Origin of the sequence: Pseudoalteromonas sp. OFAV1, from assembly GCF_021532595.1 — a bacterium.
Classification (GTDB): Bacteria; Pseudomonadota; Gammaproteobacteria; order Enterobacterales; family Alteromonadaceae; genus Pseudoalteromonas; species Pseudoalteromonas lipolytica_C.
Genome location: NZ_JAKGBG010000035.1, coordinates 1 through 51,281 on the forward strand (window position 1 = coordinate 1; position 51,281 = coordinate 51,281).

Here is a 51,281-nt window from a genome sequence, read left to right on the forward strand (position 1 = left end):
GGTCAAAACGGAACACCTCACGAGTAAGGTAGATGCTACCCCGGTCAGTTTTAGGTTTGCGCTTAGGTCGCCCACACATGCCTTTCATGAATTTTTGGTAAGTCTGATACCAGTTAACTGCGCTGTTGCGGATGATCTGGCTAGGGCATTGATACAGCCAAGGAGAAAGAACTTTTGATTTGAACTGAGAAGCTTTTTGATCAATAGGCGCATAAGTGCCCGTTGGATAATACTTACGGGCAAACGTGCGATAATACCTTTCTTCATCGACTTTGGCATTCCAAATACTACGCGCACAACCCATCCACTGGCTTAAAACTAGTTTTTGATATGATGTTGGGTTAGCACGAAACCGAATACCGGTTAACAAATCGCCCTCTATTTAACTGTATGTATATACAGTACATAATAATTCCTACTTCATTAAAGTCAAGACCGTTCGCCTTGACTCGCAGCTAAAGCAGGCGAGAATGTGGCGAACATTTGTTCAAGAGAAAACATCACAAGAAAAATGCATGTAAAAAGGTTGAAGAATTTACTGATAAATTCAAAGCAATGGCTCTAGAACATCACAATAGAATTACAGAAAAGGAGATTGAGCTTCAAAATACATTCGATATTAATGAAAATCATTCTTTAACATTAAATGTATGGGATGATTACAAAATTAATTCTGAAGGTCGAGGCGATACCAAAATAATAGTTGAAGGTAATGACAGTATTCCAGAAGTGGTCATCTTTAAAATAATGTGCTCGGTACTTACTACGCTAGAGTCTCAAGACATTCTAAGCAAAGATGTCAATCTTAATATTTTATTTGAGAATGACATTGAGCGTTACCCGATGATGGTGCATGAACACTCATTTATGCTACGACGGGCGTGGGTTATACAGGCTTCTAATATATCTAGTAATGACATAGAAAACATCTTATGTGCCTTCCCTAAAACATTAAAACTATTTGATGTCGATGTTTCAATTATATCTGAATCATAGGAGGATAAATTGGACCCAGCTTACTATGTAGTTTTTACTCAAATGATTGGTTTTGTATCAACATTTTACTTTTTGCGTTCAGATATGCAGGAAGATGACAGACTACTCGATCATTACTACACAATTGGAAATGTGTTCTTTTTATGTCACTTATTGCTTTTAAGCTCATTCATACCGGCACTAACAGTAGGTTTAGCAATAATGAGAAATGTCATAAACAACTTCTACCCTCACAGAATCATTAAGTTAGGATTTCTTTTTGTTTTTGTGAGCATATTTATTTTGACGTATCTGATGGACAGTAATTTGTACAATTGCTTGCCAGCTATTGTAAGCGTTTTAATGACATTTGGTTTTCTCTATACGAAAGGTCATGTCTTAACACTAATATCAATTATTTGCTCGCTATTGTGGCTAATGGTTGGCTTCAACATTGGTTCTATTTCTATAGTGCTACTAGAGGTAGTTTCGATTGGGCTATTGATTGTTCGAACTATTAGGATAATTAATTTTAAATAACTTTATTATTGTGTTGACTTTTCAATTTGGACCCACTATTATATCAATAATGAAGTTAACATTATAAATAAATTTTAATTTCATAGTATATAATAGTGGGCCTATAGCTCAGTTGGTCAGAGCAAATAGCTCATAACTTTTAGGTCGGCGGTTCGAGTCCGTCTAGGCCCACCATTTTTATACTAACTTAAGTTTATTATAATGAAAATTCAAATTCAGTATAAACATCACCTAACTGTCACTTTATAAATATCTTCTTATTGTCACCTTATAAAAAATTCTGATATATTAGATATCAGTTTATTGCATTATGCAGAATAATAACTGCTTTTGTAATGGTTTTACGCCTATTTTATGTGAGTATTTAATACAATTTGAGATATAGACCTAAAGTGATTTTTCTTTAAAGACTTGGCGTAAATTGTTGATTATCACTTCTAAGAAAGAAGCTGATGTCTACATTTTTTGTGTTTGTTGCTGTCACACTTGTTAGATAAAGTGGTCCCCTTACTTCTATTATCCCTAAATAAGAGTTTTCTAACTCCGGCGTATTATTGAAGTAGCTCCAATCACCATTTTTATGCATATAGAATTTACCCGAGTCAGAGTTTAGTAGAAAACCAAAAACGTCATCCTTTAAAGCCGCTTGATTACCAGAAAAAATTTCATCACTTTCCACTACGACCTTACTAGTCCTTCCGTCAAAGTAAAATGGTAATTGGCCCCAAACAACAGTCCCGTAGTTGCCGCTCATGCTTGATAGATTAGAGTTACTCAAGGCAACAAGCGCATGCATTGGATCTGAAGCAATATTTGACTTGAATTCAATGTAATTCCATTTTTCATTTGGTAAGGGATTTTCAGAATCTTGACACCAACCACCATGCTTTTTATTTTTATCAAACAAGCGAACATCACTGCTACTAAACAAACAGGAATTATGTGTTCCAGAATTAAAACTTAAATGGGACAAATCATTAATAAGTGTTGATTCACTTTCTGTAACTTCTTTATTAACAATCGATACACTAGACAATGGTGATGCAAATCTTAGTTTATTCTCACCGCTCGTAGCATTTAGCGAAATAGTGGCCGAAGCCACCATGAGTAATTTAAGGCTCAAACGAATCATTACTTTTTTCTCGGTTGATTTTAAGATTATTTTCTAAAGATGGGCCATTAACTTCGCCAACGACTCTAGATAAGGAACTGTTCACAACATACAAATGCAAACCTGTTTCCCTTGCTAATGTTCGAGCTTGCATTGCGGTTGTCGCTTCAACTATATCAAAACAATCTGGAGTTCCTCCAGCATCAACTACGTGCTCTAAATGGTAACCTAACTCACACTCTCCACCTTTACCGTCATCATACTTTCTAGAAGCATCAAACAGCATATACTCATTTTCATTCATAATTAAATTTCTCTAGATTTAGTTGTATATAAATCCATTATATCATAAAGATGCTTTTATAGTTAATATATTAAATATCGACATTCCTATTTCATTTAAAATTTAGATAATCTGACTAACTATGTAAACTGCAATCGTATAGCTAAACGGTAAATGAAGAAAAGCTAATAAAAGTTGTAACCCAACTTTGACATTGCACCATAATACTAGCGCTATACAAGATATAATAAGATAACTAGTTATAAAAAGTAAGTTCAAATCCAAAAGCAAATCTAGAAGTTCAGTGAATGGCATTTCAAAATACTGTGCAGTTGTTGTCATTACAAACACAAAGGTTAGAAAAAATAGTTCTAGAGCTGGAAAGTCAAACTCATTTTGTATTCGCCTCGAATTATTGTATTCAATTCTAAGGCATTTGCAGATATAGTTTTCTGCCTTATAGCAGACAAGATGAATATCCATTCTTATAATTTGCGTTATTATAAAAGTCAAAAAAGAGAAAAATATATAAGACTTGTCCATATCTAACCTATGAAGTTTTTATCGGATCATTGTGCTCCGATGTGTAAATAGATCTATGCCGCAATTGTGCGGATACCTTATCTTATGTACTGACAGATAATGCCAATGAAATTTTAAGCCGCTTTCTTTTTTAAAATTGACCGGAGCACAATGCTCCGGTCAATTAAAATATAAGCTTGCGGAATTATTTTGTTGTTCCAAAATAAGTACTAAAAAATCTATTAATACAAATCATATCTTTGTAACATTACATGATTAATAATTATGTGTCTACCATTTGATAAAATTTAAATGACTGTGAGTTGATATAGATTCACTGCACATAACATCCGCGAATGAGAAATAAAGTTTGTTACCAATGACTAGTTGAAAACAAAGTACTTTACACGAAAGTCTGTGATTTTTTATGTAATGCAATACATTGATAATCTATATACATCTAACTAAATCAACAACCTATCACTTATAGGAAACATTATTGACAAAATACGCTCTTACTGTCGTTCATCTTTATTGTCATTACATAACGCCGTATTATATATATCTTTATTTGATAAAAAAATTGTATGAAGTCCTAATTGCAATTAATACGTTGACTTTTCAATTATCGATGTTAAATTAGACTCGAACTTTTTGTTTTATTACATATTTATAAGGTTACTTATTATGAAAAAATTATTTGCTACATCTATCGCTGCTGTTTTAGCTTTATCTGCAACTTCTGCAATGGCAGCATCACAATTACCACATGAGTTAGCAACTCCTGTTCTCCAAGTTGAAGGTGTTGCTACAGGTAACGGTAAACCCGATAGCGACCGTAGCGGCCGTAATGTAATTACCGTGTGTAAAAGCAAACATGTCTGCTACCCTGTTGTAGTTAAGTAACTTCAAGAAATAAAAAGGTTTTCTATGTCATTATATGAAAACCTTTTTATCTTTTTATATTTATAACACCTTTCAGATTACATCCTATTTTTCGAACTTCAAGTAATTTTAGTTAACTTTCACCCTCATTAATATGGTAACTATAACTTATTGTTGTTTTTATTAAACAAGTATTGTGCAATGCTGACAAAGTTAGCTTAGTAAATTATCAACATTTACAATAGAAAGGCCCTTACAGAAAAACTACTAACTGTGCAGGAACATTAAATCATGCTCGTTAAATTCACCGATTTTACTTTAATGTTTGCCCGTAACAACGGCATGTAATGTAAAGAAAATCAACCATGTTGCCCTAATATAGGCTAGATACATCTTGCTAAATAAACAACCTATCGCTTGTGGTTAAACATTATTGTCAGAAAACGTCGTTACGGACAAACTTTATTGTCATTACACACTAACACCGTGGCGCTACATTGTGCTTTTCAACCAAGATTGTATGAAGTCCTAAGTTACTTACTAATCATTTTCAACAGTGTGTTTTTAAGGCGTCTATCATCTATATCTCTCATCAAATGTAATGGAGTTAATTGAAACAGTTGAACTGTTACTTTGATTTCCTTTACAGTTTTAATTTTTTTTGGTGACATGAATGGGATCCCATTGTTATCTACATATTCTATCAGTATCGACAAGGCATCCTTAGTCCCTTCCGCACCAATCTTAATTAAGTCTAAATCTTCATATTGACTACAAAATTTATCTAACAAGCCAAACATTATCCTCTTGCTTTCAATGCTCATTTCTTTATTTAAGAGAGTGTGCCACTTACCTTTAATAAAGCTTTCCATTACTCGAGGTTGGTATTCATGTAATTGATTAATAAAAGTTGTGTGGCCTACTGTTAGGCATTCTATAAGTTCAGTATCTCCGAATTTTGACCTGTCTATTAGTTCCTTAAAAATCATAGCATTATCTCTCATTTTGAATTTGATTAAATCGAAAAGCATAATTGGTGAGTGTGTACCATCTTCTGACTCTAATAAGTACGAGTCCATCTTTTCAATAAACCATTTCTTAAATTCATTCGATAGTGTGTCTCCAGAGAGGCAAACCGTTAAGTATAAATCTCCATATTTAACTGTATTAGAAAAGATATAAGATAAGATTGAGTCTTTTTCTTTTGAACCCGGCACTTTATGCAATTCTGAAAGAAACTCTCCAAAATAGGATTTTGGCAATTTATCAATTATTACATCGATACACGTATCGACAGATTCACCATGATTAGTTATGAAGCACTTCTCATAAAGAGAGTGGTCACTAGTATCATGAATAGTCTTTTTCATGAAATTAATAAAGCGAACACTACTAATCAGTTCAGACTCTTCAAATACATCAATTATTAATGCGAGCATTCTAATATTGAATTTGTTATGTAATTGAGAAAATTGGTACACATATTCCAGAAAGAAGCTTTTATGCGACGATTCTGAGGCGAGTCTATATATTTGAACATAGTCAAATTCGACCTTGCTACAATCTAAAGCGGCCTGAAATAAAGCAAAGTAACAATCCCTAAGATTAAGTAATGAATCTCTGGAATCAAGTTCACGGAGGGAGCTTGCCAATAACACAGTAATCGTATTAAGCTTTTCACTACTCTTTAAATAGTATTTTTTAGGGCTGATCTCCTTTAAATCATTGTTTGACACAACAGTCGTATCGAAATCAAGTACTCGACTATCTTCAATAGTCCTAAGTATCCCTTTAAATTCAAGATTTATGTTATCTCTACATTTTTTTCTCATAGCATTTAACCGCCACAAGAATGGTTTTAACATTTCTCTGTATGATTTACAGAGAATGATTTTTGAAGGCAACCTACATTCTTCTTGGCTTTCTATAGTTTCAAATACGACACTAGGATTCGGTAACTCCAACTTTTTTAATACAAAACGTTCTAAAAGTGGTATGGGCTCTTTTGGAGATATATGTTTAGGGTTTAACTCACTATCTTTAAAGGAGTCAGCTATTGATGCTCCTGTTAGGCTTATGTAATGTTGTTCAGGCATATTTTACAATATAATTAGTTCGACGATAAAAAACTAAGATTTACTAAAAGTATCATTTAGTTACGTTTGTCTGTAGAGGTTAGGATTGTACCCAATCAATAACATCCCAATCGAGAGAGAGCTTACTATTATCATCAGCCGTTCGCCATGTACAACTATCCTCTGCCACATAAATTAGTTCAACAAAACGTGTTTTTTTTGTACGCCAATGCTGGATGGTGGCATTGACAATGTCTCCTACAACAGGCTTATTTTTCTTTATACTCATATAATTCCTACTTATATTTACTCATCCCTATTGGCTTTTTAGATTATACAATAGGGATGTTGTATTCAGACAAGCTCTACGGCTTAACTTCTAGCATAAAGCTTATCTGTAGGCCTATTCGAATCAACCAGTATCAGAAGTAATACAATTGTTAATAAGCCAAAAGTTATATTAGTTAACATACCACCAATAATAGAAATTGCTAATCCTTGATAAATCTCAGAACTTACAGCGGTTGGGTTTAATAGTGGTAACATACCTACTACACTTGTCATAGTGCTTAAGATTATAGCTCTTTTACGACTAGATAAAGATAAGCTAATAGAATCAATTACACTTGAACCCTTTGAGATAAAATCCATATACGATGTTATCAGTAATATACCATTGTTTATAACAAGACCTATAAGCATGATAAATCCTATAATAGAAATCATATCCAAATTTTGGTGTTTAAACAAACCGAAAATGTATAAGAAGAATACACCACCGCCAATTGAAACAGGTAAACTCATCATGACTATTAGGCTAGCTTTTGAGGACCTAGTGAATAAGTAAAGCAGTCCAAATAAAACAAACGTCGCTACCCCAAAGGCTTTTGCAAAATCAATCAGAAACTTGCCCATATCATTTGAGCTACCTCGATATTGAATCGCTACATTACTGACATTATTTTCTTTTTGATACGTATACACAATTCTTTTTAGAGCATCAGTAAAGCGTTCCATAGAAATATCTTCTGGCGCTTCAATAAATAATGAAACTACAGGGCTATTGTTCACTCGCATAATCGTTGAGTTTGCCTCTGTTATAGATGACTCTGTTAGCTCTCGTACCTTACGTACTTTGGATGAAGGAGTGATTATATTTTTATTAAGTAAATCTTCAATCGACTCTACTTCTTCACCCTTTACATAGGTTGAAACTAGCTTTCCATCATAGTAGTAATCCCCTATATAATAACCATAAGTTAAGGCGACTAGATAGTTATTAAACGATTGAACACTTAAACCAGAGAAGGCTAATTTGTCTTTGAAATGGTTGAACTCAAACTGTAAATCACTTTCAGCATCTTCATTACTATTATAAACTATCGCTTTATCAAACTTACTTTCAATCAACTTTTGCACTTCCACAGACACTTTATTCAGTTCTTGCATGCTAGCGCCCATAAAATCCATTTCTAAATTCTTCTGATTAGGTAATACCAAAGATAGTAATGATTCTTTTCGAGGATACCCATCTACTCCAATCACTTTATCAAACACATATTCGTTTAACCATGTATCAAACACTTCTATCGGTAAGTTTGTATCATTTTTAAAGTTCAAAGAGCAGCCGAGTTTACATCTTATATCAAAATAACTAAAAGTAGGTGCAGTTCCTTGTTCGATAGACTGATTAATCAACATGTTGATTGGATCAGTTACTTTTTCTTTTATTGCAGATTTCGATAATTTAGAATCGAAGTGCAAATAAACATTGATATCTTGCATTTTAGGATCTGGAATAACATCAAAATCTGGCCTTAATCCTATAATTGAAGCTAAAGATAGTAAGAAAATAACAAGAAAAACTGATAATATTAAAGTCTTATTTTTTAGCTTGTTTAAAAAGTAGCTTGAAGAACTAACACGAACAGTCTCTGTGTTGTCACTTGACTTAGGTTTTGTATCTATTTTTAACCAGCTACATAATGATGGTAATACAATAAGTGAATAAAAAATTGATGCTAATAATGCGATTGAAATAACAAAAGCTAGATCGTCAAATAGTTGCCCTTCTTTTGAATCAATAAATAAAATTGGTACAAATACAACAATACTAGTGAGTGTTGATGATAATAGAGCAGATTTAACACGACCTACTCCCTTCTTTATTGATTTAGCATATGAATTGTACTTCAGTTCACTCTGTATACTTTCCATGGTTATGATAGCAGCATCTACAATTAAACCCACTGACAAAGAAATACCAGCTAATGATATCAAATGGATGTTTTTATCTAATAGCCACATTGCCAAGAAAACAACTGATAGGGAAAAAGGTATGCTCAGCTGAATAAGAATTAACGACTTAAATTCCTTGATCATTATTAAAACAACAAGCCCTGAAAAAAATAAGCCTAGTGTGACACTTTGGACAATAAACAAAATAGATTCATTGATAGTTTTGGCATCATCACCTATCAAACTAACTTTAAAGCCATGCTCTATTTCAATAACTTTATTAATATAATCTAGTTGATTTTTTATCCTATCAACTGTAGCCGTAACATCAACATCTTGAGAAGGTTGAGCAAAGAAAAATAGAGCAGGTCTACCATTGTAAGTAACTGGTTTCCATTCATCAGAAATGGCATACTCTACTCTTGCGATATCTGACAACTTTATTAACTGGTATTTATTAGCTTTTATAATATGGTCATTCAGTTCTTCAATTGGTAACTCACCTTTAAAAACCATTTGATAAGTGCTTTTACCAAACTGTATATCTCCCCCAGAGCTATCACTTAACCCACTTAAACTGAAAATGACATCATCAATAGTAAGACCAAAATTCACGAGTTTTTGTTCATTGAAAACAATATTAAGGCGCTCATCAATACTTTGAAGAGATACCTTTAATCCTGATACACCTTTTACATTCATTAAACTGGGTTCAATAGTGTTTTTAAAAACTCTAATAAAGTCTTCAGGTTTCGTTGAATTGTCAGCATGAAGATAAAAAGATGTTAGTGTGGTATTTGCACCATTACTAAAGTCAAAAATTAAAGGTTTTTGGGCATTCAATGGCCAGTTAGGAACCTGATTCGCTCGTGATTGAATTTCAGAGTATGCTTTTTCCATATCTGTATCAGCATGGAATGTGACTGATGTCCAAAAAGTTCCTTTATCAACATATGAGACAATATTCTTAACCCCTGATACTTGTTTTAGTTCTTTCTCAAGTGTTACGACTAATGTTTTCTCGATATCTTTTGCAGTTTTACCCGGCCAGACAGCAGTTACACCAATCTCAGGGAGGCTCATGTTAGGGAGCAATCTGTTTCGTATTTCTTTAGCACTAAATAGCCCAATAGCTGTTAGGAGAGCAGAAAAGAAGATGATGAGCTTGTAGTTTTTTTGTATATCGAACATTGTAAATTTAACCTTATAGTGAATTAAGTTTATTGGTGACCGATACTTTTGAACCATCTTCAATTTGTAGATCACTCATAACAATAACATCACCATTAATAGGTAGATTTCCTGTAACACTTAAGACATTCCCTGATGTTCCTGCAAGTAAATTAACTTTTACCTTATTTGCAACATCACCATTTATTAGCCAAATAAAGGCTTCTCCAGTAGATGAATAATTGATAGCTGCCGAAGGAATCTTTGCAGTATTGGCATCAATCGAAATTGCTTTTACATCCACCCTTTCGCCTACATTTAATTCATGAATATTTTTTAGACTAAGGTAAATTTTTCTAGACTGAGTTTCTAAGTCTACAATGGTTGCTGTTCTATCTAAGTTAAGCAACGTGTTGTTGTATTTAAAAACTAGATTTGAGCTATTAACAACTTCTGATGAAAGCGGCACATTGCAGACTAATTCATTACCATCTAAGGGGGTTAGGGCTACAATCATTTCACCTCTGTTTATGAATTGCCCTAATCTTGTGTAATGTTCTGACACTTCATAATTACCGGTCACCTTTAATTCAGAATTACTTAATTGATAGTTGAGCTTAGCTATCTCATTTTTTATAAGCGATACTTCATTTTGGCTTTGGTCTAATTGCCACTTTAGACGATCAAGTTCTGCTTCTGATATTAGACTTCCTTGCTTTTGTGCCCTTGTGAATTCCTTATACCAGTATTCTTTGTTCTGAACTTCAGATTCTAGAAGGATTGCGTTTCTCTTTAACTCATTTTGTTTATAAAATGTGTTTTGCTTTGCAATCACATCACCGGTAGTCACCATTTTACCTTTAGGTAGCAAGAAGGTTACCTCAGAGTCAATCACAGCGGATAGGATTACGGGTGATTTAGCTTCAACCTCGCATGTAAGGCTGTAAGTAGCACCTTGAGAGTCTGTAAAAAAAGGCTGGGTTTCTACTTTAACAATAAGTTCATCTTCTGATTCAGACTCTCCATGAGCCACAAAAGGCAAACTTAGTGTAGCAATTAAAAGTAGTTTGAATTTATTCATATCCTGTCTCGTTGTTTAATTAACACATTTCGTCAATTATCTTTATTTTGATAATTTATCATAAGCTAATCACACAGAAAGTCAACAAAATGAGTTAACATAATGTAATAAAAGAAACTTTTTTGTAAGTACAAAGATAAACTTTGATAAAAATAGTTATTCCGTAATTACAAAAAAGTTCATAAGCTCATCATTTTTGTGTTTTGTGTTTAAATTGTATATAGGTAATATCATCAAAAGATATATAGCGTCTACAGATACCTTATTAGTTTTATACATTAAAAGATAACATGAATGTTTGTCTATTTCAAATATATATCACACTTTTTCTACTGTTTGTTGCGCAAAGAATTGTGTATTTACATAATCAATTTGACAAATATTTTAAGAGGTTACTATGAAAATTTTCTTTAAGGATGATGATTTATCCGCCCAACAACAGAAGTTTATCAAGCTTATTTCAAATCACACTCGTAAATTTCACAGTCTCGAAACGCTAACGGAATTATTCTTTCAGCTTTTTGGATGGAAACATCAGAAAGAGTATGAAAGCAAATATTCATATTATGGTCAAGATTCAATTGATTTCAATAATATTCATCAGCATGGATTTTATTTTTATAATGAATTGAGTGAGTTGCAGAAAAAAGTAATATTTACTACACAACGCAGAAAGTTGGCCTTGTACTTTACAGAATCAAAAGAACAAGATGATATCGCGGTACAAGTATTAATAGGATTGCATGCGCCAGAAATAAGCATGTTTGATAAGCTTCTGAATATTTTATCATTAAAATCACAATTGAATGGTAATGAACATATTCCGTACTACCAACTACAGAATCTAGAAAAAAGACGTCACATGAGTTTAAGTTGCGCTAATGAGCACGAACAGGCGCAATTTATTGTTGAAAACTCGCTCAATGATGCAATGGTTGTCGGTGGATTTTTTTATGTAACAGAAAAGGTTTACGATCTTATTTTGCCATTTATTAAGCAGCTTTCGAAATCTCACAACAAAACTGTTGTAGTAACTAAACTACTCAATGAAACAATTAATGATATTTCTTTTAATTGTATTGCTGGAGTAAAGAAAGGTTCAATGAATCTATATTCTGCAATTCAAGAAAATGCGCTGATCATCGTCATTAAATCACAGAATTCGAATTTATTTGATGATCCATTATTGATTGAAAGGTTTGGTTCATATCATTACCACTACTCGTTCAATGAGCAGCTTGAACTGGGGACTAGCTTATATAAAAATGAAAATAGCCTAGCTCATTTTACATACCCATTTGTTGCAAGTATTGATAGTTCAAATCCAGACTTCGAAATTTGTGGTTCATTTCTAAGAAGCGCTAGAGCAATGGGGATTGGTTGTGTTGTGTTTCATCAAGAACACGTAACTCCGCCAAAATATCTGTTTAACAGAGATTATTCTTGCTCAGATCAGCGTAAGTATGGTCGCCAACAAGATTACAAATAAGATCTCTTTCCTAGAGGTTAGCTAATGTATTTGCGAACTTCTAGGACCTAACATTCAACTATTGATTGAATTTCTTATCTATTTTTATAAGTTCAGTAAGACGCTCCCCTGCACTTTCTGCATCTTTATAACTTAAAGATACATTTTTCCAGAATATCAAAAATACTCGCTTTTGAATTTGCCAAGGACACAAATCATTAATCTTTATAATTCTATATTTAGCCATAATAACGCACTCATAAACCAATAAGAACACAGTTATTATAGCATATATAAGGTCATTTATTACTTATACCCGGCACTCACCAGTACATGTAATCCACCAGCCATACTGAGATTTAAAACTTATTCAATAAGAAGTTGAGGTTGAATATCGCTATCAATTTCAAAATTTTCACTGTCATTTGTTAGGCAATTTGTCGAGTTTTCGCTGTCACTTTCAAGCCGACATACTTTTTTCTCTAGAAGTAAAACAATGTCGGTTTGTCGAGAGATTATGGACCTTTGTTTTAAAATCACATCAGTTTGGATCCTTGAAAGTTCAGAGTATCTACCTACAGTGTAAGCAGCCCCTCCGATCACTATTAACATATTCAGGCAAAGAGCGATATTAATTGCCGGATCTGAGAAGATGTTAACTATCTTATCTTTTAATTTTGTTTCTTTCATATAACCATAACTCTTTTTTTTTATTAATCTAATGCAGATATTCTTTTTAAAAGATCTGCTTTTATTTTGTCTTTTTTAGCAAAATTCATTAATGCTCGAGGTGTCATATCGCTTAATTCTAAAAGCATGACCACTTCTTTTTTGTATAGAAGTTCACTTGGTAAGTTAGAAGGATTATTTAAAAAGTCCCTGAACGCTGTCTTTAGTAACTTATGATGCTTTTTACCATGTCTATCCCACATAGAAGTGATTGTCTGATAGCTTAGATTTACATTTGCGACTTTTATGCAGTCACTAACAAAATCACACGCATTGTCAGATAATTCTGTATGGATATCAGTCATAATTAAATGTCCAAAAGAGGTGAGAATATCCAGAGGCCTAATACGTTTAATATCTTTTAGCATCTCTACCTGATCTGCTTCCAGAAGCATGCATAACCCTCTTACCGTCAATGGCCTGCTATTTAAAATAAAACTATTCTCTATCACAGTGTTATTTTTGTACTCAATCAGAGGTGCATGTCGCTCAAAGTCCCATTTTGTAAATAACTCATTGTCAGTTTCTAATTCAAGTATACGCGAAATCCACTCTTTTGCCTTAGGTGCCTTACTTAAATCAGCTGCAAGTAGTTTTGCGATGAAATAGTCATCATGAAGGATTTCATGAGCCATTGTAGTAAGCACTAATTCTTTTGTTGTTGATGATTTCAAGCTTAAGACTGACTCAATAAATAAAACCAAGTCATCTTGATTGCATTGGGCCATTAAGCTGACAAGATACACGCTCTCATGCGGCTCTGCTGGCTCTTTTAATAAGGTACGTAGATACGTTGCCTTAGACACTTCCAAAATCCTCTTAAGAACGATTGTAGCTTTTTCTGAGTCAGTAAATGAGTAACTATTTGCCATTGCCGGTAAAAGCGTCACACAACAGGCAGGGAGTGTATCTAAATTCTCGTAAAGGTAGTCAAGCAACACATTATTTTTCTCTGTTGCGATTACAAATGTTTCAACCAAAGAACCATCGAACACCTTATTTGAAATAAGCTTAAAGAACATTGAGATTAATGTATCAGTAGCTGATTTGCAGTCTTCGTGCGTAAAGTCGAAGCTTTTTAATAGGGCATCAATAAAGTACTTTCGACCAAAGGAATGGAAAATTTTTACGGTCGTGTCACTGAAAGCTGGATCTTTTAGTAAAATCGTATCAAGCTGCATGCTGCATTCATTATTAGAAATTGAGGATAAGAGCTTTAATACTCGTTCATTCTCATTTTTTTTATCATCTCTTGAAAGGATTGAAAGGATTAGTTCTAAACTCCAATCATTCGTTAGTGCAAATGTAGATGTGTAATCAAAATTGTTATCAAAGCAGAATCTGAATTTCAAGCATTCAACCTGATTATTATGATGCGTTGGACTACCAAAAACAAAGTTATCTAGTTTAGATAAAAGAACGTCATGATCATAAGTCAGGCACTGAGGTATCTTTTTTCTTAAATCGATACAGTCCTCAACCTTAGTAATAGTCATTGACCCTTTGTGTTGTAGCATTGATACGCTCATAAAAACCTTGTTGCTATTTGTTATCGTTGTTTTGATTTATTGTACAAGCATATCATACATCAAATAATTAAGCAATAAAAAGATATTAAGCTGACATGTACTTTAATATTCTATTTTTTACTTTTTCATTCCCAGCATAGTCTATTAAGCTCATTAAAGGTGCCTCATAGACGTTAAGCAGTGAATCTAAGTCTTTTATCGTCAATAAAATAAAATCTTCATTGACGACATTTTCAAAGCTGCCTTTTACAGCTGCATTAATTACTTTTTTTGCTGGTTCGGTGCTTCTCGATATCATTGAAAGAATATCCTGTAATGATAAGAGTTTACAATATGATGCAAACTCCTGACTGAGAATACTCAGATTATCATTTCCGATTCTCGATTTCAGATCTCCTTCCCATCCACCATTAAAATATTCACTCATCGATTCTGGCCATAATTCAAGTACACTTTGGCAAGTGTCACTTAAACTAAACTCAGCAAAGTCGTTTATTATTTTATGCGGCATATGTATACAATCTGCGATATCTTTATTGCTATCAATGTTTTTAAACACCATAATTTCAGTAGAGAAAAGTGCTGCTTTTGAAGATATATTTGAGTGGTAATTATATAGAACTTTACTTGAAACGTTGCGACCACTCCACGATTTCAACTGAGTAATAACCCATTCCTTTACTTGAGGGTAAGCTGACAGATCTGTAAGGCAAAATTTCATAGCCGTTGTGACATTTTCAAGAAGATTAAATCCTATATGAGTTTTTAATGCTTCTTTTGGTCCCGGCTCTTGCATATTTAAAATAGCATTCACGAAATGAACGAATATGACAGGACTTGTGTTAGCGATAAATTCATCGAGAACGGTTTGATAATCATCTGAATGTGGCTCGACACGCAGTAATGAAACATAAGATTTAGGTGCCGTGTCGATCCTGCTAATAATTTTGTCCACAATACGCTTTTGAACTTCCAGTGAATCTTGCTCAATTTTTTTAAAATTTAAAGTTGAAAAGTAATTTAAAAACGACAGTAGCTCAACGGTATCATTCTTATTTACCTTTTCAATTTTTCGGCTTTTGGTGAACAGCCTGTTATGTAACTTCTCAGTTGTTGGATTTATGTCTAGGAACCGATCCATTACTGCAAATAATTGACAATCTTTATTGACAAAGTTACTACCTCCACCAACAAGGCACTCTCTTACATATTCATTCCGAGTGTAGTAAGTTAAATAAATTGTTAGTAGTCGTTCTTTGACCTTTTTAAATGCTGCCTCCTGCTCTTTTGAAGTGAACGTGTCAGGCAATATGGCGAGTAAGTAATTTAGTAATGGCAATCCATCAATAACTGTTTTTACCTTACACTGAAAAACAGGTAGGCCATTATATGACTCATGTTGTTTATTCAAATTAGCTGCGAATACTTGTGTCAACAGATGAAATCGTTCAAAGCCATTAACTTGCTCAATAAACGACATTAGCTTGTCAGGACAAACCAAGTTTGAATTATTGTCGCTTTTAAAAGTTGCTGTCAGGTAATTAACAGCATTATTTACTGGCAACACAATGATACCTAATCCGAGGTGTTTTACGTCTGAATCTGTCTCAAAATTGATAACAAACTCATCGTTTCTTGTTACGCCGAAATTTGGGATCATAGAAGAATTGCAGCCATAGTAGCAGTTCTCAATAACACTTGTAGGGCTAACCTCAGTATTAAGTAGTTCGTTTTGATTAAGCTGATCAGGAAAAGTTTGTTTTCCTGATTTGTGGAACGTTAGATAAGTCATAATCACTCTTAATTGTCGTCGTTAGGGCTAGCAAAAGTTATTGTCTTAGTTACAAAATACTGGCTTGTACACCAGTAATTTATCATATGTTTTATTAGTGGACGGTTTCAACTGGAGTGCGGCTCACTAGTATAGCTTCTCCCGCATTGTTCTTTATGATCATCACGTTATTACCGCCTTGTGATTCAATGTGATTGATAATTAACTCACTGCATGGCGCAACGTGTATCTTCCCAGAGGCGCTATCCCTTTCGTAATCTCCATCAGCGTTTTCATACCATGATTTTGCCTCAGCAATCGCCTTTTCTTCTGAGTCGCCAATACCCCATACATGATCTTTATCAAATACGATAAACTTATTACTCATCTTTCACCTTTATATGTATGAATTTTACTCAGTGTTACTACTATCTTTGAATTTTAAATTGAATCATAAGGTTGCATAAAATTGAACTATAAGATGACATAATTTTTAAATCAAAGGCTTACATTATTTTTGAACCATAAGGTTGCATAAAATTGAACCATAAGATGACATAATTTTTAAATCAAAGGCTTACATTATTTTTGAACCATAAGGTTGCATAAAATTGAACCATAAGATGACATAAATTTGAACCATAAGATGACATAAATTTGAACTATAAGATGACATAACGCATATTCATTTTACGGAACATTCACTTTATTAGAATTGCCAACACATAACCGGTTAATAATCTTCGCTTCAAAGCCATAAGGTTGTCTATTTGAGCTTAAAATGTTTTCGTAGAGTGTTCTGCCTAATTGAGAGCGTTTAAGGTGACTCGCGTCAATAGAACTTTCAATAAAATCATTTTCATCCCAATAAGATACACCATCGATCTTAATTTTATGCTTAAATTTCTTATCTGACAGTTTAACAACGATGAGTTCGCCAAAAACAAAGTATAAGTAAGCTAGTATAAAAACTGAGGAGAATAAGATACCTAAAACATACGATTCTGATAACCCATGTTCCTGCGTTTGAAAGAAATAAATAAGCTGTAAATACGGTATTGCAAAGAAAGGGAACGTATATTTCAAAATAGTGGACTGAAATTCCATTGCCTTTCTACGAATTTCTTTGAACTCTTCCATTTTTTTCGCTGATAAAGGAGAAGCGATGTAATTATTTAATGTAATATCAAGGTTCATTTTTACCTTCCATAAACTTAATTGGTTCGGTTCAACTTATTGTTAATCTTCGATAAGAAGTTCAATTGGGACCGTATAAATCATTGCTTTCAAAAATTACGGCAGCTTTGCATAAACATCATAAAAACCTCGTGCGTTCGATAAAGATAAACCATACTTTACGCATTCAGTCATCGTATTCCAGCCAAAGACTTCAATACCTATTCCTGATCGTGTTGGTACTGTGCTGCACCAGTTAGCACAATCATTATTCATTGTTGGTCGCTGTAATTGTAATTTATTAGGATCGAAGTCTATCGCGTTTTTATCCGATAAGGCTTCCACTAGCAATAATGCTAGTTTTTGCTTGACCATACCTGCCATGTAAACTCCAATAATCAATCTTAATATTAGTTTAGCTTTATTGACCAACCCATAAAATAGTTTCAAATACATCACACAAAAATATCTGCGACATGCGTAATAACTCTATGCTGAAACAGTAATTGAGACTTTTCAGACAATACGTACAGTATAAAATAAACCAAATGTTGTCGAGTAAAACAGACGATTTCTATTTAAAGCTAAATATGGCCCTTCGTAGCCTTAGATGTGGACTGCCTGAATACTTAACTTATAATGTTCTTAAGCATCTTAACTGTCAACGAATTAATGGGGCCTAGTCAATGAACTGCTTTTGAACAGTTCGATTCAACTACCCCGCCATTCGATATATCTCGTTATTACAGCAGTTAAATAACCAGTAATTAAAATACATAACTAGACCTTGTTAAAGTCATCATAAATGTCTTGAGCTCTTTTGGGCCCTACGCCCTTATGTAGGCTATCAATAGAAATCCCCCTCTCTGCCGATTGATTGCCTAACTCTGAGACTAAAGATCCCAAAACGTTTTCGTCCATTACCGCTTCTAAATTTTCCATGTATGCTTTCCTGATTATCTCTTTATTTGTTGTTATATTTGCACAATAAACAGTAATCATATTACAATAAAAGCACTTTAACTATTAATAAGGTTTTATATGATAAACAGAAATTTAGTTACTGCATCCATGCTGGGCGCATTAACTCTTTTTAGCTTACACTCTAATGCATCAGAGCCCGATTTAGAGAGTGGTGATTTCCTCTCCCCAACACCTTCAAGTACGTATAAAGGGTATAATTACAGATTCCCATTAGGGTATAGTAAACTTGTAAAATCTGATACTGGCACCGATACCGATAATAATACAGATGACGACGATAATGATAATATTACAGGGGGTGGCAAGACAGATGCTTTTATTGCAGCTCCAAGTGATGTGCCTATTGCATCTTTCCCGACACCTTCATCTTACGGTAATGTAACATTCCTACCATCATCTAATATAAATTACGGAAGACAATATCATACTGGTTACCCGTTTGAATTCTTGACTGATGGTTCTGTTTTTACCGGAAATAAAGACGGTATTATTTTTAATTTCAATGTGTATCCTGATGATCATCTTGATTTTACACTTGATGATTATTCTACATTCAGAGTGCTTGGGGGAGATAGCGATTTTGGTTTACAAAATGCCTATCAAAATTACTCACCTCTGCTTTTCGAAAACATGGATGGTGGCCCATTATACAACCAAAACGGACAGCTTATAAGTAAAACCGGACTTATTAAGTTCCATACGAATAATGCGGGTGGAACTAATTCTAGAGATTTTGTCTATGTAGACGCGACGCTGCCTCCCGGTAACTATAAAGTTTCGAATTACAGTGAAAGACATGGGCTTTCTAGTGCCGGTTATCAAAATTATATAAGTTATTTTAAAGAACTTGAGGTACTGCCTGCGAAAGACATGCCTGATACAAACGTTATCATTGATGATTTCTTTGAGGTTATTACAGGTGAAGATGTCAATATAATCGAAGATAATAGTTTTAAAAGTTTTGAATTACTTGTTGATGGCAATACAAATTCTGACTTTATTCAATTGCATGATCGTAAATATTTTGATGAAGATGATTCATATACGGCATATATTGATATTACCATCAAAAATGGAGGAATTCTAAGAATTGACATTCCTGATCGTGATTATAACCTTTCAAATCAGAGCCGACATATTATGCTCGAAACCCTCGATAATGATGCTTTCTATGATCGATATGGTAAGCTTATATATCGTACAAAGGTTTTTCCTTTGTCTCCAAAAAAAGACGTCTTAGGTGCCGATATGCCATATACACACTATGAAACTGACGTTCAGCTGATGGCCGGTAAATACAGACTTGCACCTCAAACATCTCCAAGTGGTGGCGGCACAGATATTACAGAAATTACAGTCACTCCCGCAGACCGACCTGAATTCCCAGAGAATAGAAATCGAATTGCTATCTCTGACCTCACCAACGCTTATATTACTGATGGCATTATACATAAATACACAGGTGCCACCGATCATGGTCTTCAATATCTTAACTTCAACTATATAGTAGAAGGTGATGTTATACGAAAATACCCTAATACAGGTGGTCTTCCCCTCGATCCAACATTTGATATGCAAGAATCTATTACCTTTGAAATATTGGAAGAATCTATCATAGAGGCTGTATTTCAATGGAATACACGTGCTGACTCTTCTTACAGAAATAACTATAAATATGTTATTGAAAATATAAATAATGAAGTCGTTGCAGAGTTAGATATTATCTATAGCAGTGGTAGTTTTACTGCTACAAGTGAATACCTTCCTCCCGGCGTTTATAAAACACGATTTGTCGATACTGTAGGTAACCAGCCTTCACAATACGTAACTAGATACCTGAAAGCCTTTAAGTAACATTTATATCTCTTAATCAGTAACAGCTTATGTAAAAACAAGCTGTTACTTACATAAAAAGATAGACAAAAATTACCACTTTTGTTATTATGAGACTTCTTAATACTATTAAGGAAAATTTATGACTAAATTCGCCATGAAAGGTTTAATGACATTTTTCTAACTATCTTTTAGTTGGAGAAAGTCATGTTCGAAGTAACCCCTTTTGTTCCCAAAATTATTGAAATTCTGCCTAACGGCGAACGTAATATTTTTGATAACTATGAGTCATACAAATTAAACAGAACAAGTTTTTTTGTTGACAAAACGCCTAAGTACCAATGCGCTCACTGTGAGAATAAATTTCGTACTCTTGGCGAAGCTGAAGAAAGCTCTTGTTATGTCAGCTGGTTTTATTATTATCGCTCACAATTTCCGAAACGTTATTTATCGGATACTGATGATGATTTTAATGCCCGTGTAGCAAAAGCAAAAGCGATACACTCTGCACACAGTTTGCGGATAGTTTCCAAAGTTACAGATGAATTGGGCGACCCGATTGATTTTAATGACTACTGGAAACCGCGTTCAATACGGACACGTTATAACTGGTGGATGGATGGGCGTATTAGTCCTGAAAACAGAGGTGTGCTTGAGCAGCAGCGTTTGGGTAATGAGTGGATGAAAAAATTCATTCATACACCAGACCATTTAATTTACAAGTGGTATCGCCACCCTAAATCAACCAATGAGCGTCGTCAGTATGATGCTTGTATTGTTGATGACAGTGCGCCACGTATTCGCGCTAAACGAGGGAAATCGAAGCTTGTAACCGCATGGGATGACCTTAGTATTAGGCACTTGAGAAGTTGGAAGCAGCGTAAAGTTAAGAAACAATATATGGTTAACTTATAACAAATAGAGGAATTTACTTCCTCTATTTTTTTTGCTTATTATATAGATTATCTGGAGGTAAGTATGAACACTAAACACAGTCGCTTTAATAGAACGAGTTCTCTGATACTCAGTATCAAGGGTGATAAGAAGATTTGATAAATTTAGCATCAGGATGCATTGGGTTGATAATGTAATTATACTCTCCAGCACACAAGCTAGATGGAACCCGTAATATTGCGGATTTTTTCTCTGATAAGAATTTTGAGCCTATCATTTGTATTTCTTTAGAATATGGGAATACATTCCAGTCACTTTTTAGATCGACTGCATTAATTCGTAGTATTTTCAGCTTGTCCGGGATTTTTATAATAACTGGAACCAAATCTCTTTTTATAATTTCTTGCGGATCATTTATTTGTCTTTCTAGCATTGCAAGTGCTATTGACGATGCCGTGTAGTCTACCGGCGTTCCGATATGGTGTCAACGACCTTCTGCTATCATTCCCCCATGGCCAGATAAATAGCTGCTCCCATTATTGAATTCTTCCGGCGCTATTCTAAAAACTTCCATTATGCTGTAAATCCATACTTGAGCCCGTTGATAACACGTTCTATAAGCTCGCGCCCTCGAATCGAATGCATGACTGAAATAGGTTTATTGCCATCAAACTGAAAATTCGCCGAATCTAACCATTCTTTCCAAAGTTCAAGCTTCATGACGCAATACCGATACTAAAAATGGGACATCAGGGGTTCCAACGATATCTGAACCATCAATAATAAACCCTACTTTACTCTGACTACCTTTTATACTGTAGCCCTCTTTCTACCCATGTTCCTCTTCAGCCTTGGTTGCTTTCATGTGTCGTTCTACTTCATTTACGAACTATTCAGGAATGAGCTTGTATGACTGATTCTCAGAGGTAATCAATCGACCATCCGATAATCGTAAAAAGTACATATCTGACTTAAATTGACCACAACCTGTTCTAATTTGAACTACCAGTGAATCTTGCTCAATTTTTATTGACAAAGTTACTACATCCACAAACAAGGCACTCTCTTACATATTCATTTTATCACAGGGTTTTCTCGAAGATTTTCTATAAAATAAACCAAATGTTGTCGAGTAAAACAAACGATTTCTATTAAAAGCTAAATAAGGCCCTTCGTAGCCTTAGATGTGAACTGCCTGAATGCTTAACTTGTAATGTTCTTGAGCATCTTAACTGTCAACGATTTAATGAGGGCCTAGTCAATGAACTGCTTTTGAACAGTTCGATTCAACTACCCCGCCATTAGATATATCTCGTTATTACAGCAATTAAATAACCAGTAATTAAAATACATAACTAGACCTTGTTAAAGTCATCATAAATGTCTTGAGCACTTTTGGGCCCTACGCCCTTAATGGCCTGCAATTCTTTAACAGTCATGTTAATGATTTGCTTATAGCTTCGCCCGGTACTTGCGAGCTCAACTGCAACATTCTTTTTTAGTGAAGGTATATAAGCGAGCTGGGAAGCTAGATCATTAACTGCGCGATTAACACCATGATCATTACCTGCATCATTACTAATAGTAGGTAGCGAGGTACGTTCTTTTTTCTTTCTGTTTGCCAAAGGCGCATTCGTTTTTAGTTTATAGAATAATTCCTGCTCTATAAAACACTGAGCAAGCTTTAATGCAATATAGACCGTATGGTTTATATTAAAGGATTGTATGACCGACTGATTTAAAATACCGGTTAGGTAAGCAATCATACCGTCCACATTCTGCACTTGAGGCAAAGCATCATACAACCCCTTTTGGCCATTATCTTGAGATTCTACAATCCAGATAACTTTCATTCGTTGACCCTGCGCATTCATCCTGTACATTTCATTATAATAGCGTTCGGCTTGGTCGTGTGCATGCGCGGTGACGACTGACTGTTTAAAGTCGCTAACAGTCTTTCGCTCAATAAGTAACATATCACCCGTTCGAGGATCTACTATTTGAATGTCACCAAGAGGTAATGTCGCTCGGGTAATAGCATGCTCTGGCAGCTTTGATTCATGAAATAGGCTAAGCAATGATACCGGTTCTCGACTATCGATAGTAACAATACAATTATTTAATGTAGAACTTTTAAATGGTGCGGTATACAGATCTAAGCCGTTAGCTTCATGCGCCAAATCTGTAGGACTTTTGTTTTGAAAAATAGACACTACATTATCACTATTGTGTCGATTAGGTATGTATCGGTCTTGTGATGAATTGTGGCTATTACTGCCAGCTATTAAATTACGACGACTTAGTTCATTACCAAGTTGAGTTAAAGAAAGGCCATATAACTCGATCTCATGTCTATTAAGAATATTTTTGATCATCAGCTGCTCATGCCTATCACCCCCTTGAATGGTCAGCTGATTATTTTTCTTGCCAATAAAGGCCCGAGTGTCGATCAAGTAAAATCGAATAAAAACAGTTGATGCTTGATTCGGTTTCCAGCCTTTAAACAGAGACATAATTTTAATTTCCATGGAGTTGTTTAGTTAATACTATAAAGAGATATTCTTATAAATCAATATTGCTGTTAAGAAAGTTTTCTCATGTACTTTTCAAAAAGGATACTTCCCGAAAGCAGACAGTATATCTTCGCTCGTTAGTATGCCTGAAAATTGCTCACACAAAGACTGGATGTAATCCGCATCCTGCTTTCTTCGAGTACCCTTACACTGACTATTAAACACCTCGACAAAAAGGTTTTTATCAGCGCTTGCAAAATAAGGTCACCAGTAGACTTGTATGGATGTTCTCTTGTAATTTAACCTATCATGTATTTAAGCAACCTTTTCCTAACTACAGGGCTACCAGCACGTTCTAAAGCTCTTGTTGGGCTAAGTTCAAACACATCTAGAATGATATCAAGTTCTTTTATTGTTTTAATTACATAATCTGAACTGACCATATCATCAAATGTCCCCCCAAAAGACTTAGCCAGAATCATTTTAGCATTTTTATATGACCCAGATGCCAATTTAGTTATATCACTAAATGATAGGTTAGGATTTAGCGACTTGAACTGTTCTGCAAGAAAGTGGTTCATTTCATCTGATGCAGTTTTATTACTTAACGTTGTTGTCCATGGAGAATTAAAATAAGTGGCGAAGAGCTCAGGTTTTGCTTCAAGCAGTATTTCTAGTAAATAAACACTATCCTGCTTGATGATTTCCGTTACTAACTCTGGGGGGATCATGACATAACTTAGTAAATCTGAGTTCTTTTTGGCAGCATTAAAATAAACACTATTCGCAAAATGTTCTTCTGAAATCAACAGTTTCCACCGCTTAAGATTATACTCTACTCGTGGCTGAATCTCGCGCTTTGATGCTTTATCCAAAACACCTAAAAGCCATTGTTTCGTATCCAAATGCATTGAAATGCTAGAAAAAGAGAGCCTGAGCATTACTGTGCTATTTTTTGTAATTAAATCTTCAATGACAGCTATAAGCAACTTTCGTGTCACATGTTCATCAAGGTTATACACTTCATAGATAATATGGCACAAGATTTCAGGATGACAACTACATAAAAGAGATTCGAATCTCGTTTCTACCTCACCTGTCAACAAAGAAAGGTTGGTTCTAGGGTTACTATTCAGCACTGAAAATATAGCGGTTATTGAATGTATGGCATTTAAGATATCGAATGACGAGGCATAGTGTTCTCCTTTAAGACCCACCCCCTCACAGAAATAAAGTAATTCAGGTATGTAATGTTTGTTATCAATTTGAACTAACTTATTAGTAACGCTTGATTGATATTCAACATGAAAGCCATCTAATGCAAAATCTCGTAAGGCCATGTGAAAATAACCATCTAAGTTAACGTAGTATGACGGGTGTTTTCCATGTAACGACAATAGTTCACAATTTTCTAAACTGGTCGTATAAAACATAAAAAATAAGTTTAATAATCGCTCTCTAATTGCTTCCAGTTGTTCCTCACCGTCAGCATCTGTTACAAAGTAGTAAAGTTCGCGCATTAAGTGAACAATCAAAGGATAGCAGTTGGAAAGCTTTCTATCGTCAACATCGATGATCGGTTCAGAACGACCTTGAGATACTCTTGCATCATCAAACAAAGCAGGCAATATTTGAGCAAGCAATAAGTTTGGTTTTGTGAAATCGATATCTAAATCATTTAGAAATTGTTCCACACGATCTAAATCTAGTGGCGTACCGAACACTTTGCGAATGAATGCATTGGCCGGTAACATTGAAGTTATTAAAATACCATTATAAGGCTGTGGACAATCCACCCCTTTTATAAAGTTCAAGCTGAATCGGTTATTATATATTTTTTGCTCTGAGCTGTTACTAACTAAATTACTCGATTCAGCAACTTGAGATATGTACCAAAACTTATTAAGGAGTTCAATGGCACTCGCATCATGCCGATTTTTAAACACTTCTTTTGGGTTTAGCTTATCTGGTGTCGGCAAATTAAAGCTTGATAGTAGAATGTAACTCATCTCATGAACCTTATTGTCATTGTTTTGAAGAGTATACATTTACTATTGCATTTAAGCATTAAAAAGATAGAATCTATTCTGACTAATACTAGATCTTAGCCTCGATTATAATTTTCAATATCGAGAAGCAACTGGCGCCTATCAGACCACTCATAAAAATTCAAAGCCGGTTGGGTTACTAGATGTATCTTGTTTTTCAATTGATGAAATGAAAGGTGTCCCTTTTTTAATTGAACAGGCTCTGCCAAATCAATGGTATTGACAAAATAGTTATCGCTTGCCGTTCCGCTATACGTTTTCGTCTTGTTCATAGGGTGTTCGTGATATAGCTCACCTACGAAAATGATCGGCACATTTGCGACAACGGCCGCTTGTAAAAATGAGTCATCTGAAATGGCCCAACTGACAAGTAAGAAGTCATACTGACCTTTGTATTTTCGAGCAGCACTAGCAGCATCGATATCTTCAACAAAATCACGCGCAGTTTCATTTAATGATAAAATTTTACCTGTCGCATGGATATCAACCCCGACACCCATTAATTCATACGCTAAATCCCCACTCCCAGCGCACACTTCCAACACTTTCTTATTGCCCACCATTTTAGCAATAAGAGACACTAATTGTTCATCAATGACACACCATGCCATGAGTTATCCCCTGTAATTTAGAGTAGGTTGGTATGCCATAATACCACTAAGTCCATTAAACGAGCTTGAGCCCTTGCAGCTTAACAATCTCGGCATCACTTAAAAAACGAACAGTACCTTTATTGGTATCCATTTGAATATAAGTACCGTGTGGGTACATGCTCAACGCCTTTTCGATACGTAGTATGCCATAGTTCATTTCACGACTCACTTTTACTAAGTGAACTACCTGACTGCCCTGCTCGCAGATAACGCCACCCTTACCTTTACCACACGCTTTAACAGCATGAACATGATACTCTTGAGAACCCTTAGGTAAAATCAATATATCGCCACTTTCCACTTCCCCTGCATTTTCAGGTGTTCCATGAAAAACACGACCTGACACAACCCCAGCACGAGATAAAATATGATGTTCAACATCCATACATTCAACTTGGCGTTCGAATCCCCATTTGTAGGCCGCATCTTCAAACTTTCTGACCTCACGATATTCAAGTGATAGTCCCGCACCTATAGCCCAATCGGTATGGTAAGGATCATCATTTCGTGTTTTCATACCAATAGAAGAGACTGGCTTGTATAGTTCTTTGGCCTTTTCGCACTCAGAAACGCGATCTAACGCCCAAATAGTCAGAGGTAATGTTGGTACAGAGATCTCTTCGCCATCTTCGGCTGTTAATGTCGTAAAGCCATATTTCGGTATGTCAGAACGCTTAAGAATTTCTTCTCGCATTGCTGCATGCAAGCAGCGTCGTCGCCATTCTGAGAATTCTTCATCAGCATCCTGTGCGCGATATAAAAGTTTACTGGCCAGTACATTTTCATCTTCGATAGCAGTTGAACGATACAAATACATTTCATTTGCACCAAAGAAGTTGCGGTAAGTAAAGTTGAATCCACCAACACTAATTGGCGTATCTTGATTGTCTTTTGGTGTAAAGTTTTTCGCCATACACTCTAATGCGCAATCAATGTTGTCAACAATTTCAAAATTATCAGCATCACTTGCTACTGGCTCACACAAGACTGCATAAGGCTTAACGTGCGCATCACCCTCTATGAGCTGGGCACTTGCCCAATGAAGCTCTTGTGTATCATTATCGCGATAATGGAGTGGGCGCTGCGACTTCATCGCTTTCAGTGTCATGTCTTTTTTAAAGCATTTAGCTTTAGCAAGCTTCGTCCGTAGTATATACCCCATAATAGTTGAGTCAGAATAGTCCTTATCCTGTTCCTTACAAGCATCTTTCAGTTCCAAAAACTCATCATGTATCTCGTAATACGGCGCTTGGATGATAAGGTCTAAAATGCAGTAACTAAAAATAGCTTTTACCGGTGTCACGGCGACACCCTCTTTGTTGAAAAATGCAAATATTGACTTACTCATGCTAAACCTTATCTATAAATAATATCGTTATGGAACTTACTATAACTGACTAAAATCATATTTGCAACAAAAAAAGATATTGGGTTTTTAACTACATTTCATCAAACTTAAGTACCCTATACCCTATAACAAGTCAGTTATTTTTCGCCACTTAGTGTACGCATAAGTTCTAACGCTATTTCCCTGCCCATTATCGTTAGCGTAAAGATTTTCCCAATTTCCCTTTTACCGGATAACTTACTATCCAACAACTCACGAACAGTTGGCTTGCAGCTTCTAAATAATGAGCTCATAGAATCATAATGTTCACCTGCTATCCCCGCTTCGCTTAAGTCAAACAGTGTGCAGTTTTCATTCTGAAGGATGTAACAAAGAACGGTTGCTCCCTTAAAGGACAGGCCATACTCATTCATTTTAGCGTGGAATGAAATTACATTGCTTAGGTGAGTACTAACAGCGCTATCTGAAGGTATAGTTAGGGGATTTTTGTGTTCAATGATGCGGTCATTATCGCTCAACTTAGACTCCGTTCTTGTTACTTATATGGCGAAACAAGCCAAATATAAACTAAGCAGAGATGAACTACAATGAGCAATGGCCATTTAAAAGAAAAGCTAGCCATTGTATGACTAGCTGAATAGTAGGACTCGCTCTCAAACCGGTTCCATATGCGAATGAGAGTCTAGAACTATATCTTAAACAGAATCTATTTAAACTTGTTCCGAGAGGAAATGCTTGTACATTTTGTCGTTATAACTTTTCAGGGAGTATTCGTTTTCTATCTCGATATACTGCCGATAATCATACCACGATTGCTTAATGTAACTTTCATCAACTACTTCATCAACTAACCAACGTTTAGTTTCTTTGATCCTTAGATTAGGGTTAGACAGCATATTTTTCATCATTTCATAAATGCCTTGATAGACATTATGCAAACTTCGAATATGCTGACCATCCGGTTGGTCATACAACGTAAAACCGCACTGGGGTGAGTGACAGGTTAAATTAAACCAATTATTCCCCCTGTCAGAATACATGGTTTTTAACCAACGACTGCGTACTATCATATGCGCCATTACTTCGCCCGGTTCGATTGGATTAAGTACACTTATGAGCTTACTTTTATAGTTATATCGCGAACATTTAACTTTATAGGTTATACACATCTCTCTCATCGAACTTGAGAATAGAGTCGATGTTCTAACTGTATTTTGTAACCTTAAAAAGCCAATATTAATATTAACAATCTGTGGGTACATGTACTCTAAAATAGCGCGTTTATAATCATTTTCCAGAAACCTGCGATCTTCCCCCTTACTAAAGAACGCCGAATACCTAGGAAAACTCTTATGTGGCAGCTGCAAACTAGCTAATTCAGCATAACTCAAACTGACACTCTTTGAATGAACGAATATAGAAAATACCAATGGAATAACGGAGAATAACAACTTGCACATTATATACCCTTACGCTTTTGCTTTATGCTTCTTGAATTTTGACTTTAAACCTGCGAATTTTACTATTTGATTTCGGCCCTTACTTTTAGCTTCATACAGCGCAACGTCCGCCTCTTCTAAATAAACATTGATGTTATAGGTATGCTCTGTAACGACATACCCAAAACTCATCGTCACACTTATCTCATACCCTTCAATAAGAACAGACTCGGACTCAACTGTTTTTCGAATACGTTCTAACGCAATTAAAGCAGTTTCTGCATTTACATCATCAAGGTATATCGCAAACTCTTCACCACCGAGCCTTGCACAGTAATCCATATTTCTCAAAGAACTGCGTAATATGCCTGCTAACTTTTGCAACACACGATCACCGGCATCATGGCCATAATTATCATTCACTCTTTTAAAGTGATCGATATCACAAACAACGACGACCCCAGAACGCAATTTTGCGCTCTTCTTTTTTGAATCGACTAACTCATTCATCTTTTTAATAAACGCACGGCGATTTGGGATGTTTGTTAAATAGTCTGTATAAGATTCTGTTTTATGTTTCTCGATTGTATCGAAGATAAAAATCATAAAAACAGAGCCCTGCATCAGTATTACAAGGGCAGTAGACAAAATTGCAAAGTTGATAGAGTAAAGAAATTCATCACCGGTCAGTTCATATAACACAGTTATTGTTAACAAATAAATGAAAGTTGAACTTAATACAAACCTAAGAAGATTTTCACCCTTATTTGCAAAAGAGTTTTCTTTCAGCCTTATAACACCGGCGAACACCAAAACACCTACATTCGTGAGTAAAAATAACTTAATAAGCGTTTTGCTTACTTCATCATGGTCCGCAGAGAGAACAATGGGTATTAAAAGTAGGCACCATACAAATAAGTTTAGTCTTATAAATTTTTTAATTTGATGTTCTTTGACAGACTTCCTGACACAGATAGCTGCATAAAGGGACCATAACGCCAGTACGAAAAACAACCCTGAAAGACCTTCGAACAATGGGGTTTCTGTATCAAAATAAGCAGAAAACAGCCAAATATTCATTGATACCAATAAAAGAGGGAAGAAGTAAGTAAACAGTTTAAGTGAAAATTGGTCTTTCTTGGTTAGATTATCTTGTGGCGTTAATGACAATAATAACCCTGACACGGAGCACCCGATGATTGCAATGGTGAACATGTAAAACTGCACTGTACTACTGTCAGCACCAGAAAAGATAGCCATATCAAAACCTTATGTATTATGTGTGTTTCTAAAACAAACAGCAAAACGTTATTCTTGAAATATTAATACATTTTACTTTAAATTGACAATATAAAGTAAAAAACTTGCCGCTCGATAGTTGTCTTGATACCATTTGAACAACACAACATTGAGTATATTAAGATGTCTATTATTGAAAAACTTCTAGTTACCGCCTTTTGTACACTGATTTTATCTATCGTGTTAGGCACTTTATACAAGCGTAAAACAACTGATTTAAGCGACTGTTTTTCCCTATCACTCGTTAGTTTATTCAACTTCTTTGCTATCGTCACATTCATTATACTAGCATTAGTTTCAATCGTTATGCTGTTCGCCAGCGAGTCAAACGATAATGTTATTTCATTTTTCTTTTATGTCGGTAGTTTCATTATGGTAAGCATATTGTTACTTAACTATCTTTATTGTACTGGTATGGCCCTTGGACAAACTCTTCGAATCAAAGTGTTACGTATCGATAATAATAAAGAGATTAAACCAGAGCGATTTTTTAAAGTAATTATCAAACAAACAGCAGACAGATCCACTTTCTTCTAATGACAATAAAGGGATTAAATTATGATATTTGAACTAACATTCTCATGCCTGTTTTCAACAATGTTTTTTATAGAAGGTTTCTTCTGTAATACGCCTATTAATAGGAATAAAGGGTTTGGTGCGGGGAATAGTAATAGAGGTTCATTTTCGCGACTTCATATTATCAATGTATGTACCATCGCAATCCTTTTTTTCTTAATTATTATTGGTTTTCCTCTTTTTGCATTTCAAGGAACATTAATGACCCTTCTTGAGAATAATGGTGTAAACATCCTAATTTGTATTTTCTATATAGTCTCACTGAACTTATTGTATGCAATATTCTTTTCAGTAGGTCAGCAGGTAAAGATACTTGCAAAAGAAAAATTTCATTTAAATGTTAAATCACCTAATAAGGTATCAAAGCCCGTTGATGTTTTATATGCACTTTATAATGAAATACTAGAAAAAGATCTGTAAATAACAGAGCGCAGTATCGAGCGCCCTTTAATAGGATTGGCTATATGTTACAAATAAAGATATTTATTGATTTATCTTTATTTGCATGATATTATTCAGTTAACAAAAATTCCTGATGGAACCTTAAGATGACTATTCTACATAAATTTATTAATCCAGATGTTAACGTTGGTGCATTAATCATCACTGCATCACATAGACAACGCTTTGCTATTCGCGAAGCGCATCGCTTAGCTAACGAACCTTATCCAAATGTTGTCGCATGGGATAAATTTATTGAGAATATCTGGCAAGAAAGTAAGCATACCCTTGCTCAAAATCCTGATGTTTATATCTTGTCTAAATTAGAGCAAAAGGAACTATGGGAAAGCATCATCAATGAATGGGATGAAAACCAAAATGAAGTTAATCGACTTATTAATATTGAGTCAGTTGCCAAGTTAGCAAGCAAAGCATACGACACAAGTATTCTTTATCGTGTGAAGTTAACGTTAGATAAAGAACAAAACCACCCTATTGAAGTTGAAATGATGGAAAAGTGGGCAGATATTCTACGCACACGATTAGCTGAAATGAATGCTATGCTACCATCACATCAACATGCGATTGTAAGCAAATGGATCCGCGATAACGCCGTTGGTCTACCGTCAATTACATTCTATGGTTTCAGCTACCCTGACGCATTGCAACAAAGCGTATTCTACCACTTATGCACGAATGGCCACGCCAACATTACCTCACTTAACCCATGTGAAAAAAACACATTTAAGTGCGAAACATTTAATGGCTTAACTGATGAGATTACGGCTTGTGCTGAATGGGCAAAACAAAAGTATAAAGATAACCCAAATCAACAAATTGGTATTTTTATTCCCGATCTTGTTAATTACCAATCGGACGTTTTGCGCATTTTCGATAACACGCTAGTGCGACAATCGATGTACACCCCATTAGAGAATTGTGATCGCCCATACCGTATTTCACTTGGTACAGCGATCACAGAGCGCCCATTAATTAAAACGCTCATTAAATTAATGTTCATGAATCCCGGCAAAAAAATCTCATTCGATGAAATTTCCGCACTGCTTCGTAATCCATTCATTGGTGGCTACAAGTCGGAACATATTCGCCGTGCTAAGCTTGAAGCTGTTTTTCGTAAAGAAGGTTCTCCTAACATGAACTGGAATTACATCAATGATCAAATCAATCTAGAGCTTCTTAATGGCCAAACGAATCATTTCTTCTGTAAAGATTTTGCTGAACGCTGGAACAGATTTGCTGATTTTTATGACTATTACCCAAAATCTAACCTAACGCCTAGCGACATTGTTAGTTTTGTAAAAGAAGTTTATGCAATCTGGGGATTAGGTGAACGCGCTAATGCAACCGTAACAGACACTGAAATTGAGAAAATGTTATTTGACGCTGACAATGGCTGGCTGGTGGACTTTGCCAATATCCGAGTGTCTGAGTCACTTACTCTATCAAGAGGGCTTGTAAAGCTTAACAAGCTTATTAAAGACATCAGTTTCCAACCTGCAAGCGGCGCAAGTACAATTACCATTCTTTCAGAGTATGAAGCAAGCAACCTACCTTTTGATGCTGTTTGGGTGATGGGCTTAACGGATGAAGTATGGCCAAAATCACCAAACCCGAACCCATTTATCCTAAAAGAAAAGCAAATTGAATCGGATGTACCACACTCAAGCTTTCAGCAAGAATGTGATTACGCAATTGCGATGACAAAAGCGATTTTAACGCAAGCAAAAGAAGTGATCTTTAGTTACCCTAAAGTACAAGACAACCGCGAAAAATCACCGTCGAACATTATTACTGAACTTGCTAAAGTGAAGAATGTTATTGATCGTGATGAACCTTACCTTGCGTACAGTAATTTAATGCAAAGCACATCATTAAGAGAATTTGTTATTGATGACTTTGCACCGGCATTTAATGTAAACGATAAAGCTTCTGGCGGTACATCACTATTACGCGACCAAGCGCACTGCCCTTTTAAAGGTTTTATCAATCACAGACTAAGCGCTAAGTATCTTACAGAGCAGCAAACAGGACTATCTGCGGCGCTTCGTGGCGATGTTCTTCATGCATGCTTAGATAAGTTTTGGCGTCGTGTTAAGAACCAAGAAGCATTAGTCAATCTAATCGAAACAGATGGACTTACAGCATACTTGTCTAAAGTAGTAACGCAGTCTTTAGAATACTATCGCCAACGTTTCCCTGATATTTTCACTGACGCAATTGCTGATGTAGAGCATGACAGATTAGTCCCAACTCTTAAGACATGGATGGAATCATTCGAACAAGAACGCCATAACTTTGTGAACGTCGTTACTGAACAAAAGCGTGAAATTGAAATTAACAGTATCCGCTTATCAGTAACCGTCGATCATACTGACGAAACCGTTTATTCTGATGACGATGTTGTCGTTAATATTGCAGACAATAAGAGCGGTACAGTTACGCCAAGTGATTGGTTTGATGAAGAACGTCTTATGGAGCCTCAAGTACCACTGTACGCTGTAATTGAAAGTGATAGTGGCCGAAAAATTGGCTCTGTCACCTTCAAGAGCTTCAAACAAGGTTCAATGGGAAATAAAGGGATTGCTTCCGATAATCTTCTAGCTATTGGTATTAAGCCTATTCCTGAAGAAAAGCTTTCAGGCCATATTCAGACATGGAAGACTCAAATTCATGATATTGTTGATGAATTCAAATCAGGCCTCGCGTCAGTTAATCCACATAAAGTGGAAAAGTCATGCACATACTGTAACAATGCACCAGTATGTCGATTAAATGAAAAAGCAGATAACAAGATGATGCGCGAAAATGTCATTCCGGTAGTTAATGTCGGAGTTGAAGATGTTGTAATTGCTTGATATATAGACAAAATTACACTCTCAAACAAATTTGAGAGTGTAATGTAACAGTTAAGTATCCGATTATTTATAAATTCTATTTGGTAATCTTTTCTTACTCTTATTTATATCTAATACCAATATTTGTGTTTTACCTGAAATATCATTTAAAAGCTTATATCTTACATCTGCTCTAAATGGATACTCACTTACTTCTCTTTCGATTTTATCGTAAACCTTCTTCGGAATACCTAAATTATGTACTCTATTTCCACGCGCCTCAACATATTTAGAACCATTACGGTATTGGCCGCCTGATAATGACCCTTTTTGATCTATTAAATAATCCGCTGCTTCATAAGGTAAAAGGCTCTTTGTGATAGCGCTATGAAGGATTTTTATTGCTGAGTAGCGAGGACCTGTTGATGAGCCGTAAATGATAACATCAAGGGTTTGAGCCTGATATTCATCTAACTCTGAATAATCTTTGGAATGTAGCCACTCTCTAGGTGCAGTATATAAAACCATTTGTTTAAGTTCTTCAATTTCAAGTACCCTTGGTATATCACTTAAATCGATTTGAATACTACTTCTATTTAAAGCTCTTAAAGCATTAATCTTATCGTCTGAACAAGGACTTGTTACCATTATTTCAATATCAATAACTTCACCTTCACGTGTAAATCCCGTCACATCAGATCTGAACTTATCTCCAAATGTTACTTCGCATTTTGTATCAACCAGATATAAAGTTTCGCAAACTAGTTTTCGGTTTTCATAAAATGGGGCGATAAGTTTACTTTCAGTTTTTACTATGTTTTTTGCAGCAAAATGAAGGGCTGATTCATTTGAAGAGCATGCTCGGCATTCAAGCGAAGGATTTTTGTGTGCAAAATGATGAATATTGACTTCACCTTTTTTGGCGATTAACGGTGAGTTACAGTTTTCATCTAGGCAAAAGCATTTGCAGGCATCACCTCTGGGGACATCATCTATATGGACAGTCATACCATCACTATTTTTGGCATAAACCATTTTGCTTTCTTGAATCATAAACACCTCTAATATAAATAAGTGTTTATGATATTAAATTAATCGCTCAAGTAAAGGTATGTTTTATTCAACTATTAATTTAAGTTTTAGCACATAGCCCTTGCTTCAACATCCAATGTTCACATTGATTTTCATCCGTACACTTGTAACTTAATAAATTAGGATCAAAATCTGGCTTTAAGTAATATGTTTTTGAAACACCATTTACCTTTTCAAAAAACACTGAGTTCTCCCAGCGTATAAAACAAACTTTGGGTTTAGAGCTACTTAAGATCAGGTTAACTTCATGCCAGCCGGTATCGCCATACTCATCGATATTCAAGCAAACTGGTTTTTTACAAACCGGAAAGTCTTTAACTGGCACGTTTTCTTCTGCATTCAATATACATGGGATAATAACTGCCAACGCAGCTAAATAAGTAACTCTTTTCATAAAATATCCTTACGTTGTTTTAGGTTATTGTATTGATTTATTATGATAAAAGCAAATAAATATGCAAAATAAAGATATTGCATTTTATCTTTATTGCGGTATAATGACCTTATAAACTAAATAGTAAGGGCATTGTATGTCAAAGTATGAAATTCAAGATTTGGAAGCGAGAAAAAAAGCTCTCGATGTTACAGTTAGCGCGATCATTTCAGCTGGCGCAGGTGCCGGTAAAACAGGCATTATTGCTCGACGTCATTTAAACTGCTTATTAAATGTAGATAAGCCTGAACAAGTGCTTTCTATGACATTTACACGTGATGCAGCTTCTGAGATGCGTCATCGTATTGTTCAAATCTTAATTGACGCTAAAACAAAGCCTCGCCCTTCTAATGAGTACGAACAAGAAGGTTATGATATTGCGGTCAAAGTGTTAGAGAAAGACCGTAAAAACGAATGGAACATCATTGAGAACCCTCATAGACTTTCAATCATGACTATCGACAGTCTTTGCGCTCAAATTGTAAGACAAGTCCCCATTTTATCGGGTATGGGCGGTGACATGCAAATTGCAGAAGACCCTTTTGCAATTTATAACAAAGCATCTGCGCGAGTTATTGATAAAATTAATGATCCTGAGTCTGGTTTAGTTGATGATGTGAGAGGCCTGTTATTATACATGCACGGCAATCAACAGCGCTGTATTGACTTAATCTCATCAATGCTTGCCAAACGTGATCAGTGGATGCGTCATGTCATTCAGTCTGACTCTATCTTAGACCGCGAAAAAATGAAGCACGTTCTTGAAAACTTACTCAATGAGCAAGTTAACAAAGTGTGCAAATTATTTGGTCACCAAAGAGATAATATTTCAAAGTTATTAGACTTCGCAGCCTCAAATTTACCAGCTGACCATATTCTTTCACAAGGTGCTGATGAAATTGGCTATTGGGAACGTGCTGCTGAATTATTCTTAACTAAAGACAATAGCGTAAGAAAGTCTGTTAACAAGAACCTTGGTTTCCCAGCTGGCGCAGACGCGAAAGAAGCAAAAGAACTTTGGAAGTCAGTAGCAGAGCAGATCGATGAAGAACTAGCAGAAGCGCTAGCGAAAAATAAAAAGCTACCTTCAGGCTTAAATGATGAACAATGGGGATTGCTTGAAACCTTTTTCCGTTTATTATGGCAAGCTGTGATTGAGCTTAAAGTACTTTTTATTGAGGATGGCGAGGTTGATTTCACAGAGATTTCTCAACGTGCTTTATCTGTTTTAACTTACGATGGTGACATTGAAAATGATATCGCATTAAAGATGTTCTCATGGTATCGCCACATTCTTGTCGATGAAGTGCAAGACAATAACAGAACGCAATATCAATTTATCGCTGCACTCGTTCAAGAGTGGGATAGCAGCTTAGGCAATACACTGTTTTTAGTTGGTGATCCTAAACAATCAATCTATCGCTTCCGTGAAGCTGATGTTGGTTTATTTATTCAGTCTCAAGAATACGGTATCGGTAGTATTTCTTTTGAACTTCTTAGTTTAACTAGTAACTTCCGTTCAAGTGATGGTATTGTTAATTGGAATAACGAAGTTTATGCTCATTCATTCCCATCAAGCTCTGACATCTCTATGGGTGCCGTTAAATATACGGAATCTACGCCGGTTATTGAAGGTAAACTTAAAGAGCCAGTAACTGTCGTTCCATTGTTTGAAAATGACGATGAAAAAGAAGCTGAAGAAGTTATTAAGGCCGTAAAAGAGACTCTTGAGCGTAACCCATCAGGTGATATTGCGATATTAGTTCGTGCAAGAACGCACCTTGATAGCATTGCTAGTGCTTTATTTGATAACAAAATTTCTTATCAAGCCGTTGAAATTCAGCGTTTATCATCTAGACAGGTAATTATCGATGCGATTAGTTTATCAAAATCACTAACACATGCTTTTGATAATACTGCTTGGTTAGCGTTAATGCGTCTACCATGCGTTGGCCTTTCTCTTGCTGACATCACGACTCTATTCGAAAATATGGGTGAAGATGCCGTATTAGAACGACTTTATGACAATGAGCGCATCAGTAAACTATCTGGCAATGGCCGTGAAAAGGTTGATATTTTAAAGAAATGCTATGAATGGTCACAAGCAATGCTTGGCACCATTTCTATTCGTAACATCATTGAAGGGGTGTGGCTACAGCTGGGCGCACCATCTGGCTATTCAGACCGAGATATTCGCGATGTTCAAACGTTCTTTGGCCTTCTAGAAACGTATGGGTTTGATACTTGTATTGACTTCAATCAAGTCTCTCGACAACTTGATAAACTCTATGCACAGCCTAAGTTCTCTGAGGATACGAAAGTTACTCTTATGACTATTCATAAAGCTAAAGGCTTAGAGTTCGAAACAGTCATTATGCCGGGACTTGGTAAAGCGAGCAGAAATAGCGATTCTCCATTAATTCTTTGGCATGAATTTACATCATACGACTCTACTGAGCCTGAATTACTTGTGGCTCCAATTAAGAGCACAAAGGATGATCCTAACTATCAGTATCTGATGGATATGGAATCAGAAAAAGATGCTTATGAACGCGCTAGATTAATGTATGTTGGCACTACTCGACCTAAAAATAAGTTATATCTGATTGGTCATATTAACCAAAAAGACTTTGGTCCAGCACTGACATTGTCAAAATTGAAACAACCTGCATCTAAGTCTTGTTTAGCGGTTATTTGGGATAGTGTAAAAGATGACTACTTGACTGCGGCTATAGAGAAAGAAGTTAATGATCTTGAAGGTAACGACGACGAAGTTACAGTAGAGCCTTTTTACTATAAACGAGTTGAAAAGCCTAACTACCCAGCGCTTGAAGATCGCATTTAGTTAAAAGCTTACAAAATAACGTGACTATGCGTAGTTTTGTGAGTAGAATTAACATGTATTTTTTTGATACCCATTGTGAAGCTTAAGAAAGGAGAACGCGCTATTCTGCCCGTTTTCCTTTCTTTTTTAATAGCTAGCTTCAACACTCACCTAAATACTGCCGTAATAGCCTTTTACATCGTCAGATACCCACACAAGGCCCATCAATACTGCCCTCACCTTCCTATACAAACTTATCTAGTCTAATAATTACATGGTGTAATAAATATAAAAAAGCCCTGTTAAATATTATATTAACAGGGCTTTAATATTGTATGTATAAAAGTTAAAACATTAATACAATACTAACTACATAACAATCTATCGAGCATAGTTACGTTCTTGTCTTTCTATGATAGTTGCGCAGGTAACACAGTGAGTAGTAATAGGATTGTTAAGGATACGTGCAGTGATAATATCATCACATTCATCACAGTAACTAAAATCATCGCGATCAACGCGAGCAAGAGCGTTCTTTGTCTTTTGTAGTTGAATACGAGCAGCATTTTGTTGTGCAATAGTGTTCGCAAACTCTTCTGAGTTTGATCCTTCATCATCTGGCGACGATGATCGTACTTGTTGGTCAGCTAGCCCAACTCGGAAACCTTGAAGACGATTTGTTAGCATTTCAAAATCGCTTTGAAGGCGTGACTTTACCTCAACTAACTGCTCTTGAGTTAATTCTTTTTGTTCTAATTCAATCATAAAAACCTCATAAAATAAAAGCGCCATTTCGGCGCTAATTAACTGAGGTCATTATCTTCATTTGCTCTGTGAAAGTCAAACAAACATGCTCAAAATACAGGCATTTAATCAGTTTTTTTTAACTCATTTTCCCATTGCTCATACGAGAAAAATTTATTTAATCTCAGTTGAACTCTCGACTCTGATTTCAAGAAACTTTCAAGCTCTTGAGTTGGATTGTCAGAATTTATTGCTCGTGTAAATGCAGAACGAGACATTACTTTATCGATATTATTAGAGACTATCATTGCAAATAGAGGGTGAATTTCTTTTGCCTTTGTGATGACAGTATTTGCCAAGTTATCTTGCAGTGTTTCTTGCATTTGCTCTACAGCTTGGTCTTTATGGATATAAACTGTGCAATTACTGATAAGATGGTTTGACCAATCCTCTAGAGATTCATAGCCATATCGAGAAGTCATACGCTTAACTTCATTTAAAACTCGAAACTCATTCCAACTATTGGTTTCTCTTGAAAAGCAAATTGGCTCTAGAGTGTAAGATAAATTATCTAACAGTCTTGGATTGCAAGTATCTGAATTTAACGTAGCGATAATTTCATCAAACGTTTTCTCTGACGGTTCAATTTCTAAATCAGTGATTTGATCTGAATTACCTGTAGAAAAAAAGCTGTTAACTTTAGTTTGGTCTACATTACTTTCATTGTTGTTTGTTTCTAGCATACACATTTCCCTCTTTTTCGGGATTAATCCATTTTTGTATACAAAATTCGGACAAAGTTAGTAGTCCGCATTAGATTATGTGTTAAATTTAGTCTAATACTTTCGTTTAGTCAATTTAAATTTAACACATGTAATCAATTATATTAACATTAGCTACTAGATAGCTAACTACGCAAATTATAAGTGAATGTATTGCGGCTGTATTTTTTGAGAAGCTAAGCGCTCTTTTAGTTCTAAATTAAATTTGGGGCTCTTAAAAGCATCAATACTATCCGATAGTATGAATGCGCCAATACCAACACGTTTACGCTGTGATGAACGTAATGCATTTAATTTTCTAAAATCATCACTAAAATCATCTTCAGTTAGAGGTAGAGAAAGCGACTTGTTTGTATAATTCCACTGGTTATTCACTGTACTCATAGCTTCCTCTTGAAAAGCATTTGCGAGTGATTCAAGCGCTACTAAAAGCTCTTTCTCGGTGTTTTTCGAGTTACTATGAACAGCCTTAGGGTGAAAAATTGGTGTTCTTTGCGATGTTGATGATTTAAATAGAAGAGCATTAATAGGCTCATCAGGAAACAATGTATTAGCACTTGTAAAGTTGTTTGACTGTTCGAGCAAACTCATCGTTTCAATATAGCGATCAGAGCCATGGCCATATAAGTCATCAGCCTTCATTTCTACCATATCAAATGTAGTCAATGTCATTGTCTCATATAGATCGCCTTCAATCTTGAATTCAGCCCTACCATCTTTCATTAATGAAATTATGGTTTTTTTGAATTCAATATTTGGACCATATGGTCTATTACTATCACCATATTCCCCGGCAAGATCATCTTGCTTGTATCTGTTTTCTACATGAATGATTGCTTCATCAAAGCCTTCTGCTCCAACACACAGTACATCATCATCAAAAGGAAATAGCGAATCTTGCATTTCCTGATTGTAGAAAATATTGAATAAGTGAGTAAACAACTTATGGGCATTTCGTGTAAGCGTACATGTTATGTTTTCAATATCAATACTTAGAAACGTTTGCAGCGAATTCTCAATATTGTATTGCTTTGCGAACTTATTAAACTCACACTCAAGCTCATCTAAAGTGAAACGCTTTTCTGGCGTCAGATGTTCTAACTTAAACTCAGCTTCGTTAACAAGCCCACCCACATCTTTAATCAGCTTTCTAATAATAGAAACCGTTGTGCTGAAAGCATAGATTGACTGTTGTTCTTTTTCATTTGTGTTTAGTTCTAATGAAGCTAGCTGCATTATTATGCCCCACTTTATCTTATGTCTTAGTTGTTATTGTCAGGTAAAACTAATACCAAATACGCACACGATTATTAATTATTTTTTGACCACAGTCAATAAGATGATAAATTTTTATCGCTTTAATGTATTGATATTTATAAAAAATAATACTTTAGTCTTGTTAAGTGACAATAATGTTACGTATTTAATTTGTATATTAATTAAATGCAAATTTTATAATTAACCACCACTATTTGTGATGGTGCAAATCTTTTCTTTAGCTTTTGTAAACAAACCGCCTATTGTTGCGTTAAAGTTAATAACAATCTGTTCGTCTACCCTTTAATTATACCTAAAAAAGATATTTTGTCTATATCAAAGTAAGAGTATTTCTATCAATTCCTACTTTGATATGACTTACCGTTTAGCTTTACACCTTTTATTGATCAGGTTTAGCATTACTACCATCTTCTCTTTCTTGGTTTGGTTTAATAATAGTATCGTTTGATGTAAGGTTTTCAACAGTGGTAGCAATGTTAGTCTGAACAGTAGTATCTAATTCAGCTTCATAACTATTATCACTCATTTCAGAAACAAAAGGTTCTTTATGAGCACTATCTGGTACAATTTGCTTGGCAACGCATTGCTCGGTTTTTGGCGCCTCAAGCAGTGTATTAAGTTCTGAAAGTTCTTTAATAATTTTATAACGCTTACGCCCAAAATCCAAACGCTCTTTGAAGGTTAATACCTTTTCATCATACAACGTAACTAATTCTTTAATCTGCTTTTTGGTAATTCCAGATAATGCCAACTCTTGCATAAATCTGAATTTTTGTTCCATAAGAGAACTTCGGATTCGTTCGCTTATAAATGCACACATTAAACTCAAGCACAAAAAAGTGATTGCCATCACTACAAACCTAAACTCAGTAAATGATACTTTTGCATGAAAAATTGCATTAATATGATCTGGTAATGGTACTTCACTAAACAAATAGTTACCGTCATTTACGTTCACAGATAGAAAAAAGAATAGCATTCCTATCTGGAATGCCGCTAGCGAATAAACAATTACATACAGCGGTGCTACGCTAGTCTTCGTTAGTTGTGGAAATGCATCTTTCAATAAATTCATAAAGTCACCTTAGGAAATTTTTAGTCGAGTATAACTATACAAAAGTAAAATTCAACAGAATTCATAATATCTTTTTTTGTAGTTAATTATTCCAAAAAAAAGTTTGACTCAGGAATAATTATGCATAATATATTGCCCACAACTACTATGAGGTTTATATATGAAAATTAAAAATAGAGCTGCTAGTGACATACTAAGCAGTGAGTTACTAGCAAAGTCGCGTCTTGGCAGAGTAAAGAATGGTGATATCGTTCTCGTTCCTCACTACCTTCTGAAAAATACACATGCATTGCGTCATGTTACTCTTCTTACTGAATATGAGAGAACAAATACTATTGCTGATGGTGAACTTCGCGCTAAGTTCTGGGGAACCAATATTTTTGAACCTAGCTCGTATCGCGCTCTATTTAATAGACTCGATGAGGTGCAGAAACAAATTCCGCATGAAATGGGAATTGTCCAAGCTATTTGTGCGCGATAATATCTGAAGTATCAAGATTAAGGTTGTTTATATGATTCCCCATTCAAATTTAGATTCTTTTTATCAGCAAGTTGTTATTTACAATGAAAAGAAAGTTCGCCTTGAAAGCACGAAAAAAACTCTCAGTTTGTATAACTTTATTGCCCAGCTTGATTTTTTACAGCAAACTCTCTTTCTGAACCAGAAAAACTTTTTATTGTTAGGTGATAGTAGTAAGTCAGAAATTCAAAATGTATGTGTTGCCATATTCAAAACTCTCAAACTTGGCTTTCCTCCAACTGAACGTAATGAAATTGATATCCTTGCGATTGTCTCAAAGCATGAAAAACCTTCAGAGCCTGAATTTGATTACGCAAATAGTTCATTAGCTGAAATCCAATCTGAGTTCTCATATTTAAAATCTAAATTGTATTACCAGCTACATTCTGATTTGCATGGCACTCCACATGGTGAATACAATCTACCTGTTACAGATAACCTTATCTCGATACTTTGTGAAATAATCATACTTATTTCTAATATTTGTCCCAAATAACAGATTTTTAAGCATTATTATGAGGAAAACCTTGCTTTTTTCGAATTAGTCTATATAAAGATAAATAAGAGAGCAGGGATTTCCCTAAGTGCGTCCGAATACTCATTATGAGTAGCACTTCTCAAAGCACATACAAAACATAAGCCTAATTGCACTCTTTTTAACAAGAGGGCATGTGGATGCAATACGAAAATTTATCAATTTTTCGAGCGCCAGATGATCAGAAGATCGCTGGTTTTGAGATCGTAGAAGACTTCTTCAGAGAACTAAGTGTATCCGAGGGAAGCCTTCCTGTGTCTTTCTCAAATGAGGCTTTATTCCTAAACAAACAAGGCGTTTTTCAAGCGCTTTGCTTACTCATCGATTTTGGTGAACTGTCGGCTGCGAATGAATTTATCAAACAGAACCCTTTTATTTTAAAGGTTGATTTTAAAGTAAAAGGTCAAGAAAACGACACTGTTTACTCGCCATTTTTAATGTTAGCGCCTTATTTAATGACTAAATCACTACCGTCAGAGAGGACTACTGAATTAGTTGATAACATTCGCCCTCTCTTTTGTAATAAGGGGGCAAAGTTCGATTATGGCAGAAAGGAACTCCTTTATTCGTTCGAATTATGGCTTTCTCTTGGACTTGATTTGGTTAAGCCAAAATCTTACAACACGGTAGTACATTCTGTTATTGATTTAGCTTTTCACTACCAAATTGACAGTGCATATTTTGATAAAATCTTTATGTATACACTTTCTACACCAATGTATACAGGCGACTTTAAGCAATCGCTTTTTATTGATTTATTTAAGTATCTAGAAGATCTGTTAGAGGTTGTTGTTAAATTACCTGAAGGGCATAGTAAATCTAATTCATCATACGTGTATGTAACTTTGCTTATGAACGCTTACCTCAAACATGGTGGCCATACAATTTATGATAGAAATAAGGTTCAGAATGGGCAGTTTGAAGAAATTGCTAATTCTTTATCTGATTACATTAGATTCGGTGATGCAACTAGTTATAGACAGCTTCTTGAAATCATTTTTATTATTGAAACCAAACTAGATGTTTTCAAATCGACTGTTCCGTTAGATAAAAATTCTCTTATTCTTATCATGTATCTAAATGATTTGAATCCAATGAGTGCGTTACCTTTAGTAACAAACACTTATCAACGTGACACGTTACTTTCGATCCTTAAGTCTTAACCGGCTATGTAATGACTTCACAATCATTACATAGCTCTTATATCACTTTAAGACCAAAACCCAATGTAGTTCGAGTAATTCAGTTCATTAACCTGACTTTCCTTTACTTGAGCAGAGAATTGCACTTCAAAGAATAACGGCGAGTTAACTTTACCAAATTCGATTGCTAGTTCAGTGACTTTATCTTCTACAGAGTAGTTAAACAGAAACTTGTCCATTTTTAATAATTCAGGGTGTCTGTGCTTGATGTTTACTGGTATACCTTCTTTTGATTTCCATCGAGATTCTGATATTCGTAGCTCTATCGCCTTATCTTGATAAATATTTATAGTTCTTAACTCATTTGTTCTAAAGCGCGTTTTACTCCAATGTGTACTAGTTAATTTACTATCATTTCGAGTTAGAAACCCGTTAAGTGTAAATAGCTCATTCTGTCTATGATTCACTGATAATAATCGATTCTGTCTAATAAGCTCTAAGCTATAAATATAACCTTCACTCAGATTGTCAGGGTTAAGAAGGCATGTGCTCGGTGAGATACCGTTACTTACATGGCTATGACTCAAAACTGTTTCTGAACCTATATTTGGTAATATGTTACTTGCACCTATTTTTAATTCACTCATTGCAGATTTTATCGAATCAGAGACTTCTACTGATACTGGATAAGCCGCCACCTTCTTATCTCCCTTTACACTGTCAGACTCTATACCCGGATAGCCCCATGGCCTTTCCTTGCCTTGATAACCTTTAATTGTATTTGAAAAGATCCCTATCGCTGGATGTACTGAACGCTTATCTCTTCTATGGCGCCATACCCTTCCTGCTAACTGAACAACGCTCTTGTCGCTTAGTGGTTCCGTTAAAGCCCAGTCATAATCATGATCACGACCGGTCTCTTGAATGCTAGTCGTGGACACTATAACTTTCACATTCGTTCTACCTTCAAGCATCGCCTGCTCAACAAGTTCAGTAATAATTGGGTGTTCAACAACATCGTTTGTATTTCTATTAAGTAACTCATCTAACAATGTTTCAGTAACGTAGCGGTCGGCATTTAACATTTGTGAGTGGTAACATACGATTTTGAAGTAAGTGTTATCGAATTCTTGTTCTGACAAGTGGAGTGCATAATGCTGAGCATTCTTAACGTGGTTAAACCTTACAAACCCAACAGATACCTTTATTCCACCACTCGTTACTTGATGATGCTGTTGGTGCATCAACATCAAAGCTGAATCAACCTTTTTAAAGTCAATATCCTTATCTATTTCGCTTTCAACATCTATAAATTTTATTTTGTGCTGGATTGGCTGACTCTTTAAGGTTTCGGCGAATTTATTTGTAAATTCTGATAAGTTTTCTTTAGCCTTAGTTAACGATTCATATCGGTTGAACTCAATATAGGGTTCGTTATCCGCCACAAAGTATATACTAAGTTCCTTACGTTCTGAGTCACCATCACCTATGCCTAAGTAGTAACTTTCCATTAATGAACTCAGAATTACACTGCTCGACGTTGCTGACGCAATAATTACTTTACGGCCATAGTATCCAGACAAATAAAGTAACTTACCTATCGAGATAAGATCTTTAGCGTCATAGTCATCAATTTCATCGAGTATAAGATCAGTGCTTTTTAAAATATACAGTAACTTAGTATCTACCCCTTTTGTTTGCGACACCGCGCTAATCATGTAATCAATTGTCATGACACTTATCGGTGAATTAAGCATCTGTTGCTCATTTGATTTATTAAAAATATCTTCTACTTCATTTTCTAAATTTAGATTACTACCTGACGATACAAACTCATATTCTTTTTCATCTAAAAAAGCATCTGAACCCATATCAAAAGACTTATTTTCTTGATTTTCATGCGGCCTTTTTTGAATTTGACTATCAACTGTCCTTGCACCAATAAGCATTGATACGTCTTCATTTTTGAAGCCAATAAGTTCAGATATATAACTTTTGTATGTTTGAGTTACAAGTGATCTTCGACCTAACAATACAGCTATACGAACTTTATTACCGGCAGATGAAAGAATTAACGGTGCTCCTTTGGTTTTACCTGCTCCGGTTTTTGACAAAATTATTCCAAATGATGGTTCATTTTCATTTACAGAGCTACGCAAATGACTTGCAGCGATATCTTGCCAACAGAAAGGAGTAGCCGCATTTTTCACATTTCTTGGTGACATCTGAGCTGGGAGCTCACTTTGTTCTAAGTATGATAATTGCTGCTCACCAAATTCCGTGAAGTATTTATGGAATATTTGACCTGATTTTTCTTGTACATCTAAAAGATGCTTTTCCAAGCTATCTGCCCAAACATAACCCCCATCCTCTTTTGTGTTTGCATATGTAATTAGGTCAGGCTCTTGCTGCTCGCATGTTTCTTTGTTAATACTACTTAGATAGTCAGAGTAAATCAGTGAAGGCCGCGCTTTATAAACTAGGTGTGTTATCCATGAATTCGATTTCTCAAGCTTGAGATCTTTTAATATGTTCGGCTTTCTATTTAATATTTCGTTCACTTCAGTGACCAGTGACGAAAATGTACTTAGCCATTTTTGAGATTTCCAAGGCCCGGTATGAGTTAAAGTTAAGAAATCTTGAACATCATTAGAAAAGTTCTGATTTAGAAATTTCTTTGATATGATCATCTTTAGTATTGAAGATGATTGGCCATTATCTGCTGACTTTACGCGACTTCTTTGTCGTTTCTTTGTGTTAGCTACTTGCTTTATTTCACCGTCTAATAGTTTATGATGCGTTAGTACTAGCCACAGTAAACTTGTATCCAATGGGTTTTCACTCATACCTTCCATTGAGATTGCACGTTCTAACAGCATAGAACAATTGCTTTCCGTAATAACAGATGACTTCTCTTTTGATGCTATTAAGTAGTTTTGTAGGTCTTCTGAAACCAAATTCAAATCCGCTTGTGCATATTGCTCAAAGTATAATTTTATGCTATCTTTATTTGTAAGATTTACTAAACTTTTTCTTCTTAAAACACTATTTAGGATAAGCGCACTTGATATTTCATGTCTAATAATATCTCTTTCTGCAACTTTCTTTGACAAAGATGCTTTTAATTTGTTTTGAAAACCAATTGTAGCCTTGCCTAAATCGTGACATAAGCCAGCTAACATAGTTATTAATTTTAATAACTTATATTCATCAGTTAAATTGCTATCAATAACTAGTCGTTTTTCGTGAAAAGTAGAGTAAGAATAAGTTCCATCTTCATCAAAGCTATTACTATTACCTATTATCCAAAGTAATGTAGAAGGCCTAAGCCCTTTGTGCAGAAAGCATGCTATAGAGTTTGATCTAGTTGCGACTTTTTTTAAATCTGTCGTTAGAGCATCCATCCCATTTTTTGATAAATGGCCAGTCCATGTTCGCCTTGATACTTGAGTTAAATATCCACTTAAAATTCTACGTGATCTTATTGCTGACTTCTTTGTACATTCACTTACTATCGTTACTACCACAATCGACCTTAGATATATTCTTTACAACATTAAACATCTTACTTAATACCCCAAACTTATCAAAATAATTTATAACATCTTTTCTAAAGGTTTGATCATTGTCACCTTCGCTCGCAGACACAAATGCTGAAGGTAATATAATTGCATCCTTGTATACATCAGCAATATCAAAAACTAAAGCGCCTCTTCTTGTCTTACCATGAATAACCGCTAATGATGGCGGTACTCCTAGCCCCCATAATGCAACACTAGCAGCTCCATATGCTAAATAATTGCCATGGTCTAAGAGCTGATTTACATCGTCTCCTGTTCTTGTTTCTCTTTTAAATTTTTCAATACTGTAAGAACTCGCAAGTAATTTGTATAACCCTTTGGTAAAATTAGCCTCGTACCCAAGTAACTCTTCTACCGACACTACCCTTAACAAACCAGCTCGATATTTTTCTGCTAGACTTTGTAGAATAGCGCTATCCACTTTAGCTATTTTTGGTAAGATGTTTAGAACATTCTCTATTCTATATTCCTGAAGAAGCACACCTCTTTTGAGTCTTTCTTTTGGTTCATGCCACCACCCTATCCAATTTTGGAGAAATTCTGTCGGCCGGTACTCTGAATTTGAAGCTAGAAATAAAGGCACACCGCCACCTGAAGTAAACCCAACATTTACCCCCTCTGAAGAAAGCATTTTAGCTGCTGAAGCTGTTATCGACGTTCCGGGACCTAGTAGCAATAGCGACAAGTTTAAGTGAGGTATAGAAAACGACTTTGAAACACCGTTCTTTGATTTAATGTATGAAACCCTTGCATCCTTTGAAACTATTCTGCAATATTCAACATAAGTAACAGAGTTTTTCTGCGAAATTAAGATAGACATTATATTATTACCTTGCTTTTTAAAAAGATGGTTTTTTGTGCAAATTAACACTAAGCATATGATACTTAGTGTTTTTATGTCAATTTTTACTAGTTACCCGCCACATAGGCGGCTTAAAGAAACTCTTGTTTTCTAGCTTCACACTTTCTGATGTTACCCGCCACATAGGCGGCTTAAAGATTAAAAAACCTTGTTTAAGACTGCTTTTAAGGGTTACCCGCCACATAGGCGGCTTAAAGAAGTAGCTCTAACGCTGCCGCATAGTCAGTTTGGTTACCCGCCACATAGGCGGCTTAAAGAATATACTGGTTCTGATAATCAAATTTACATTTGTTACCCGCCACATAGGCGGCTTAAAGACTTTTTATGAAAATCAAGGTGGTGATTTTTACGTTACCCGCCACATAGGCGGCTTAAAGATTTCTTGGCAATAGCAGGGAACAGTACCTTCAGTTACCCGCCACATAGGCGGCTTAAAGACATAAAAAATGAAATTATTCGTCCAAAGCAACGTTACCCGCCACATAGGCGGCTTAAAGATATTTTTAACTCTCAAAACTGGGTTAATGAAAGTTACCCGCCACATAGGCGGCTTAAAGATGTGTTCGACTTTGGCAACGAATACTTAGCGTGTTACCCGCCACATAGGCGGCTTAAAGATTTTAGTCTAATATTTTTGCCCCCTTCAGGGTGTTACCCGCCACATAGGCGGCTTAAAGACCCACAATCTGCTTAAAATAAGACATCTGACAGTTACCCGCCACATAGGCGGCTTAAAGAGAATTTAAAGGGGTCAAGGGGGGAAACCTCTTGTTACCCGCCACATAGGCGGCTTAAAGACCTCCTGTCATAAGACCTTTTTTGCTTAAAATGTTACCCGCCACATAGGCGGCTTAAAGATATGATTTGTGAGGTTCGATGCACAAACTCAAGTTACCCGCCACATAGGCGGCTTAAAGAATAACAATTCTTCTCCAGTGCGAAATTTGAAAGTTACCCGCCACATAGGCGGCTTAAAGAAAAGGGACAATCACTAAGTGCATGTGTGGTGTGTTACCCGCCACATAGGCGGCTTAAAGATGAGCAGTTCTTCTTGTTGTTTTTCAAATACTGTTACCCGCCACATAGGCGGCTTAAAGAATTGGTATGATGCTGAAGCTCCGGCTCCCAACGTTACCCGCCACATAGGCGGCTTAAAGATTGTTATTGTTATGTTTCATTTTCTGTTAATTGTTACCCGCCACATAGGCGGCTTAAAGACTTTAAAATTAACCCCCTATTTTTCAAGATCGGTTACCCGCCACATAGGCGGCTTAAAGATATTGAACTTTAAGTGATTTTTAGACGCAAGTGTTACCCGCCACATAGGCGGCTTAAAGAGCAACAACAGCATCTTTTCGATACTTTTTGATGTTACCCGCCACATAGGCGGCTTAAAGATGAAGATGAAGAAACTATCACTATCGATCCATGTTACCCGCCACATAGGCGGCTTAAAGACTCAATTTTTTTAAGAACGCCTCAATTGCATCGTTACCCGCCACATAGGCGGCTTAAAGATCGCGAACGCGGGGTAGTTGTCTTTTGTTCGAGTTACCCGCCACATAGGCGGCTTAAAGAGTTTTCAGTGCTCAAAAATGGACTGATGAAAAGTTACCCGCCACATAGGCGGCTTAAAGAATCGGGGTCTCGATGAGGAACGGGCATTGTTCGTTACCCGCCACATAGGCGGCTTAAAGAATAAAAACTTTTTAGCGGCTTGTTTTTTGCTCGTTACCCGCCACATAGGCGGCTTAAAGAGCCAACGGTTGATCCTGTTTTGCTGCGCCACCGTTACCCGCCACATAGGCGGCTTAAAGATTGGATAATGTATAATAAGTTCCATACTTAACGTTACCCGCCACATAGGCGGCTTAAAGATGCTCTGGTGCTTGCCTTATTTAAAAAAGAAAGTTACCCGCCACATAGGCGGCTTAAAGACACCGAGATCCCGATGGCCAGTTCTACCGACTGTTACCC

The 51,281-nt window shown here is 35.5% G+C and carries 46 protein-coding genes, 1 tRNA gene and 1 CRISPR repeat array; of the genes, 14 read left to right on the forward strand and 33 right to left on the reverse strand.

Annotated features, from left to right (window positions below):
* Positions 1–370, reverse strand: a 370-nt coding sequence (locus L1267_RS16760) for a helix-turn-helix domain-containing protein (protein ID WP_235383497.1), incomplete at its 3' end; no start/stop codon positions are given.
* Between the two features lie 113 nt (positions 371–483).
* Here L1267_RS16760 and L1267_RS16765 point away from each other — a divergent pair.
* From L1267_RS16765 to L1267_RS16770, 3 genes are all read left to right on the forward strand, one after another.
* Positions 484–996 (forward strand): hypothetical protein, encoded by a 513-nt coding sequence (locus tag L1267_RS16765; protein WP_235383498.1) that lies wholly within the window; start codon positions 484–486, stop codon positions 994–996.
* Between the two features lie 42 nt (positions 997–1,038).
* Positions 1,039–1,515: a YgjV family protein gene (locus tag L1267_RS23825; RefSeq protein WP_442960567.1), complete on the forward strand. Its 477-nt coding sequence runs from the start codon at positions 1,039–1,041 to the stop codon at positions 1,513–1,515.
* Positions 1,516–1,612: 97 nt separating this feature from the next.
* Positions 1,613–1,689 (forward strand) — tRNA-Ile (locus L1267_RS16770).
* A gap of 229 nt (positions 1,690–1,918) precedes the next feature.
* Here the strand turns inward: L1267_RS16770 and L1267_RS16775 are convergent.
* Positions 1,919–2,647 carry a hypothetical protein gene (locus tag L1267_RS16775; RefSeq protein WP_235383499.1) on the reverse strand — a complete coding sequence of 243 codons (729 nt, stop codon included), beginning with the start codon at positions 2,645–2,647 and terminating at the stop codon, positions 1,919–1,921.
* Positions 2,628–2,930, reverse strand: coding sequence for a hypothetical protein (locus L1267_RS16780; RefSeq protein WP_235383500.1), 303 nt, complete (start codon positions 2,928–2,930; stop codon positions 2,628–2,630). The genes L1267_RS16775 and L1267_RS16780 overlap by 20 nt, the downstream gene beginning before the upstream one ends.
* A 1,188-nt stretch (positions 2,931–4,118) precedes the next feature.
* Between L1267_RS16780 and L1267_RS16785 the strand changes: the two genes are divergently transcribed.
* Positions 4,119–4,337 carry a hypothetical protein gene (locus L1267_RS16785; RefSeq protein WP_235383501.1) on the forward strand — a complete coding sequence of 73 codons (219 nt, stop codon included), beginning with the start codon at positions 4,119–4,121 and terminating at the stop codon, positions 4,335–4,337.
* Positions 4,338–4,849: 512 nt separating this feature from the next.
* Here the strand turns inward: L1267_RS16785 and L1267_RS16790 are convergent.
* From L1267_RS16790 to L1267_RS16805, 4 genes are all read right to left on the reverse strand, one after another.
* The gene (locus tag L1267_RS16790; RefSeq protein WP_235383502.1) at positions 4,850–6,412 is read right to left on the reverse strand and encodes a hypothetical protein; all 1,563 of its coding nucleotides are present in this window, start codon (positions 6,410–6,412) and stop codon (positions 4,850–4,852) included.
* 79 nt (positions 6,413–6,491) lie between these two features.
* Complete coding sequence (locus L1267_RS16795) at positions 6,492–6,680, reverse strand: hypothetical protein (RefSeq protein WP_235383503.1); 189 nt, start codon at positions 6,678–6,680, stop codon at positions 6,492–6,494.
* A gap of 83 nt (positions 6,681–6,763) precedes the next feature.
* Complete coding sequence (locus L1267_RS16800) at positions 6,764–9,820, reverse strand: efflux RND transporter permease subunit (RefSeq protein ID WP_235383504.1); 3,057 nt, start codon at positions 9,818–9,820, stop codon at positions 6,764–6,766.
* Between the two features lie 13 nt (positions 9,821–9,833).
* Positions 9,834–10,880 (reverse strand): hypothetical protein, encoded by a 1,047-nt coding sequence (locus L1267_RS16805; RefSeq protein WP_235383505.1) that lies wholly within the window; start codon positions 10,878–10,880, stop codon positions 9,834–9,836.
* 397 nt (positions 10,881–11,277) lie between these two features.
* On the opposite strand from L1267_RS16805, the gene L1267_RS16810 reads away from it, so the two are divergent.
* On the forward strand, positions 11,278–12,369 hold the full coding sequence (locus L1267_RS16810) for a hypothetical protein (RefSeq protein ID WP_235383506.1): 1,092 nt from the start codon (positions 11,278–11,280) through the stop codon (positions 12,367–12,369).
* Between the two features lie 58 nt (positions 12,370–12,427).
* Here the strand turns inward: L1267_RS16810 and L1267_RS16815 are convergent, their stop codons facing one another.
* From L1267_RS16815 to L1267_RS16850, 8 genes are all read right to left on the reverse strand, one after another.
* Positions 12,428–12,595 (reverse strand): hypothetical protein, encoded by a 168-nt coding sequence (locus L1267_RS16815; protein WP_235383507.1) that lies wholly within the window; start codon positions 12,593–12,595, stop codon positions 12,428–12,430.
* 119 nt (positions 12,596–12,714) lie between these two features.
* Positions 12,715–13,038 (reverse strand): hypothetical protein, encoded by a 324-nt coding sequence (locus tag L1267_RS16820; protein WP_235383508.1) that lies wholly within the window; start codon positions 13,036–13,038, stop codon positions 12,715–12,717.
* A 23-nt stretch (positions 13,039–13,061) separates the two neighbouring features.
* The gene (locus L1267_RS16825; protein WP_235383509.1) at positions 13,062–14,606 is read right to left on the reverse strand and encodes a hypothetical protein; all 1,545 of its coding nucleotides are present in this window, start codon (positions 14,604–14,606) and stop codon (positions 13,062–13,064) included.
* An 85-nt stretch (positions 14,607–14,691) separates the two neighbouring features.
* Complete coding sequence (locus L1267_RS16830; protein ID WP_235383510.1) at positions 14,692–16,398, reverse strand: hypothetical protein; 1,707 nt, start codon at positions 16,396–16,398, stop codon at positions 14,692–14,694.
* 94 nt (positions 16,399–16,492) lie between these two features.
* On the reverse strand, positions 16,493–16,765 hold the full coding sequence (locus tag L1267_RS16835) for a hypothetical protein (RefSeq protein WP_235383511.1): 273 nt from the start codon (positions 16,763–16,765) through the stop codon (positions 16,493–16,495).
* A 302-nt stretch (positions 16,766–17,067) separates the two neighbouring features.
* Entirely contained in the window at positions 17,068–17,574 is a 507-nt protein-coding gene (locus L1267_RS16840; protein WP_235383512.1) for a hypothetical protein, read from the reverse strand.
* Between the two features lie 96 nt (positions 17,575–17,670).
* A complete protein-coding gene (locus L1267_RS16845) occupies positions 17,671–17,937 on the reverse strand; it encodes a hypothetical protein (RefSeq protein ID WP_235383513.1) in 267 nt (88 codons plus the stop codon).
* Between the two features lie 396 nt (positions 17,938–18,333).
* Positions 18,334–18,495: a hypothetical protein gene (locus tag L1267_RS16850; protein WP_235383514.1), complete on the reverse strand. Its 162-nt coding sequence runs from the start codon at positions 18,493–18,495 to the stop codon at positions 18,334–18,336.
* Positions 18,496–18,594: 99 nt separating this feature from the next.
* Between L1267_RS16850 and L1267_RS16855 the strand changes: the two genes are divergently transcribed.
* Together L1267_RS16855 and L1267_RS16860 are read left to right on the forward strand one after the other, a co-directional pair.
* Positions 18,595–20,391 (forward strand): hypothetical protein, encoded by a 1,797-nt coding sequence (locus tag L1267_RS16855; RefSeq protein ID WP_235383515.1) that lies wholly within the window; start codon positions 18,595–18,597, stop codon positions 20,389–20,391.
* Positions 20,392–20,577: 186 nt separating this feature from the next.
* Entirely contained in the window at positions 20,578–21,285 is a 708-nt protein-coding gene (locus L1267_RS16860; protein WP_235383516.1) for a hypothetical protein, read from the forward strand.
* A gap of 115 nt (positions 21,286–21,400) precedes the next feature.
* Here the strand turns inward: L1267_RS16860 and L1267_RS16865 are convergent, their stop codons facing one another.
* The 10 genes from L1267_RS16865 to L1267_RS16910 form a co-directional block, all read right to left on the reverse strand.
* Entirely contained in the window at positions 21,401–21,742 is a 342-nt protein-coding gene (locus L1267_RS16865; protein ID WP_328248097.1) for an RES family NAD+ phosphorylase, read from the reverse strand.
* 95 nt (positions 21,743–21,837) lie between these two features.
* A complete protein-coding gene (locus L1267_RS16870; protein WP_235383518.1) occupies positions 21,838–21,984 on the reverse strand; it encodes an MbcA/ParS/Xre antitoxin family protein in 147 nt (48 codons plus the stop codon).
* 169 nt (positions 21,985–22,153) lie between these two features.
* Positions 22,154–22,315: a hypothetical protein gene (locus L1267_RS16875; RefSeq protein WP_235383519.1), complete on the reverse strand. Its 162-nt coding sequence runs from the start codon at positions 22,313–22,315 to the stop codon at positions 22,154–22,156.
* Between the two features lie 304 nt (positions 22,316–22,619).
* Positions 22,620–23,792, reverse strand: a complete 1,173-nt coding sequence (locus L1267_RS16880; protein ID WP_235383520.1) for an ERCC4 domain-containing protein — start codon at positions 23,790–23,792, stop codon at positions 22,620–22,622.
* A gap of 284 nt (positions 23,793–24,076) precedes the next feature.
* A complete protein-coding gene (locus L1267_RS16885; RefSeq protein ID WP_235383521.1) occupies positions 24,077–25,786 on the reverse strand; it encodes a hypothetical protein in 1,710 nt (569 codons plus the stop codon).
* Between the two features lie 95 nt (positions 25,787–25,881).
* Positions 25,882–26,436, reverse strand: coding sequence for a hypothetical protein (locus L1267_RS16890; RefSeq protein WP_235383522.1), 555 nt, complete (start codon positions 26,434–26,436; stop codon positions 25,882–25,884).
* A gap of 55 nt (positions 26,437–26,491) precedes the next feature.
* Positions 26,492–27,826 (reverse strand): hypothetical protein, encoded by a 1,335-nt coding sequence (locus L1267_RS16895; protein WP_235383523.1) that lies wholly within the window; start codon positions 27,824–27,826, stop codon positions 26,492–26,494.
* Positions 27,827–27,963: 137 nt separating this feature from the next.
* On the reverse strand, positions 27,964–28,344 hold the full coding sequence (locus tag L1267_RS16900) for a hypothetical protein (protein WP_235383524.1): 381 nt from the start codon (positions 28,342–28,344) through the stop codon (positions 27,964–27,966).
* A 192-nt stretch (positions 28,345–28,536) separates the two neighbouring features.
* Positions 28,537–28,995, reverse strand: coding sequence for a hypothetical protein (locus L1267_RS16905; RefSeq protein ID WP_235383525.1), 459 nt, complete (start codon positions 28,993–28,995; stop codon positions 28,537–28,539).
* Positions 28,996–29,295: 300 nt separating this feature from the next.
* The gene (locus L1267_RS16910) at positions 29,296–30,525 is read right to left on the reverse strand and encodes a GGDEF domain-containing protein (protein WP_235383526.1); all 1,230 of its coding nucleotides are present in this window, start codon (positions 30,523–30,525) and stop codon (positions 29,296–29,298) included.
* Between the two features lie 162 nt (positions 30,526–30,687).
* Here L1267_RS16910 and L1267_RS16915 point away from each other — a divergent pair, with 162 nt between their 5' ends.
* From L1267_RS16915 to L1267_RS16925, 3 genes are all read left to right on the forward strand, one after another.
* On the forward strand, positions 30,688–31,101 hold the full coding sequence (locus tag L1267_RS16915; protein ID WP_235383527.1) for a hypothetical protein: 414 nt from the start codon (positions 30,688–30,690) through the stop codon (positions 31,099–31,101).
* A gap of 21 nt (positions 31,102–31,122) precedes the next feature.
* Positions 31,123–31,560, forward strand: coding sequence for a hypothetical protein (locus tag L1267_RS16920; RefSeq protein WP_235383528.1), 438 nt, complete (start codon positions 31,123–31,125; stop codon positions 31,558–31,560).
* Positions 31,561–31,688: 128 nt separating this feature from the next.
* Entirely contained in the window at positions 31,689–34,457 is a 2,769-nt protein-coding gene (locus L1267_RS16925; protein WP_235383529.1) for a PD-(D/E)XK nuclease family protein, read from the forward strand.
* A 63-nt stretch (positions 34,458–34,520) separates the two neighbouring features.
* Here the strand turns inward: L1267_RS16925 and L1267_RS16930 are convergent, their stop codons facing one another.
* Entirely contained in the window at positions 34,521–35,489 is a 969-nt protein-coding gene (locus L1267_RS16930; protein ID WP_235383530.1) for a competence protein CoiA family protein, read from the reverse strand.
* Between the two features lie 79 nt (positions 35,490–35,568).
* Positions 35,569–35,922 (reverse strand): hypothetical protein, encoded by a 354-nt coding sequence (locus L1267_RS16935; protein ID WP_235383531.1) that lies wholly within the window; start codon positions 35,920–35,922, stop codon positions 35,569–35,571.
* A 136-nt stretch (positions 35,923–36,058) separates the two neighbouring features.
* Between L1267_RS16935 and L1267_RS16940 the strand changes: the two genes are divergently transcribed.
* Positions 36,059–38,806: a UvrD-helicase domain-containing protein gene (locus L1267_RS16940; protein ID WP_235383532.1), complete on the forward strand. Its 2,748-nt coding sequence runs from the start codon at positions 36,059–36,061 to the stop codon at positions 38,804–38,806.
* Positions 38,807–39,166: 360 nt separating this feature from the next.
* Here L1267_RS16940 and L1267_RS16945 read toward each other — a convergent pair whose 3' ends face one another.
* The 4 genes from L1267_RS16945 to L1267_RS16960 form a co-directional block, all read right to left on the reverse strand.
* Complete coding sequence (locus tag L1267_RS16945; RefSeq protein WP_235383533.1) at positions 39,167–39,550, reverse strand: hypothetical protein; 384 nt, start codon at positions 39,548–39,550, stop codon at positions 39,167–39,169.
* Between the two features lie 104 nt (positions 39,551–39,654).
* A complete protein-coding gene (locus tag L1267_RS16950; RefSeq protein ID WP_235383534.1) occupies positions 39,655–40,272 on the reverse strand; it encodes a hypothetical protein in 618 nt (205 codons plus the stop codon).
* Between the two features lie 177 nt (positions 40,273–40,449).
* Entirely contained in the window at positions 40,450–41,547 is a 1,098-nt protein-coding gene (locus L1267_RS16955) for a hypothetical protein (RefSeq protein ID WP_235383535.1), read from the reverse strand.
* 421 nt (positions 41,548–41,968) lie between these two features.
* Positions 41,969–42,664 (reverse strand): hypothetical protein, encoded by a 696-nt coding sequence (locus tag L1267_RS16960; RefSeq protein ID WP_235383536.1) that lies wholly within the window; start codon positions 42,662–42,664, stop codon positions 41,969–41,971.
* Between the two features lie 160 nt (positions 42,665–42,824).
* Here L1267_RS16960 and L1267_RS16965 point away from each other — a divergent pair, with 160 nt between their 5' ends.
* From L1267_RS16965 to L1267_RS16975, 3 genes are all read left to right on the forward strand, one after another.
* Complete coding sequence (locus L1267_RS16965; RefSeq protein ID WP_235383537.1) at positions 42,825–43,145, forward strand: hypothetical protein; 321 nt, start codon at positions 42,825–42,827, stop codon at positions 43,143–43,145.
* A gap of 31 nt (positions 43,146–43,176) precedes the next feature.
* A complete protein-coding gene (locus L1267_RS16970) occupies positions 43,177–43,680 on the forward strand; it encodes a hypothetical protein (RefSeq protein ID WP_235383538.1) in 504 nt (167 codons plus the stop codon).
* A 179-nt stretch (positions 43,681–43,859) separates the two neighbouring features.
* Positions 43,860–44,882 (forward strand): hypothetical protein, encoded by a 1,023-nt coding sequence (locus tag L1267_RS16975; protein ID WP_235383539.1) that lies wholly within the window; start codon positions 43,860–43,862, stop codon positions 44,880–44,882.
* Positions 44,883–44,929: 47 nt separating this feature from the next.
* Here L1267_RS16975 and L1267_RS16980 read toward each other — a convergent pair whose 3' ends face one another.
* Together L1267_RS16980 and cas1f are read right to left on the reverse strand one after the other, a co-directional pair.
* On the reverse strand, positions 44,930–48,388 hold the full coding sequence (locus L1267_RS16980) for an HD domain-containing protein (protein ID WP_328248094.1): 3,459 nt from the start codon (positions 48,386–48,388) through the stop codon (positions 44,930–44,932).
* Positions 48,366–49,262 (reverse strand): type I-F CRISPR-associated endonuclease Cas1f, encoded by an 897-nt coding sequence (gene cas1f / locus L1267_RS16985; protein ID WP_235383541.1) that lies wholly within the window; start codon positions 49,260–49,262, stop codon positions 48,366–48,368. Before cas1f ends, L1267_RS16980 begins: the two co-directional genes overlap by 23 nt.
* 92 nt (positions 49,263–49,354) lie before the next feature.
* Positions 49,355–51,242: direct repeats of the CRISPR family, unit length 28 nt; unit sequence GTTACCCGCCACATAGGCGGCTTAAAGA.
* Positions 51,243–51,281: the final 39 nt, after the last annotated feature.

Coding starts and splice junctions, on each gene's coding strand:
- L1267_RS16800 (WP_235383504.1), bottom strand. CDS start 9,820: ATGTTCGATATACAAAAAAACTACAAGCTCATCATCTTCTTTTCTGCT.
- L1267_RS16955 (WP_235383535.1), bottom strand. CDS start 41,547: ATGCAGCTAGCTTCATTAGAACTAAACACAAATGAAAAAGAACAACAG.
- L1267_RS16895 (WP_235383523.1), bottom strand. CDS start 27,826: ATGAGTAAGTCAATATTTGCATTTTTCAACAAAGAGGGTGTCGCCGTG.
- L1267_RS16950 (WP_235383534.1), bottom strand. CDS start 40,272: ATGCTAGAAACAAACAACAATGAAAGTAATGTAGACCAAACTAAAGTT.
- L1267_RS16810 (WP_235383506.1), top strand. CDS start 11,278: ATGAAAATTTTCTTTAAGGATGATGATTTATCCGCCCAACAACAGAAG.
- L1267_RS16930 (WP_235383530.1), bottom strand. CDS start 35,489: ATGATTCAAGAAAGCAAAATGGTTTATGCCAAAAATAGTGATGGTATG.
- L1267_RS16780 (WP_235383500.1), bottom strand. CDS start 2,930: ATGAATGAAAATGAGTATATGCTGTTTGATGCTTCTAGAAAGTATGAT.
- L1267_RS16835 (WP_235383511.1), bottom strand. CDS start 16,765: ATGAGTAATAAGTTTATCGTATTTGATAAAGATCATGTATGGGGTATT.
- L1267_RS16805 (WP_235383505.1), bottom strand. CDS start 10,880: ATGAATAAATTCAAACTACTTTTAATTGCTACACTAAGTTTGCCTTTT.
- L1267_RS16965 (WP_235383537.1), top strand. CDS start 42,825: ATGAAAATTAAAAATAGAGCTGCTAGTGACATACTAAGCAGTGAGTTA.
- L1267_RS16940 (WP_235383532.1), top strand. CDS start 36,059: ATGTCAAAGTATGAAATTCAAGATTTGGAAGCGAGAAAAAAAGCTCTC.
- L1267_RS16790 (WP_235383502.1), bottom strand. CDS start 6,412: ATGCCTGAACAACATTACATAAGCCTAACAGGAGCATCAATAGCTGAC.
- L1267_RS16905 (WP_235383525.1), bottom strand. CDS start 28,995: ATGTGTATAACCTATAAAGTTAAATGTTCGCGATATAACTATAAAAGT.
- L1267_RS16830 (WP_235383510.1), bottom strand. CDS start 16,398: ATGACTTATCTAACGTTCCACAAATCAGGAAAACAAACTTTTCCTGAT.
- L1267_RS16850 (WP_235383514.1), bottom strand. CDS start 18,495: ATGGAAAATTTAGAAGCGGTAATGGACGAAAACGTTTTGGGATCTTTA.
- L1267_RS16960 (WP_235383536.1), bottom strand. CDS start 42,664: ATGAATTTATTGAAAGATGCATTTCCACAACTAACGAAGACTAGCGTA.
- L1267_RS16840 (WP_235383512.1), bottom strand. CDS start 17,574: ATGAACCTTGATATTACATTAAATAATTACATCGCTTCTCCTTTATCA.
- L1267_RS16775 (WP_235383499.1), bottom strand. CDS start 2,647: ATGATTCGTTTGAGCCTTAAATTACTCATGGTGGCTTCGGCCACTATT.
- L1267_RS16825 (WP_235383509.1), bottom strand. CDS start 14,606: ATGAGCGTATCAATGCTACAACACAAAGGGTCAATGACTATTACTAAG.
- L1267_RS16885 (WP_235383521.1), bottom strand. CDS start 25,786: ATGAGTTACATTCTACTATCAAGCTTTAATTTGCCGACACCAGATAAG.
- L1267_RS16975 (WP_235383539.1), top strand. CDS start 43,860: ATGCAATACGAAAATTTATCAATTTTTCGAGCGCCAGATGATCAGAAG.
- cas1f (WP_235383541.1), bottom strand. CDS start 49,262: ATGTCTATCTTAATTTCGCAGAAAAACTCTGTTACTTATGTTGAATAT.
- L1267_RS16860 (WP_235383516.1), top strand. CDS start 20,578: ATGTTCGAAGTAACCCCTTTTGTTCCCAAAATTATTGAAATTCTGCCT.
- L1267_RS16910 (WP_235383526.1), bottom strand. CDS start 30,525: ATGGCTATCTTTTCTGGTGCTGACAGTAGTACAGTGCAGTTTTACATG.
- L1267_RS16915 (WP_235383527.1), top strand. CDS start 30,688: ATGTCTATTATTGAAAAACTTCTAGTTACCGCCTTTTGTACACTGATT.
- L1267_RS16970 (WP_235383538.1), top strand. CDS start 43,177: ATGATTCCCCATTCAAATTTAGATTCTTTTTATCAGCAAGTTGTTATT.
- L1267_RS16870 (WP_235383518.1), bottom strand. CDS start 21,984: ATGAAGCTTGAACTTTGGAAAGAATGGTTAGATTCGGCGAATTTTCAG.
- L1267_RS16945 (WP_235383533.1), bottom strand. CDS start 39,550: ATGATTGAATTAGAACAAAAAGAATTAACTCAAGAGCAGTTAGTTGAG.
- L1267_RS16845 (WP_235383513.1), bottom strand. CDS start 17,937: ATGGCAGGTATGGTCAAGCAAAAACTAGCATTATTGCTAGTGGAAGCC.
- L1267_RS16925 (WP_235383529.1), top strand. CDS start 31,689: ATGACTATTCTACATAAATTTATTAATCCAGATGTTAACGTTGGTGCA.
- L1267_RS16795 (WP_235383503.1), bottom strand. CDS start 6,680: ATGAGTATAAAGAAAAATAAGCCTGTTGTAGGAGACATTGTCAATGCC.
- L1267_RS16920 (WP_235383528.1), top strand. CDS start 31,123: ATGATATTTGAACTAACATTCTCATGCCTGTTTTCAACAATGTTTTTT.
- L1267_RS16935 (WP_235383531.1), bottom strand. CDS start 35,922: ATGAAAAGAGTTACTTATTTAGCTGCGTTGGCAGTTATTATCCCATGT.
- L1267_RS16785 (WP_235383501.1), top strand. CDS start 4,119: ATGAAAAAATTATTTGCTACATCTATCGCTGCTGTTTTAGCTTTATCT.
- L1267_RS16815 (WP_235383507.1), bottom strand. CDS start 12,595: ATGGCTAAATATAGAATTATAAAGATTAATGATTTGTGTCCTTGGCAA.
- L1267_RS23825 (WP_442960567.1), top strand. CDS start 1,039: ATGATTGGTTTTGTATCAACATTTTACTTTTTGCGTTCAGATATGCAG.
- L1267_RS16890 (WP_235383522.1), bottom strand. CDS start 26,436: ATGGCATGGTGTGTCATTGATGAACAATTAGTGTCTCTTATTGCTAAA.
- L1267_RS16820 (WP_235383508.1), bottom strand. CDS start 13,038: ATGAAAGAAACAAAATTAAAAGATAAGATAGTTAACATCTTCTCAGAT.
- L1267_RS16855 (WP_235383515.1), top strand. CDS start 18,595: ATGATAAACAGAAATTTAGTTACTGCATCCATGCTGGGCGCATTAACT.
- L1267_RS16880 (WP_235383520.1), bottom strand. CDS start 23,792: ATGGAAATTAAAATTATGTCTCTGTTTAAAGGCTGGAAACCGAATCAA.